The following is a 55,087-nucleotide window of genomic DNA, read 5'->3' on the forward strand; positions in this document are numbered from 1 at the left end:
GCGCTTGCGGCGCATGCCATCGGTGGACAGGTCTTGACCCTGGCCGATGACCTGGATCCTGAGGCGCTCCAGCACCACCTGTGGCGCATTCGCCCCACTCACTCTTACGTGCAAGGCCGCCAGCACGTACGGGATTGGCAGTCGGCGAATCTACTGGATTTCGCCCAATTACTCGGCCCGCTGGACCCCGCGCAACACCTCGCACGCTGGTGGCAGCCCACGGGCGAAACCGCGTTGTGGAGCGAAGAGGGCACCCACTGGCAAGGCGGTCTCGCGGTGGTGCTGGAGCAATGGCTGAACAGCGGTCACGGCCTGGCCTTCCCGGAAAGCCTGGCCTCGGCGCGGCGCGATCGCAGCGAAGTCGCCCCCACCGGCCTGCTGTTGTCACCCGTGCGTTTGCAGCATCTGGCCGATGAGATCGAAAGCCGCCTGGCGCCTCACGGCACCTGGCGCCGACGTTTGTGCGACTGGGCCATCGCCCACCCGCAGAGCGGCGTGCGTCGCCTGCTGAAAAACCGCGTGCGCAAGCTGCTGGGTTTCCAACGCCTGGCCTACATCTGGCAACCGCTTAAACCGACGGCCGAACCGACCTGGCTGGCTGAGTTCACACGGGACATCGCATGAGCCAGGCCATTTTGCAGGTGCGGGATATCTCGCTGTCGTTCAAGGGCGTCAAGGCGATCAATGCCTTGTCCTTCGAGGTGGCGCGCGGCGAAATCTGCGCGCTGATCGGGCCGAATGGCGCAGGTAAAAGTTCGCTGCTCAATGTGCTCAATGGTGTGTATCGCTTCGATGCCGGCGAGATTGTCTTCGAAGACCAACACTTCCACCGCATCGACCCCTTGGGGGCTGCGCGTCGCGGCATTGGTCGCACCTTCCAGAACAACGCGCTGTTCAAAAAGATGAGCGTGCTCGACAACATTCTCACCGGCCTGTCACGGCACATGCGCAGCAATTTTATCGAACAGGCCCTCGGCTTACCCCGCGCACGCCGCGAAGCCGAAGCGTTCCGGCTGCGGGCCCAGGGCATTCTCGAATTCCTTGAACTGCAAGCTCACCGGGAGGTGTTGGTGGGCAACCTTTCCTACGGCCTGCAAAAACGCGTGGAACTCGGCCGGGCGTTGATCGCAGGGCCGAGCTTGTTGTTGCTGGATGAGCCCATGGCCGGCATGAACGCCGAAGAAAAGCAGGAAATGGCGCGCTTCGTCGCCGACGTAAACCGCGACCTCGGCACCACCGTGGTGTTGATCGAACACGACATGGGCGTGGTGATGGGCCTGTCCGACCATGTGGTGGTGCTTGATTACGGGCGCAAGGTCGGTGACGGCACGCCTGCCGACGTGCAGGCCAATCCCGAGGTGATCGCGGCCTACCTGGGAGTGGTAAACGAATGACGTTCTTCTTTGAAACCCTGCTCGGCGGCCTGCTCGCCGGCACCATGTACTCGCTGGTCGCCATCGGCTTCGTGCTGATCTACAAGGCCAGTGGCGTGTTCAATTTCGCCCAGGGCTCGATGCTGCTGTTCGCCGCGCTGACCTTTGTCAGCCTGCATGACCAAGGCGTGCCGTTTGCCCTGGCACTGCTGCTGACGGTGATCGTAATGATCGTCGGCGCCTTGTTCATCGAGCGCCTGGTCTTGAGGCCGTTGGTGAACCGTTCGCAGATCACCTTGTTCATGGCGACGCTGGGCCTGTCGTTCATTATCGAGGGCCTGGCCCAGGGGCTGATGGGCGCTCAAGTGCGCGCCCTCGACCTGGGTATCGACGACGTGCCGCTGTTCGTCGGCCCGCTGATGCTCAGCCAGTTCGACCTGATCGCTGCCGCCGCCGCTGTGGTGCTGGTGACGGTGCTGGCGTTGCTGTTCAACAAGACCCGCATCGGCGTGTCGCTGCGCGCGGTAGCGGATGACACCACGGCGGCGCTGTCCATCGGCATCAACCTCAACCGCATCTGGCAGATTGTCTGGGCGGTGGCCGGGATCGTCGGGCTGGTGGCCGGGCTGCTGTGGGGCGCGCGTCAAGGCGTGCAATTCTCGTTGTCGCTGGTGGTGCTCAAGGCTTTGCCGGTGTTGATTATCGGCGGCTTCACCTCGATTGGCGGGGCGATTGTCGGCGGGCTGATTGTCGGCGCGGCGGAGAACCTCGCCGAGGTGTACATCGGCCCGTTGATCGGCGGCGGTATCACGCCGTGGTTCGCCTACGTATTGGCCCTGGCCTTCCTGTATATCCGTCCCGCCGGCCTGTTCGGCGAGCGCGCCATCGAGCGAGTCTGAAACCATGTCGATCCCCCTTGCGCAAGAAACCGCGCCGTTGCTGCTGATTCAGCGGCGCATCCCCTGGGCCCTGATCGGCTTGTTGGCGCTGGCCTTTATCGCGGTGCCGCTGTGGGGCAATGATTATTGGCTGAATGCGATCCTGATCCCGTTCCTGGTGCTGTCGCTGGCCGGGCTGGGCCTTAACCTGCTCACCGGCTACACCGGACAGACATCGGTGGGGGCGGCCGGCTTCATGGCCGTCGGCGCGTTTGCCACCTATGGATTTCTGTTACGCCTGCCTGAATTGGGTTTGCCGGTGGCGCTGCTCGGCGGTGGGGTCATCAGCGCCTTGGTCGGCCTGTTGTTCGGCCTGCCCAGTTCGCGGATCAAGGGCTTCTACCTGATGGTCACCACCCTGGCCGCACAGTTTTTCCTGGAGTGGCTGTTCGTCAAATTTCCGTGGTTCTACAACTACGGTTCGTCCGGGACTATCTCCGCGCCGAAGCTGGCGCTGTTCGGTCACGACCTCAACACGCCGTTGGGCCGCTACCTGCTGACCCTGGTCACCGTGCTGCTGCTGACCTGGACCGCGATCAACCTGGTGCGCAGCCAGGTCGGGCGCAACTGGATGGCGATCCGCGACATGGACACCGCCGCCGCCGTGGTCGGCATTCCGGTGGTGCGCTACAAACGCCTGGCGTTCGCGGTCAGCTCGTTCTACCTGGGCATCGCCGGCGCGCTGTGGGCCTTTGCCTACCTGGGAACGGCCAGCGCCAGCAGCTTCGATATCAATCGTTCGTTCCAGATCCTGTTCATCATCATTATCGGCGGCATGGGCAGCATCGCCGGCAACTTTGTCGGCGCGGCCTTTATCAGCCTGCTGCCGATCTTTCTCAGCCACGCCGGGCAGGCGCTGTTTGGTGGCGCGGTGGATGCGGGGCAGTTGCAGAACCTGCAGAAAATCATCTTTGGCGTGTTGATCATCGTGTTCCTGATCAAGGAACCCGAGGGCTTGATTCGCCTGTTGCACAACCTTCGCGATCGGCTGCGTCAATGGCCCCTACGTTTCTGACTGACTAAGAGAATCCAAATGCGTGCATCCTTGAAACGTTCCCTGGCCGGCGCCGCCTTCGCGCTGGCTGCCCTGGCCGGTGCTGTGCCTCAGGCGGTGGCCTCGCCCGACCAGCAATTCTTTCCCCTCGCGACTTACCGTGTCGGTGCCTATGCGTCGAGTGGCGTGCAGGTGTGGGCGGGGATGATCGATTACCTGCGTTACATCAACGAGGTCGAAGGCGGCATCAACGGCGTCAAACTGGTGTGGCAGGAATGCGAGACCGAATGGACGGCGGAGAAGGGCATCGAGTGCTACGAGCGCTTCAAGAATGGCCTGGATGGCGCGCCGGTCGCGGTGTACCAGCCCAACGGCGCCCCGGCGGCGTACGCGCTGAGCGAGCGGGCGGAAGTCGACAAGATCCCGCTGATCACCCTCGGCTACGGCCGTACCGAAGCCACAGACGGCACGGTGTTCCCCTACAATTTCCCGGTGATGCTGACCTTCTACAGCGAGGCGTCGACGCTGGTGAACTACATTGCGCAGCGCGAAGGCGGTTTCGACAAACTCAAGGGCAAGAAGATCGCCACGGTCTACCACGACTCGGCCTACGGTCGTGAAACCCTCGGCCCGCTGAAACTGCTCGCCGAAAAATATGGCTTCGAAAACATCCAGATTCCGGTCGCCGACCCTGGCAACGAACAATCTGCGCAATGGCGCCAGGTGCGCCAGGCCAACCCGGACTGGGTGTTCCTGCGCACCTGGGGCGTGTCCACGCCGGTCGCGGTGAAGACCGCCGCGCGCTTCGGCTTCCCGGTGGACCACATCATCGGCGATATCTGGGCCAGCTCCAGCGAAGACGTATTGCCCGCCGGTGCCGCCGCCAAAGGCTACCTGGCGCTCACGCCGTACCCAGCCGGTGCCGACTTTGAGATCCACAAGCGCCTCAAGCGCTACATCCTCGACAAAGGCCACAGTGACCTGAAGGACCTGAAGAACTTCGGCAGCGTCTACTACAACTCCGGCCTGGTGAACGCCGCCGTGGCGGTGGAAGCGATCCGCACCGGCCAGGCCAAGTTCGGCAAGCGCCCGCTCAATGGCGAAGAAGGCCGCTGGGGCCTGGAGCACTTGAACATCGACGATGCGCGCTTGAAGGACATGGGTTACCTGGGCCTGATGCAGAACCTCAAACTGTCGTGCCGCGACCACGAAGGCGGCGGCTCGGCGCGCGTGCAGCAGTGGGACGGCGCTCACTGGACGCTGATCAGCGACTGGATCGCCGCCGACCGCGCCCTGTTGCGCCCGCTGATCGATGAAAAGTCGGCAGCGTTCGCCAAGGAAAAAGGCCTGACGCCACGTACCTGCACCGGGGATGAATAAACCATGAGCCAGCCCGCCACCGACACCACACGCCCGTCGCTGCTGACGGTCAACGATATTGAAGTGATCTACGACGGCGCCATCCTCGCGGTCGCCGGGGTGTCGCTGAGCGTGCCCAAGGGCGCCATCGTCGCCTTGCTCGGTGCCAATGGCGCCGGCAAGAGCACCACGCTCAAGGCCATCTCCGGGTTGGTGCGTGCCGAGCGGGCCGAGGTCAGCCGGGGCACGATCGAATACGCCGGCGCCGACCTGGCCGGCATCGACCCCAGCCAGCGCGTGCGCCAGGGCATGGTCCACGTGCTGGAAGGCCGCCATGTGTTCGGCCAGTTGAGCGTGGAAGACAACCTGCGCAGCGGCGGCTTCGTGCGGCGCCTGAGCCGCAAAGACATGGCGCACGACCTGGAGCGCATCTACGCCTGGTTCCCACGGCTCAAGACCAAGCGCCACACCCGCGCCGGCCTCACCTCCGGCGGCGAGCAGCAGATGGTCGCCATCGGCCGGGCGTTGATGACCCGCCCTACGTTGGTACTGCTCGACGAGCCGTCCATGGGGTTGGCGCCTATGATCGTGCAGGAGATCTTCGCGATCATCGCGCAGCTCAACCGTGAGCAGCAGGTAAGCTTCCTGATCGCCGAGCAGAACATCAACGTCGCGCTGAACTATGCGTCCCACGGCTACGTATTGGATACTGGCCGCGTGGCCTTGAGTGGCAGCGCCGCTGAACTGCTGGCGCGGGGCGACTTGCATGACATTTATCTGGGCAAACAGTAAGGGCGACTCCGCATGACTGAATCCATCTGCAACGCCGATGTACTGATCATCGGCGGCGGCCTGAGCGGCACGATGCTGGCCGTGCAACTGTTGCGCCTGCCTGGCCAGCGCCAGATCCTGGTGATCGAGCCGCGCGCGGAACTCGGCCGGGGCGAGGCCTACAGCGCCGTCGAGCTGGGCCACACCCTGAACGGCAATGCGGCGCGCATGAGTGTCGACCCGGACAATGCCGACGACCTCACCGAATGGCTGACCGACTTTATCGGCGCTGACGGCTGGCCTGAGTCGGATCAGCAGCACGTACCGATCAGCGAACTGTTCCCGCCACGCGGGATTTTCGGCTTGTACGCCCAGCAACGCTTGGCCGAGGCGAAGGCGCAGTCAGCGTCCAGCGTCGAGCATGTGCGCGGTGAAGTGGTCGACCTGCGCGTGGAGGAAGCCTCAACGCTGCTGACCCTCGACAACGGCCAGCAACTGCGCGGCGCGTTCGCGGTACTGGCCACCGGCATGTTCCCGGCGGCGCGTACGCCACAGACCGAGTCCAGCGGGTTGAACGCGGCGGCGGTGGACCCCTGGGATGTGAGCGCGATGACCGAGATTGACCCGCAAGCGACGGTGCTGATCATCGGTTCCGGGCTGACCATGGTCGACGCCGTGGTTTCCCTCGAGCAGGCCGGGCATCGCGGGCCAATCGAAATTTTCTCGCGCCACGGCCTGCTGCCCCATGTGCGCCGGCAACCGCCGAGTTGGGTGGATTTTCTCGGCGAGGATCACCGCCTGCGCAGCCCCCGGCAATTGCTGCGTGAGGTGCGTCGGCAATGCGCTATTGCGCACGCGCAGGGCATCGATTGGCAGGCACCGCTGGACACCGTGCGTGCGCACATCGGCCGTCTTTGGAGCCAGGCCAGCGCGGGCGAGAAACGCCAGTTCGTGAGGCATGTGCGGCCGTGGTGGGAGAGCCATCACCACCGCTCGCCGCCGTTGAGCGCGCAGTTGGTGGCGCGCTTGCAAGAGGAAGGGCGGTTGCGGATCCGGGCGGCGTCGTTCAAAGGCCTGGAACCTGCGACGCAAGGGGTGACCATTCGCTTGCGTTATCGCGGCGAGCACGCGGTGACCCAGGTGTCGGGCGCAGCGCTGATCAACTCCAGCGGCATCGAATACGATTGGCGCCGCGTGGCCCGGCCGCTCCCGCAGCAGTTGCTCAAGCGTGGGCTGATTCAGCCAGGGCCGCTGGCGTTGGGGATTGCGGCGGATGCATCGGGGGCGGTGGTGGATGCGCAGGGGCAGGTCAGCCAGCGGTTGTTCGCCATGGGGCCGCCTTTGCGGGGGATGTGGTGGGAGAGTACGGCGGTAACGGATGTAGCGCTGCAAGCCAAGGCGCTGGCCTCAACGCTCACACAAATCTGAAGGTGGGAGCTGGCTTGCCAGCTCCCAGAGTTTGAACCGTGTTCAGCTTCCGACTTTTACGAAACCCGGCCTAAGCCCAAACACCTCAACCCCCTGCGCCGTCGACTGCCCGGTCGTCACCTTCACCCGCTCCACCGGCTTATCCATCGCCTCGCGGTACTCAACGGTCTTGTCCGCCTGGATCGCCTGGCTCGGAACCACAATCGCCTGCGCATTGTTGTAGGTCACGATGGTCAACCGCGCACTCATCCCCAGCCGCACCCGCTGCAACTGCTGCGGCGTGAGCTTGGGAATCGATAACGTCACCGGAAACTGCGCGCTGCCCTGGCTGTCACTGGCAATCGCCAAGCCACTGACCACGCTCACCGAACCGGTCAGCCGCTCGCCATCAAACCCATCCCCCAGTACTTCAACCGCCTGGCCCTGGTGCAGTTGGTTGATATCCAGCTCCGACACCTTGGCGACGATTTTCAGCCGTTCGATATTCGCCAGTCCAAACAGCACCTGGCCTTGGCTGACCTTGCTGCCGGCCTGCACCGGGGCCGTGTTGTTGCCGCCGCCTTGGGGTGAAGGATTGCCGGGCGGCGGCACCACGATGCCGGCGAACGGCGCCTTGACGTCCTTGCCTTCGAGCAACGTGTGCAGGGCCTCGTATTTCACCGTGGCATTGGTCAGTTCCATATCGGCGATCTGGCGGTATTCGCCTTTGCCCTGGTCGATGGCCTGTTGCAGTTCGCTGCGCGCGGAAGCGAGGTCCAGTTGTTGCTGCTGGGTTTGTTGCTTGAGGTCGTCCAGCTCATTGCGCGGGATGATGCCGCGCTTGAACAGGTTTTCGCTTTCAGTGAGTTTGCGCTGGGTGTTGCCGGCGGTCATTTCGGCGGTGCGCAGGCTGCGGCGCGCGCGGCTGACGGTAGGGCCGTTGTTCCAGTCCTGCATCTCTTGCACGGTGCGCCGGGCCTTGAGCTGCGTGGAGAGGGCTTCACGCAGCTGCACTTCCAGGGTCGCCGGGTCCATGCGCAACAGCACTTGGCCGGCCTCGACCCGCTGGCCTTGTTCCACCAGGTTGGCCTGTACGTTGCCGTCGAAGGGCGCGGTGAGGGTGATGGTGGTGTCGGGTTCGATCCTGCCCACCAGGCCGATCTGGTGCACCAGCGCGTCGGCTTTAACCTCCTGCCAGTGCTCGGCGGTGGTCGCCGGATCGGACGCAGGGCTGTGCAGGGCCAGGCCTGCGCCCGCCAGCAGCACGATCAATACAGCGCCCAGCAGGCGTTTCTGATTAGTAGTCATTGAGGGCGATTTCCCAACTTTCCAGCGTCATGCCCAGGGTCAAGTCGAGCTGGGTCTGGGCGTTCAAATAAGCGATCAGCGCATTGAGGCGCGCATTTTCGGCGTTGCGCAGGTCGGTCTCGAAACTCAGCACCTGGAAGTTGGTGGAGCGCCCGGCGCTGAGTTTCTCCCGCTCGATCTCGATCTTGCGCCGCGACAACTCCACCGCGCGCTGGGAAATTTCATACTGGCGCCAGCGCGTGCCGAGGTCGCGCACTACATCGTTGACGCTGCGTTCCAGCTCCTGGCGTGCATCGGTGATGCGGATCTCCTGGTCCTCCACATTCACCCGCGCGCGCACTTCGGCCTGGCGCGTGCTGATATCGCCGATGGGGATTTGCACCTGCACCCCAGCGTAGCTGTCCCAGGTGCGGTTGTTGGAGCGGCCTGTGTCGTTGTCGTAGGCGTCGCGTACCTGATTGGCGCCGGCCACCAGGTCCACCTGCCAACGCCCGGAGTCCTTGGCGATCACCAGGTTGAGGTCAGCCTGTTGGCTGCCGAGCAGGGCGGCGAGGTATTCCGGCTGCTGGGTCTGCGCCAGGTTGAACGCCTGGCGCTTGTCGATCTGCATGGGCCTGGCCTCCAGGGCTTCGGTGGCGCGAATCGGCGTGGACAGGTCGAGGGCCAGCAGGCGCAGCAGCGACAGGCGGTTGGTGTCCAGTTGGTTTTGCGCCTCTTCCACCCCCAGTTGCTGGGTGGCGATATCGGCTTCGGTCTGTACGATTTCGAACTCGGCCATGCGCCCGGCACTGATCAACGCCTTGTTCACTTCCAGCAAGGTACCGGACCGCTTGAGGGCGTCCTGGACGATACTCAGTTGTTCCTGGGCGCGCAGCAGTTCGCGGTAGGTGGCGATGATCTGGCTGATGGTCTGCGCCACCGTGGCCTTGAGGTTCAGGCGGTTGGCCTGCTCCGACAGGCGCGACAGGCGCAGCGGCGCGGTGGTGGCGTCCCAGCCGGCGCCACGCAGCAGCGGTTGGATGATCGCCAGGTCCAGGCCGTCGCTGCGGTAGCGGCCGGCGCGGTCGGCGGTGTTCAGCTGCTGGGTCCAGGCCATGCTCAAGCGCGTACCGTACTCGCCGAGCAGGCTGGTGGCCGGCGCCACGTTGGCATTGCGCGCATTGTCGGCGGAGCCGCGGGTGCTGCGGTACGCGCTGTTGAGCGTGAGTTTGGGGTTGAACACGTCTTCGGCCACGCGCAGGTCGAATTTCTGGGCCACCCGTTGCAGGTACGCGCTGCGGATCGCCGGGTTGTTGCGCAGGCCCAGGTACACCGCATCGCCCAGGGTCAGGGTGGTGAGCTGGGCATTCAGCGAGACGCTGCGCTCATAGCCGCTGCGCGTCGTGCTCGGTGCCGACGGCTTGATCACCACGTCGGCCGCCACGCCCTGCAGGCTGAACAGGGCAAGCCACAGCAGCCACTTATTCATCGCGCAGGGCCTCCACCGGCTGCAGCCGTGAGGCCGAGATCGCCGGGTAGAGGCCGAAGAACAACCCCACCAGCAGTGTACTGCCCACGCCCAGCGGGAGGGCGGCGACGGCCAGGGCAAACGCCCAGCCTGACAGCCAGGCATACAGCCAGGCAGCGGTCATGCCCAGCACCGCACCACACAGGGCGCCGACGGCGGTGAGGGTTACGGCTTCAAGCAGGAACAGGTTACGGATATCCCGCTGGCGCGCGCCGAGGGCCATGCGAATGCCGATCTCACGACGGCGCTCCGAGACGTTCATCAACATCACGTTCATCACCCCCACGCCGCCGCCGACCAGGGAGATCGCGCCGAGGGCCAGCAGCAGGTAGGCGAAGGTGCGGCTTTGCCGGGTCATGCCGTCGATCATTTGCTGGGGCACCTGGATGTCCACATCGTGGTCGGGCAGTTGTGGTTTCAAGGCTGCGGCGGCCTCTTGGGCAAGGCGTTCCATGTCTTGGCCGGGCGCGGCGCGGATGATCACGTTGCCGATCTGCGGCATGGCGTAGATACGGCGCATGCCTTCGGCAGGAATGAACAGCGACTCATTGGCCTGCACCGGCATCAGCATCGCGCGTGGCTGGCTGCGCAGGATGCCCACGATCAGGAACAGGTAGTCGTTGATGCGCACGCGGTCGCCCAGCTGCAGTGGGTCGCCCGGCGAACCCAGGGCCTCGGCCAACGGGTCACCGATCACGGCGTAGGTTTCGTTGGCATCGAAGCTCGACAGAAAACGTCCCTGTTGCACCACCAGGCGCATCGCGTCCTTGATGTCCGGCGTGCTGCCGACGAAGTTGGCGTTGACGGTCCGGCCGTGGAACACGATGGGCCCGCTGAACAAGGTGAGGGCGCCGATGTGGGTAATGCCCGGTACCGCTTGGCGCACGGCGTCCAGGTCGAGGCGAGCGGGCGTGGTGATAGTGCCGCCGTTCTTGGCCGGGAACTGGGCGACCAGGGTGTCGGTGCCCATGTCCTTGAAAATCATCGCGGCGTCCACCGCCGCGTTGTGCCCGATATTGATCAACGCCACCACCGATGAACTGCCGATGACGATACCCAGCAGCGCCAGGATCGAGCGCTTGCCCAGGGTGCGCAGGCTGACGAACGCTTCATGCAGCAGTTGGCTGAGGCTCTGTTCGACCCGCAGGCTGCTCTCTACCTGCGGGGTCATAGGCGCCCAACCTCTTGTACCACGCCATTGCGTACCAGGATCTTACGTTCCAGGCGCTCGGCAATATGCGGGTCGTGGGTGACGATGATCAGGGTGACCTGTTGCTCGCGGTTCAGAGCCAGCAGCAGGTCCATGATGTCCTGGGCCGTGGTGCTGTCGAGGTTGCCGGTGGGTTCATCGGCCAATATGACCGAGGGCTTGCCCACCAGTGCGCGCGCAATGGCGACACGTTGGCGTTGGCCGCCGGAGAGGTCGGCGGGGCGATGGTGGGCGCGGTCGGCCAGGCCGACCTGTTCGAGCATGCGCAGGGCCTGCTCCACCGATTCCTGGCGCGACACGCCGCGATAGCTCAAGGGCAGGGCGACGTTATCCAGGGCACTGAGGCGTGGCAGCAGGTTGAAGCTCTGGAACACGAAGCCGATCTGCTGGTTGCGGATGGCCGCCAACTGATCAGGGGTGGCGTTGAAAATGTCATGGCCGGCAAAGTGGTACTGGCCGCCGTTGGGCAGGTCCAGCAGGCCCAGGATATTGAGCAGGGTACTTTTGCCGGAACCCGAGGCGCCGAGGATGCCGCAGCTGTCGCCACGGGCGATGCAAAGGCATACATCATTGAGAATGGACAGGTGTTGCCCGGCCAGCTGATAGTGCTTGCCGATGCCTTGCAGGGAGATCAAGCCTGGGTGCGCGGGGGTATCTATCATGAATACGCCTTCAGTCTCGACGCTGCCGTCCTCTTCCCCTGGTAAAGCCTTGTAACAAGTTAGGGGGTCGCCTCGGCGCGCGCCATGGACCTTTTTTGCTTCTTGTTTTTAAAATATTGTTTGAATACTAACCGCGTTCCAGCTGCTTCGCCAGCCATCGATGTAGAGCCGTTTCAGCTTGGGAAAAGGCTTACTTCAGGGGGCCGGAAGGCGAATCAAAACACGCTTGCCTCGCTCCGGGGAACCCGTCGGCCAAGGCTTTCGATCATATGGCGCAGTGTCACTACTTGCTTTCGAGCGACGGCACCGGTATAAAAAATCAAATTATTTTTTAAAACAATATTTCCCACGTGGAACTTCTATGGTCGCGAAGAAAGTCAGCGCTCCAAACATCACCAAGACTCGACTGCTGGATGCGACAGAGGCTCTCTTCATCAAATACGGCTATGACGCGGTTTTGTTGCGGCAGATTACCGAGCGTGCCCAGGTCAACCTGGCGGCGGTGAACTACCACTTCGGGGACAAGGATTCCCTGATGCAAACCCTGCTGAAGCAGCGTCTGGAGCCGCTCAACGAGCAGCGCCTGGAACTGTTGGCCCGCTGTGAAGCCGAATCCGACGGGCCGCTGGATTGCGACACGTTGCTCGGCGTACTGTTCGCCCCGGCCATGGGCCTGGAGCGCAGCGACCCGGCCAGCGCCAGTGGGGAAGGGCGTTCGTTCATCCGTTTCCTGGGGCGGGTGTACAGCGATACGTCGCCGTTTATCCAGGAATACCTCAAGGTGCATTACCAGCCGGTGTTCCAGCGTTTCTTCGAAGCCTTCGCCCTGGCGTTGCCGGACCTGCCGCGTAATGAATTGGGGGTGCGTTTGCAGTTTGCCCTGAAGGCCATTTCTGGCGTGATGGCTGGCACCGAGCTGCGCTTGTTGATGAACTCCATGAGCCTGGGCCGTCCGGCGACGGATGCCGAGGTGATGGCCAAGTTGATCACCCTGGTGTCGGCGGCGATTCGCGTCCCGCAGCAGAGCCCGGAAGCGGAACATGCGTTGGCCAAGGTGCTGGACACTCAGCGCGCCATCCGTGAACACGCCGCAGCGCCTGTCGCCAAGGCTTCTCGCTGAGCGGTTTTTCAGGCAAAAAAAAGCCCGCTGGGGCGGCGGGCTTGATGTACAACGTTTGTAACGGATGAGGCTTCACCCTACGTTCCGCGATGTGAATAAAACGTGAAAACTTTGTAAGGCAAAGTGTGAAAACCTTGAAATCCGTAAATCTTTGGGAATTTTCCTATTTCGGCGAGCGGATTCAGATTTTCCAGCGACCCGCACTCTTGGCCAGCCGCTGGCGCATCGCATCCACATTCTGCGCCAGCTGCAACGTCAGCAGCCGATAGCCATCCAACGCGCTATACACCGGCACGTCCAGCGCAGGCTCAGCACCGCTGGCGTGACTCGGCCGCTCCAATCGCTCCGTTACCCCCGACTTCAAGGCGCGCGCCATCCCCACCAATTGCACTCGAATCTGCCGGTGCTCGGCCTTCAACATCACCTGCATCCGTGCCATCGCCTGTTCATCCCGCGGATCCGGGCGCGTATTGCCGAGAATCTCCAGGGTGCTGATGCACATGCGCAGATGACGTTGGATCGTGTCCAGTTCGGTCATCGATATCCGCACTTCCTTGGACACCGACGGCATCAACGAACGCAACTGCAACATCGCCGCATTCAGCCGGTTAAGCAGCTTCAGGTGTTGATCGTCGGTGACTGACTCGCCATTAATGATCCGGCTGTAAATCTCGGCGCAATCGCGCAGCGCGCTGGCCAGGTTGTAGCGCCAGGAATACACGGCGTACAGCGGCAGGGCGAAGGAGAACGCCAGGGCCAGGACGATGCCGATCAGGATATCGACCGTGCGCCACAGGCCGTCCGAGATCGGGTTGTCTCCATGGCCCGCGACGATAAACACGGTGATTGCCGACAGCAGCGCTATATAGCCGCCCTTGCCGATGGCGTGATACGAAAAGAACCCGCACACCGCCGACATCAACAGGTAGGTCAAAAACGGCTGGCCGAAATAAGCCTGTTGCACCACCAGCACCAAACCGACGCTGGCGCCGATCAAGGTGCCGTAGGCGCGCTCCACGGCTTTCTTGCCGATATTGCCGTGGTGCTGCAAGCCGCCGATCACGATCAGCATGGTCACCGAGGCCCACTCACCGTGGGGCAGGTTGATGCCGGTGGTCAGCAGGATGGTGGCCAGCAAGCCGATGGACACGCGCACGGCGTGGATCAGCTTGGCATGGCGATAACGGCGGTACGGGTCGAGCAAGGGGCGCAGCAGGCGCCGGGCGAAGAAGGGCAGGTTCATCGGTCTTAAAGTGGCCTCAAAATTCAGGGTGTGTGTTGTTTTCAGAAGATGTAGTCGGTGGTCAGGAAGCTTGAGTCACGGTTGCGCAGGATGTCGCTGACCAGCGCCTTGTTGCTCTCCTGGAACTTGGTCGCCACCAGCGTGCGGATGGAGAACACGCGCAAGGCGTCATGCACTGACAACGTGCCTTCGGCCGAGTTCTTGCGCCCATTGAACGGGAAGGTGTCCGGGCCGCGCTGGCACTGGGCGTTGATGTTGATACGGCCGACCTGGTTCGCGAAAGCGTCCACCAGGCGCCCGACCTCCACGGCATTGGTGCCGAAGAGGCTCAGTTGCTGACCGAAATCCGAGTCCAGCACGTACTCGATCACGGTCTCCAGGTCACGGTAAGGCACGATCGGCACCACTGGGCCGAACTGTTCCTCATGGTAAACGCGCATGTGCGGGTTCACCGGGTACAGCACCGCCGGGTAGAAGAACGTGCCGCGACTTTCACCGCCGTGTTCATTCACCACCTTAGCGCCGTGTTGCGCGGCATCGGCTACCAGGCTGTTGAGATAATCTACCTTGCCTGCTTCGGGCAATGGCGTCAGCGCCACACCGTCTTCCCACGGCATGCCGGGCTTGAGCGTGGCGACTTTTTTATTGAATTTGTCGATAAAACTGTCGACGACATCTTCATGCACGAACAGGATTTTCAACGCGGTGCAGCGCTGGCCATTGAACGACAACGAACCGGTGACGGCTTCACTGACGGCATTGTCCAGGTCCACCTCAGGCAGCACGATGCCGGGGTTTTTCGCATCCAGGCCCAGCGCCGCACGTAGGCGGTGCGGCTTGGGGTGCAGCTTTTTCAAATCGCTGGCGGCCTTGTTGGTGCCGATAAACGCAAAGATATCGATCTTGCCGCTGGCCATCAGCGCGCTGACCGTTTCGCGGCCGCTGCCGTAGATCACGTTGATCACCCCGGCCGGGAAGCTGTCGCGGAACGCCTCCAGCAACGGGCGGATCAGCAGCACACCGAGCTTGGCCGGCTTGAACACCACGGTATTGCCCATGATCAGCGCCGGGATCAGCGTGGTGAAGGTTTCATTCAGCGGGTAATTGTAGGGGCCCATGCACAGCGCCACGCCCAGTGGTACGCGGCGGATCTGGCCGAGGGTGTCCTGTTCCAGCTCGAAGCGGCTGGAGCGACGGTCGAGTTCCTTGAGGGCATTGATGGTGTCGGTGATGTAGTCGCAGGTGCGGTCGAATTCTTTCTGCGAATCCTTGAGGTTCTTGCCGATTTCCCACATCAGCAGCTTGACCACCGCATCACGCTGTTCACGCATGCGCCGCAAGAACGCTTCGACATGCTGGATGCGGTCTGCCACGCGCATCGTCGGCCATTCGCCCTGGCCACGGTCATAAGCGCGCACGGCGGCGTCGAGGGCGGTGAGGGCGGTGTCGGCATCCAGCAATGGCGTGCTGCCGATGTGCACGCGTGCATCGCCCAGTTGCACCGGGCTGAGGACTTGGGCCAAGGGGCCGCTCCATACCTGCAACTGGCCGTCGACCAGGTAATCACGCTGTTCGATAGGCGCCGCCAGGCGGAACTGTTCGGGAATATCGGCGGTGGAGGTGGGAAACAGCTGGGTGAGCAGGTTGCTGGTGGTCATGTCGCTACCCCTGGAATACTTGCAAAACATGACTAGAGAGTCACCCAACACGGGGCTCTATGGCAAGGCTTGTGCGCTTTGCAGTACGCACAGGGGCGCTCGCCGGGTAAACTGCGCGGCTTTCTTGAAGGAGTTCACATGAGTCAGTACCAGCCGGGCATTCTTGCCGCACCGGTGCCGTTGCAGGCACGTCATCTGTTTTTTGCCGTGGACTCCCTGGCCGCCGTGCCTGCTGCGCTGGACGCACTGGTGCAGTGGGCCGATTCGGCGGCAGTGATCGGGGTGGGTGAGCCGCTGGTCACCGCACTCGGCGCCCGGATTGAAGGCCTGCGCGCCTTCCCGATGGTCAGCGGGCCGGGCGCGCATAACCCGTCCACCCAACAGGCGTTGTGGGTGTGGTTGCATGGCGTGGATCGCGGTGAGCTGCTGTTGCGCAGCCGCGCCGTTGAAAAGGCCCTGGCCTCGGCGTTTCGGCTGGTGCAGATGATCGAAGGCTTCCGCTACAAGACGGGCTTCGACCTCACCGACTACGAAGACGGCACCGAAAACCCCCACGACGACGCGGCGGTTGAAGCCGCCCTGACCGACAGCGGCGCCAGCTTCGCCGCCCTCCAGCAATGGCAGCACGACCTCGACGGCTTCGCCGCCTTGCCTGCACAAGAGCGCGATCACATCATCGGCCGACGCCATGGTGACAACGAAGAACTCGAAGACGCCCCCGAATCCGCCCACACCAAGCGCACCGCGCAGGAAAGCTTCACCCCGGAAGCCTTCGTGGTGCGCCGCTCGATGCCATGGGCCGAGAACGGCCAGGCCGGGTTGATGTTCCTCGCGTTCGGCCACTCCTTCGATGCGTTCGAGGCGCAACTGCGCCGCATGAGCGGCCTGGAAGACGGGATTGTCGATGGCCTGTACCGCATCAGCACGCCCTTGACCGGCGGTTACTACTGGTGCCCGCCGTTGAAGGATGGCCATTTGGACCTGAGTGCGATCCTCCCGGCAGCAAACCTCTAGACGGTGAGCGCTGGCTTGCGTGGGATAGTTTCAGCACGATCCGCCTGATTCGCGCAGGTGCCTGCCTCGCAGGCACGCTGGAACCGTCTCACCACACGCAGCCACACACTCGCTACCTGCCGGGTGTCTGTCATACAGGATGCAAGGCGCAATCGTCGAACCGTCCAGGAGCGCTCACACATGCTGATTTCACGTATTTCCATATCGCACGCCTCACCGCCGCCAAGTCCGGCCTCCACGCCCTTTTCGAAGATGTCGGATTCGGACCTGGCCAAAGCCTTTGGTGACAATTTCCAAGCGTTCAAACACCCCACGACGCCGAATGCAACGACGGATAAAATCCGCGAAGTGGCCGGTCGTTCGCTGACGGGCGACGCGCAAAAAGATAAAGAAACGCAACTGGCCCGGGAACTGCTCAAGCCCAATCGCGACAATGTGATGGCCGCACTGGACTCGGTGGATGACAAGGGCAAGCGCGACGGTGTCATCGGGCCGTGGAACCCCCAGATGGCGGCTGACCAGTTGGCCTGTAATCGCTGCATGACGGTGCAAGGGCCCACCCTGCAGATTACCTATTGATCGTGACCTGTTTTCCACCTCCTGGGGCGAGGGTCGCTTTTCAGCACTGTGTCAGTGACTGTGTATCGAACTGTATCCCCGCCCCCTCCTGATACACCCGCATGACGTTCTATCGCGTTCGCGACACAGACCGGATACACGCCTGGCGTTAACTCTGTTCACCAGTTGGCGCAGGCGGTCATCGACCCCCAAGGCGCCCTGGCCACACTCAGTCAAGCCAGGAGACTCACCCCATGAAGCGTCCTTACGCAGCCCTCGCGGCAACCCTCGCCCTGTCCCTCAGCGCTTTCGCCACCGTGGCCCATGCCGATGAGCCCAAGCCCCAGGAAAAATGCTTCGGCGTGTCCCTCGCCGGTGCCAACGATTGCGCCGCAGGCAAAGGCACCTCATGCGCCGGAACCGCCACCACCGACTACCAGGGCAACGCCTGGGTATTGGTCGACCAAGGCACCTGCACCCAGATCAAGACGCCTAAAGGCTACGGCAGCCTGACGGAACAGCCATGAACCGAGCGGCCCAGGTGGTCGTGATCCAGCGCCTGCTCCCCGAGGCCCTGCTGTTGCTGGTGGCTCGGGTGGCGATCGCGGCGGTGTTCTTCCTGTCGGGGCGCACCAAGGTCAGCGGGTTCCTTGAACTCAAGCCGTCGACCTACACCCTGTTCCGTTCGGAATACGCCTTGCCGCTGATCCCGCCGGACTGGGCGGCGCACCTGGCGACCTACGCCGAACACCTGTTCCCTCTGTTGCTGGTGCTGGGCCTGCTGACCCGTGCGTCTGCCGTCGCGCTGCTGGGCATGACCCTGGTGATCGAGGTGTTCGTGTACCCCGACGCCTGGCCGGTGCACCTGACCTGGGCGGGCCTGCTGTTGCCGCTGCTGGCGTACGGCGGTGGGGCCTGGTCGCTGGATCGCCTGATCTCGGGCAAACGTTGATAACTGTGATGGAGATTTGCAATGCGTATGCTTTCTTCCCTGGCCATGGCCCTGACTGTTCCACTGCTGGCCCAGGCGGCGGATGCCCCGCAGCCCGGCACCGGTAAAAGCGTGGTGATCGTGCCCGGTGCGTTTGTCGACGGTTCCGGCTGGCGCGTGGTACACGACATCCTGATTCACAAGGGCTACAAGGTCACCGTGGTGCACCAGGGCCACGAGAACCTGGCCGCCGATGTGGCCGAGGCGCGTGAAGTGCTGGAGCAACAAGTCGGCCCGGTGGTGCTGGTGGGCCACAGCTCCGGTGGCGCGGTGATCTCGATTGCCGGCGACCGCGACAAGGTCAAGTCGCTGGTCTACGTCTCGGCGCTGCAGCCGGAAGTGGGCGAGAACATGGCCCAACTGATCGGCTCGATGCCGGCGCCCAGCGATGGCATCAAGCAGAGCCGCGACGGTCACCTGTTTTTCGACCGCGCCAAGTTCAACGCCGACGTTGCCGCCGACCTGACCCCCAACCGCACCGACTTCATGGCCGCCTCCCAAGTGCCCGCCACCACCGCCTTGTTCGGCGGCACCGTGTGGGCCGCCGCCTGGCACAAAAAACCGACCTACGCGGTGGTCTCCACCGAAGACCGTGCGCTGAGCCCGGACCTGCAGCGCTGGATGTACCAGCGCGCCGGTTCCAAGGTCACCGACATCAAGGCCAGCCACTCGGTGTACATCTCCCAGCCCGAGGCTGTGGCGAAGGTCATCGAAGACGCTGCTTCGGTCATCCAGTAATCCATCCCAACCCCGGAGAAACACCCATGAACACTGCACTCAAGTCCCGCCTGAACCTCGCCGCCGCCGCTGCCCTGATCGCCATGGCGTCCGCTTCATTTGCCACGGCTGCCAGCGCCGCCGACCAGCCGGAAAAAACCGGCCGTTGCTACGGCGTCAACACCTGCAAAGGCACCAGCCTGTGCGCCACCGCCAAGAACGACTGCAAGGGCCTCAACAGCTGTAAGGGCGAAGGCGTGATCGTCAAGACCCCGTCCGAATGCCTCAAGGCGGGCGGCACGCTGACCGAACCGAAGTAATACCCTGACCCCCTGTGGGAGCAAGCTTTCTGTGACAAGGAAGCTTGCTGTGGCGAGGGCGCTTGCTCCCGCTCGACAGCGAAGCTGGAGCCCGCTTTTTTGGCGCGCGCGCTTGCACCCCCAGCACAAACAAACGCCCCCGCCCCAGTCTTGAAGGAGAACACAATGCCCACCCCCAACCCTCACTTCTCCGGCTACGGCCTGGGACTGCGCAAGGAGCACTACGGCGACTTCCTGGAAACCTCGGTGCCCGTGGATTTCGTCGAAGTGATCTCCGAAAACTTCATGGTCGCGGGCGGCCAGCCCCGGCATATCCTGCGCCGGGTGCGAGAGCGCTACCCGGTGGCACTGCACGGCGTGTCCCTGTCCATCGGCACGGCCGAAGGGCTGGACACCGATTACTTGCAGCGCCTCAAGTCGCTGGTGGACGAGGTCCAGCCACTGTTCGTTTCCGACCACCTGAGCTGGTCGCGCAGTGGCGGCTTCAACGCCCATGATTTGTTACCCGTGCCCTACACCGACGAAGCACTCGACCGCGTGTGCGCCAATATCCATCAGGCCCAAGACGTGCTCGGCCGCACGCTGCTGTTTGAAAACCCCTCCAGCTACCTGGCGTTTGAAGGCGCCTGCATGACCGAATGGGAATTTATTGCGGCCATGGCCAAGCGCACCGGCTGTGAACTGCTGCTGGACGTCAACAATGTATTCGTCAGTGCCAGCAACCACGGTTTCGACGCCCTGGCGTTTCTGGATGGCATCCCCGCCGAGCGCGTGCGCCAGGTGCACCTGGCCGGGCATAGCCAGGGCCGTGACATCTTGATCGACAGCCATGACAGCCCGGTCTGCAGCGGCGTCTGGCAACTGTACGCGCAGGCCATCGCCAGGCTGGGCCCCGTAGCGACCATGATCGAGCGCGATGATGAAATCCCACCGCTCGCCGAACTGCTCCAGGAGTTGTCGATGGCCCGCACCTTGGGCGCGCAACGATGAATCTGGCGCAGCTACAGCAGACCTTTCGCAGCTGGTTGGTGAGCGCGACGGACGAGTCCGCACACCGGCTGGGCAATCACCCTGCAGGCTTGGCGGTGTACCAGAACAACTACCGCGCGCAGTTGGTGGGCTGCCTGGAACAGGCGTTTCCCAACCTGCGCCGTTGGCTCGGGGAAGAGGCGTTCCTGGCCGCGAGCATCCGCCATATCGACAACCATCCACCCCACGCCTGGACCTTGGATGTGTACCCCGAGGGTTTCTACGCAACATTGAAAGCCGTGTTCCCGCGCAATCCGGATGTGCATGAATTGGCCTGGATCGAGTCGGCCCTGAATGAAGCTTTTGTCGCCGCCGATGCGCAGCCTTTGAGGTTGGAGGCGTTGGCCGAGTTGGACTGGGACACGGCGGTGCTGCAACTGACACCGTCGTTGCGCTGCCACGGCCTGACCACCAATGCCGAGGCCATCTGGTCGGCGTTGTGGCAGGAAGCGCCCCCGCCCGAGGCCGTCATGCTGGCGCAAGCGGGCGGTGTGTTGGTGTGGCGGCGCCAATTCACCTCGCGCTTGCGCCAGGTGGAGGCGTTGGAGCTTCAGGCGTTGCAGCAGGTGCAGGCCGACGGCAGTTTCGCCGGGCTGTGCAAGTGGTTGGTGCAGCGCCTGGGCGAAGAGGCTGGCGTGATGCAGGCAGGTGAGTACCTGGCCGGTTGGCTGGGCAGTGAATTGATTGTGGGGGTGAGTCATGTGTGAACGTCGTCGGCGCCCCAAGCCGGTTTTGCCGAAGCCGTGGGCGTGATGGCGAGGACCGGGCCCTGGCGAACATGAAAATACTGACAGCCACCCAATCCAGCACTGAAAAAAATCGCCGCAGCCCTTAATCTAAAGGCCTTTGTCACCTGCGCGGATTGTTCATGTCTTCTGTTGCCGATGGGTTGCCCCTCAATAAACGCCTGCCTGCCGTGATCGCGATCTCCCTGGGGATCGGCATGGCGACCCTGGACACGGCCATCGTCAACACGGCGTTGCCGACCCTGGCTGAGGGCATTGGCACTGATTCCGCGTCGGTGATCTGGGTGGTCAACGCCTACCAGTTGGCGATCATTGCCACGGTGCTGCCGTTTGCGTCGCTCAGTGATGTGCTGGGGCACCGCCGGGTGTATCTCGGCGGGCTGCTGCTGTTTATCGTGTCGTCGTTGTTTTGCGGCCTGGCCGGGTCGCTGCTGACGTTGACCGCCGCGCGGGTGGCGCAAGGTCTGGGAGCGGCGGCGATCATGAGCGTCAACACGGCGCTGCTGCGGCATATCTACCCGTCAAAAATGCTCGGGCGCGGCCTGGGCTATAACTCGTTGGTGGTGGGGCTGGCATTTACGTTGGGGCCGACTGCTGCGTCGGCGATCCTGTCGGTGGCGACCTGGCACTGGCTGTACCTGATCAACGTGCCGTTGGGCTTGCTTGCCTTGGCACTGGGCCTGCGTTCATTACCCACGTTGCCGATGACCGGGCATGCCTTTGACCGACTCGCGGCGTTGTTGTGCGCCGGGCTGTTTGCCCTGCTGGTGCTGGGGCTCGGTACGGCCGTGCACGGCGCCCAGGGCGCGCTGACGTTGGGCCTGATCGCCGTGGCGCTGGTGTGCGGCGTATTGCTGCTGCGGCGCCAGGCCGGGCACCCGGCGCCGATGCTGGCACTGGACCTGTTCAAGCGCCCGGTGTTTGCCTTGTCTTCCCTGACTGCTATTTGTGCCTTCAGCGCCCAGGGCCTGGCCTTTGTGTCGCTGCCCTTCTTGTTGCAGGCGGTGCTGGGCCATAGCCAGGTGGAAACCGGTTTCCTGATGACGCCCTGGCCGGCGGTGGTCGCGGTGATGGCGCTGGTGGCGGGGCGCCTCGCCGACCGGGTGTCCCTGGGTTTGCTGTGCGGCATCGGCCTGTTGATGCTCAGCGTGGGGATGGCCGCATTGGCCAGCCTGGACAGCGGCGCCTCGGCGTTTGATATCGGCTGGCGCATGGCACTGTGCGGCGCCGGGTTTGGATTCTTCCAGTCACCCAACCTCAAGGCGTTGATGACCAGTGCGCCGTTGGCCCGCAGCGGTGGGGCCAGCGGCATTGTGGCGATTTCGCGCTTACTGGGGCAAACGCTGGGGGCGTCGCTGGTGGCCCTGTGTTTCCACCTGTCCCTCGCCAGCGGCCCGCATTATGCGCTGTGGCTGGGCTGCGGGTTTGCAGGGGTGGGGGCCGTGGCCAGCGGCTTGCGTCTGTTGCCCTATGGGAAAAAGCCATGATTGGGCGTTGTAAAACACCGGTGTGGAAGGCTACCGTGGCGACCTGAGTATTTCGGGATGTTTCAGATTTATGTCCAGCCTGGCCCTCCGTACCGCTGATACGAACTCCCGCCGCGCCGCGCTGACCCTGGCTTTATGCTTGCCCAGTGATGTGCTGCTGTACCTACTACTGCCGATGGAATCCCAGGCGTTCGGCATCACCCTGGCCCAGGCCGGGGTGCTGCTGGCGGCTAACCGCCTGGTGCGGATTTTCGGCTACCGGCATGTGCTCAATTTCTACGCGCGCAACGGCGACCGCCTGACCTGCATGATTGCCGCCGGTGCGGCGACCCTGTGCGCCGTTGGCAACTCGCTGTTGTCGGGTTTCGCTGCGTTGTTGGGGCTGCGGCTGGTGTGGGGCCTGTGTTTTGCCGCGTTGAACCTGTCCACCCAAGTGTTGGCCACCTCGGAACCGGCCGGCGCCGCACGCCGGGCCGGGCGTTCCCGTGCGCTGATCGCCCTCGGGCCGATGCTGGCGCTGCCGTTGGGCGGCTGGTTGACGCTGTGGGCCGGGCCGCGTCCGATCTTTCTGATTCTGGCCGGGTGCTGCCTGGTGGGCGTGTGGATGGCGCGCGGCTTGCCGACGGTGGGGCATGATTTGCACAGCACGCCGGGGCGGCGCTTCAAGTGGCCGGACAGCGTGGCGGTGTGGTCGTTTATCGAAGGGGTGGCGTTGGATGGCCTGTTTATCTTCGGCCTGTCGATCCAGGCACAGAAGCTGCTGGGCGGTGATGCGGTATTGATCGCCGGTGGCCTGATGGCGCTGCGCTATGTCTCGGAAATGCTCCTGAGCCCCCTGGGCGGCCGCGCGGCCCAGCGGTTTGGCGCCACCTCGATGCTGCTGCTGTTTTCGTTCCTGAGTGCCCTGGCCCTGACCGCATTCGGCAGTTACTGGGTGATCGTCGGCGCGGCGGCGGTGCTGGTGCTGCGCGCGCTGCAACTGCCGCTGGTGACCACCTTGGTGGCCGAGCGCAACCCCGGTTCGATGCGCGTGTCGGCCCTGGCCTCGAATGCCGTGTGGCGGGATATCGGCGCCGGCCTCGGGCCCTTGCTCGCCGGCCTGCTGCTGCCGATTGCCTCGGCGCCGTGGGTGTTCGGCCTGGCGGGCTTGGCGATTGCGGTGAGCGCGGTGTTCTGCTGGCGGGCAAAGCTTTCCAACTGACGCCGTGAGGTGGTGTGTGTCCGTTCAAGAGCACTTCGTAAGCGTGCGAGTCCTTCAGGTTTAAGCGCTTTTTAGCGCTTGCAGCCAGGCGGGGTCGAAACGGGTTTGCTCGGTATCGATCCCCAGCGCCTGCATCTTGGCTTTATGTGCCTCGACCTCGGCGACCAACTGCACCTGGGCGCTGGAGTTGGCATCCAGTTCATGCATCTGCGTGAGGCCCAGGTGATAGAAACGCAGCACTTTGATTGCCGTCGGGTCATTGGCCTGGACCTGCTCGGTGACCTTGTGCATCACATTGGTCACGCTCATCAGGCAGCGCTTTAGTTGCCAGCCATACACCGCCGGCGCCAGCCACGGCTGAGTCCAGAAGGGGCCACGCACCAGCGCCACGGTGATCAGCACCCCGGCGAAAACGCCGCCGACATTGAAACGTAAATTGTCACCGCCGGGCTCGCCGAACAGCATCACCGCCAGGCTCGACAGCAACATGGCCAGGGCCAGGAACAGCACCGCGACAATCAGCGTGCTGCGTCGGGTCTGCTGGCGGAAGGTGACAGGGTCGCAGGGTTTGAGCTCGAACATCCGGGTCGTATCTCCAGAAGGGGCCAGCATCATCTCACGCTTGGGCAAACAAGTTGAACGATGACGCAGGGCGGTTTCTCTAAACCTGTGTAGACCCTTTGAGGTGAACCATCATGTCTGAATACAACCAGCCACCGCCCGGTACCCCGAACCCTGACCGCACACCCGGTGAGGAGGAGCGCGACAACGATGCGTTGCGTCCCAACGACCCGGCGGAGCGTCAGGACGACGACGTAGAACGCGTAGAGGAAGACCTGGAAAACCTCCACGACAAAGCCCGCCCGCTTTAAACAAGGCCCGTCCGTTTCTTATAAGGAGAGCACCGTGATTGATACTCCGAAAGGCCCGTCTTCAGACGAGCATTCCAGCGGTAAGGATGAGTTGGGTTTTGACCCGGATTCGCCGGACGTGGCGGACCCGCAGGTTGATCCTATCGGCCCGGCTATTGCGCCGTTGGATAAGGACAAGAAAGACAAGGATGAAAAGAAGCCGGCCTATGATCCGTTGGGCGACTTGAAGCCATAGCGAGGTGTAAGACAAGGCGCCCTGTTGGCGCCTTGGCGAGATCAAGCGATCTTGATGACAACCTTGCCAAATGCGCCCCGCGCAAGATGCTCGTAAGCCTCTCGCGCTTTTTCAAACGGATACACCTGATCGATCACCGGACGTATGTTGTGTTCGTTGAGGAATGCGTTCATTCGGTCGAACGATGTGCGTGGCGCCACGGCAATACCACGAAGGGTTGTCTGGCGAAAAATCAGCGGCATCAAGTTGAGTTCAACGGTCTGTCCTGTCAGGAAACCGATCTGCGCAATACGCCCGGACGCCTTGGTCGCGGCCACTGATTGGTTGATGCCGCTGCCACCGGCTACATCGAGCAGCACATCCACACCTTTGCCATCGGTCAGCTTCAGCACGTCGTCTGCCCAGTTGGGGGACGTTCTATAGTTGATTCCCGCTACGGCTCCCAGCCTCTTTACAGCGTGCAGATTCTCACCGCTACTTGACGTTGCGATCACCTTCGCGCCAAGCGCAGTGGCGATCTGCACGGCAAATATGGACACACCGCCAGTGCCTTGGACCAATACGGTTTGCCCAGGCTGAATCTGTCCAAAGTCCACCAGCGAGTACCACGCGGTGAGCGCGGCAATCGGCAGCGTTGCCGCCTCTTCATCGCTCATGTTATCTGGCGCACTCACGGCACTGTTTTCGTGGATGATCATGTACTCGGCCAAACCTCCCGGTAAGGGCGAGCCGAAGCAGTAATCCGGCTCATTGGGCCCAGGTTCGCCATCCAGCCAACGGGAATATAGGTGCGAGTTGACCCGGTCACCGATTTTGAAGCGTGTGACGCCGGCACCCACCGCAACCACTGTGCCGGCTGCATCACTCACCGGGATCAGAGGTTTGGGCACCGTATGCGGTTCATAGATGCCGTCGACGATTGCCTTGTCGCGAAAATTGAGCGAGACCGCGCCGACTTTCACCAGCAATTCACCGACCTTGGGTTGTGGGGTTGGTACCTCTCCCACCTGAAGGTTGGCGAGTCCGAAATCTTTCAATAACCAGGCTTTCATTGCGAATCTCCAAAACGAATCAAACGCTGCAAACCGCTGTGGTTTGCCATGAGCGCATTGTTCGCCGTTGGAGCCGTGCAATAAATGCAAACAAAATGACATGATTGTTCTATTCTCAGGCAACAATTGCATCTGACCGGGTAATGCATCATGGAATTGCTGCAATCAATGCGACTGTTTGCCAGGCTTGCTGAGCTGGGCAGCTTCACGAAGGCCGCCGAGTCGCTGGACATCGGGCGGCCTCAGGTCACCCGGTATATCCAGGAGCTGGAAACGTCTTTGGGCGTGCGCTTGTTCCAACGCACCACAAGAAAGGTGGCGCTGACCGCCGAGGGCGAGCGGTTCTATGCGCGGGTGCAGGAAATTCTTGCGGATATTTCTGCCGCGACCTCGATGTTTGATCGCACAGGCGCGACGCTCGCGGGCCGACTTCGCGTCGATATCCCGAGCGCTTTTGCGCAAATGGAATTCATCCAGAGCCTGAAAGCGTTCACGACCACCTTCCCCGGCATCGACATGGTGCTGGGCGTGACCGATCGAGCCGTTGACCTGATCGGTGAAGGCATTGACTGCGCACTACGAATTGGCAATTTGCCGGACTCGACATTGATCGCTCGTCCCATCGCAATGGCAACCATGGTGACATGTGCCGCCCCTGCGTATCTGGAAGAGCATGGCGAACCCCAGACACTCGACGACTTGGTTTCCCATCGAGGCGTCAACTTCTTGTCCGGGCAGAACAATAGAACGTTACCTTGGCATTTCACGGTAAAAGCTCAGCCTCGGACGTTCGTGAGTAGCGCCGGTATCACGGTTACCGAGTCGAACGCTTACGTCCAATGCGCCGTGTCAGGCTGCGGCATCATCCAAGCGCCAGGTATCACCGTAGCTGAGTATCTGGACCGCGGCGTTTTGGTAGAGGTTCTGAGGCCCTATCGGCCAGCACCTCGGCCTGTCTCGGTGCTGTACCCAAGCCGGACGCATCTGGCCCCGCAGGTCCAGGTTTTTGTGGAATGGCTGCAAGAGGGCTTTGCGCAGCTATATCCTGGGTGGGTCGAATAATAGCGATCATTGAGGCGGTGGCGTGGCACTGCGTTGAGGGCAAAAAGTCGCTTCGAAAACAGCTCGGCAATACGCAAAAGCCCCGCCTCACACGGCGGGGCTTTTCCCGTTACTTCGGCGCAACCCACGTCACTTCAGTAATCCCAAACTTCTCAGCCCACGGCCGAGTCGTTTTCTTCACCTGCTCGTGCCCCACGCGGCCCACGCGACTCACGTGCGCAATATCGGCATCGACCGCCGCCCAGTGCCAGGCCTCGGCGTTGTTCATCACTTCGGCACGCACCACAAAGGACTTCGGTTTGCCATGCAGTTGGTAGTGGATGGTGTAGATTTTTGCGGTACTCATGTTGCCTCCCTGTGTTGTTATAGATGGATACGGGAGCGTTCAAAAAGGTTCATTCAAAATGACAATCTGCATGCTGGCGCGGCATAGTGACGTCTTCATCTCGCGCCCAAGGATTGCGCCATGCCTCTGCTGACCCATAGCCGCCTCTATCTGCAACGCTTGGGCTATGACGCGCCGCCAGCGCCGACCCTGCAGACGTTGCAGGCTCTGCAACTGCGTCATGTGTGCACCTTTGCTTTCGAAAGCCTGTCGACGTTGATGCGCCAGCCGGTGCCGATCGACCTGCCCAGTGTCGAGCAAAAAGTGCTGCTGGAGGGACGGGGTGGTTATTGCTATGAGCTGAACCAGATGTTCCTGGCGCTGTTGCAGGAACTCGGCTTTGATGCACGCGGCATTACCGGCCGGGTGGTGATGGGAGGGCCGCCGGATGCGCACACGGCGCGCACCCATCGCTTGAGCCTGGTGACCCTGGACGGCGTGCGTTATATCAGCGATGTCGGCTTTGGCGGCATGGTGCCCAGCAGCCCGTTGCAGTTGGACACTGAAGCGCTGCAGGCCACGGCGCATGAACCTTATCGCCTGACCTTTGACGGGCAGGGCAGTTACACGCTGTGGGCGCAAGTGGCCGGGGAGTGGCGTGGCTTGTATGTGTTCGATCTGCAAGTACAGGCGGGCATCGACTATGAAATCGGCAACTGGTACGTCTCCACGCACCCGGGTTCGCCCTTTGTGGGCCAGCTGAAAGTCGCACGCTTGGCGCCGGGTAAACGCTATACGTTGAACAACGCCAGCTACGCGGTTCATTACCTGGATCGGCCGAGCGAAAAACGCACGCTTGGCAGTGCCGATGAGCTGCTGGATGTGCTGGGCAGGACCTTTGACATTCAAGTGCCGGTCTCGGCGCCGCTTCGCCAGATCCTTGATAGCCTCGTAGTGGCTGTTTCTTGAGAGTATTGATCCAGAGCCCTCGCTGAACCGTTTTACCTTCAAATCGGTGCAAATTAATTCGAACCTTTCGCGCATGCCGGGGTTCGAACCGGTTCCTGAATAATTTGCTCACCAGACAAGGAGATGTAAAACGATGTCCAAGCTATTCGGAAAATTCCTCAAGGGTTCCTCGCTGTTGGCGCTGGTCGCTGCGCCTGCTGCGGTGTTCGCCGCACCGTCCACCGACCCGATTTCCACCTTCGGGATCCTGGGCAGCTACAACGACTTCAAATTCGAAGGCGGCAGCCAAAGCGACAAAAGCCACATGCCGGAAGCGGGCCTGTTCTACAACTTTGGCAACAAGCTCACCGCCGAATCCGGTTTCATCTACCAAGCCGGTATCGAAGCCAAGTACGGCGAAAAGAGCGACAACAAACTCAAGGAAGGCCAGGCCGATTTGGATCTCGGCTGGCGCGCCGCGCTGGATGCGCGCAACTTTGTCGACGTGATCGTGGGCGGTGGCTACAGCTGGACCCGCTACGAGCCGGAAATCAACAACCTTGATGTGAAGCTCACCAATAAATCGCCGTTCGCCAAGGCGGCCCTGGGCTACAACCACCAATTCGATGACATGACCCTGCGCGTCGAGGCCGGCGCCCGTCGTACTATCGATGGCCGCACCAAGCTCAAGGTGGATGATGTTGGCAGCGACACCGTGGACCTCAAGGACCGCACCAACCCGTACGCCGAAGTCAGCCTGCTGATGAATCAGAAAGGCGACTTGCCGGTGATGGCAGGCCTGTACTACACCCGCACCGAATACAAGCTCGACGGTGATTCCGAAGTGGCCGACAACACCAAGCTCAAGCGTGATGAGTACGGGTTCAAGGTCGGTATCGCATTCTGACGCCGTTGTAATGGAAAACGCCCCGAATGTTCGGGGCGTTTTCTTTGGGGTCATTGCAGGTCAACCCAACGCCGCAAGTTGTGCCACGGTCTCGGGAAAACGCGCCACCAGGCGAATCAGGGTGGCAGCCTGGGCATTAGGTTTGGCCCGGCCTTGCTCCCAGTTTTCCAGCGTACGCGTGTTGGTGCGCAGGTACATGGCGAAGACGGCACGGGAGAGGTTGAGCTGTTGACGCACGGCGACCACTTCCTCTGCGGTGAGCGGCTCCAGGTTGTTGAGATGAACCTTGTGGGTCCGCAGGGTGACTTTGCCTTGGCGTTCGTTTGCCAGGGCGTCGAAGCCTTCGACCAGTTCGGAAAAGATTTCACGTTTCATGATGTGTTCTCGCTTTGATTTCCCTGTCCAGCATGTGTTTTAGGGCTTTTTTGTGCTGTGGCGTGAGGTCGTCCTGTTCGTGTTTGCCGTACAGGGTGAATAACCAGAATTGCGTGCCGCCTGGCCACCAGTAGTAAATGACCCGCAGGCCACCGCGCTTGCCTTTGTTGCGTCGTTCGTCGACAAAGCGAACCTTGCGTAACCCACCTGTTCCCTCGATCACGTCTCCCGCTTCCGGGTTCTTCATCAACTCCTGTTGAAAACCGTGGAAAAGCTCGTCACTCAGATAGTCCTTGCGATGCCGCTCGAAGGCCGGCAGTTCGATAAATAGAGCGTCCATGTTCTGTACGTAGCCTGCGTATAGTTTGGTGGCCCACTCGCATTGGGTCAAGTGACCCTGCTGTGGGAACTTTCCTAAAACGCAAACACCATACGGCGGCCCTCATCGGGTAGATGCCAGATAAGGAGGCAGGTGGAGGAGGACATTTCCGTGAGTAGGGGAGGGTAAAAGCACCGGCCCCAGAAACGCAAAACGGCGCCCGAAGGCGCCGTTTTGTTTACTGCATCCCGCTAAGCGATCAAACGCCCAGCACCGCGTGCTGCACCAGGGTGAGCAACGGTTGTGGGTAAACACCCAGGAAGAACGCGAGCAGGGCGATGGCCAGCAGCATCACGCCGCCTGCCTTCTGTTCCCAATGCAGCTCGGCATCCACACGACGCAGGTTTGGCTCGATCAGGTACAGGGTGACCATCACGCGCAGGTAGTAGAACACGCCGATGGCGCTGCCCAGGACCAGCGAGGCAACCAGCCACCACTCGTGCGCTTCAACGCCGGTGGCGACGATGTAGAACTTGCCGATAAAGCCGGCAGTCAGCGGGATACCGGCCAGGGACAGCATCATCACGGTCAGTACGGCGGTCAGGTACGGACGGCGCCAGAACAGGCCGCGGTATTCGTACAGGGCGTCGGCGTCACGGCCTTTGAACGGCGAGGACATCAGCGTGATCACGCCGAACGCGCCGAGGCTGGTGATCACGTAGGTGACCAAGTACACGCCCATGGCTTCCACAGCCAGGCCTTTGCTCGCCACCAGGGCGATCAGCAGGTAGCCGAAGTGAGCGATGGACGAGTAACCCAGCAGACGCTTGAGGTTGTTCTGCGTCAGGGCCAGCAGGTTGCCGAACAGGATCGACGCGATGGCGATCACGGTCAGTACGGTGCTCAGCACACCGGTGTTGGCGGCAGGGGAGATCTGGAACAGCCGCACCATCACCGCAAACACAGCCACTTTCGACGCGGTGGCCAGGAACGCAGCCACCGGCGCCGGGGCGCCTTCGTACACGTCCGGGGTCCACAAGTGGAAGGGCACCAGCGACAGCTTGAACGCCAGGCCGATCAGCATCATGGCCAGGCCCAACTGGGCAATCGGCGCAGGCATGCTGGTGGCCGCCAGGGCGTGACCGATACCGGTGAAGCTCAGGTTGCCGGCTTCGGCGTAGAGCAGGGCCATACCGAACAACAGGAACGCGGAACCGGCCGCCGACAGCACCATGTACTTGATGCCGGCTTCCAGGGAGCGCTTGTTGAAGAAGGCATAGGCCACCAGGCCGTAGGTCGGGATCGACAGCAGTTCCAGGCCGATGAACAAGCCCGCCAGGTGCTGCGCGCTGACCAGCACGATGCCACCGGCCGCAGCCAGCAGGATCAGCAGGTACAGCTCTTCGCGGTTGCCTGGGTAGCCGGTGCCGCCTTCGCCGAGGTAGGCGTGGGCAAGGGTGACGCAGGCCAGGGTCGCGACCAGGATCAGCGCGATGTACAGCAACGCGAAGTCATCGACCATCATCAATGGCGTGACTGCCAGTGGCGCGACCTTGAGGGCCGGGATGATCGACAGCAGGGCCAGGTTCAAACCGGCACAGGACAGCAGGAACGTTTGCGAGTGATTGCGGCGCCAGGCGATCGCCAGCATCACCACCACGATGGTGAGGCTGGTGATCAGCAGCGGCGCAAGCGCGATAAAGTGTTGGATCGTGAATTCCATAGCGCTCTTACCGGGCCGAAGCGAGTTGAGAGAAGGCGGTGCCGAACCACTGCTGCACGCCATGCATCGTTGCGGCAGAAGTGTCCAGGAACGGTTGCGGGTACACGCCGATGTAGATCAGCAGTACCGCCAGGCCGAGCACCATGATCAGTTCGCGCGCATCCATCCCTTGCAGGACGGTGTCGGACTTGGCCGGGCCGAAGTAGGCGCGGTGGATCATGATCAGCGAGTAGACCGAACCAAACACCAGGCCGAAGGTAGCAATCGCACTGATCCACGGCGTCTGCACGAAGGCACCCATCAGGATCAGGAACTCGCCGATGAAGTTACCGGTACCCGGCAAGCCCAGGGATGCAGCAGCGAAGAACAGGCTGATCGCCGGCAGGTACGCGATGCGCGACCACACACCACCCATTTCGCGCATGTCACGAGTATGCAGGCGCTCGTACAGCTGACCGCTCAGGATAAACAGTGCAGCGGCCGAAACACCGTGGGCCAACATCTGGATCACCGCGCCTTGCAGCGCCAGTTGGCTGCCGGAGTAGATGCCGATCAGTACGAAACCCATGTGGGAAACGGACGAGAAGGCGATCAGACGCTTGATGTCGGTTTGTGCGAAGGCCAGGAACGCGCCGTAGAAAATCCCGATCAGACCCAGGGTCATGGCGATCGGCGCGAACTCGGCCGAAGCATTCGGGAACAGCGGCAAGGCGAAACGCAGCAGGCCGTAGGCAGCGGTTTTCAGCAGGATACCGGCCAGGTCCACGGAACCGGCGGTCGGCGCCTGGGCGTGAGCGTCAGGCAACCAGGAGTGGAACGGCACCACCGGCAGCTTCACCGCGAAGGCGATGAAGAAGCCCAGCATCAGGATGTACTCGGTGGTCAGGGACATCTTGGTCTTCAACAGGTCGGCGTAGTTGAAGGTAATCACGCCCGTGCTGTTGAAGTTGACCAGTACCAGGCCCAGGATCGCCACCAACATGATCAAGCCGGAAGCCTGGGTGAAGATGAAGAACTTGGTTGCCGCGTAGATCCGGGTTTTCTTGCCGTCCGAAGAACTGTGACCCCAGAGCGCGATGAGGAAGTACATCGGCACCAGCATCATTTCCCAGAAGAAGAAGAACATGAACAGGTCGAGGGCGAGGAACACGCCGACCACGCCGCCCAGGATCCACATCAGGTTCAGGTGGAAGAAGCCCACGTGACGCTGGATCTCTTTCCAGGAGCAGAGTACCGAGAGGATACCCAGCAGGCCGGTCAGCAGGATCATCAACAGCGACAGGCCGTCGAGGGCCAGGTGCACATTGATGCCGAAGCGCTGGATCCACACGTGCTTGAATTCAAGCGCGAAGGTCGGATCGACACCCGGTGCCGGAGCAAATGAATAGTCGCCATGGGCCCACAGCCAGAGGCCGAGAGCGAGTTCCAGGGACATGGTCAGCAACGCAATCCAGCGGGGGAGGGTGGCGCCGAAGCGTTCACCCATCCAGCAGAGCAGGCCGCCGATAAAGGGGATCAGGATTAGCCAGGGCAGAATCATGACGGGCTCGTTTCCTTTCGCAAGTTCGCAAAGTTCATAGTCATACCGCCACCACCACGATGGCGCCGATCACCAGCACGGCACCGGCCGCCATGGAAGCTGCATACCAACGCAATTGGCCGGTTTCGCTGCGGCTCAGGGCGGTGTGACCGGCCTTGGCGGCACGCGGGATCAAACCGATGGTCTGGTCGAGCGGGTCTTTACGCAGCATGTGGCTGATGGCGAGGTAGGGCTTGACGAACAGTTTGTCGTAGATCCAATCGAAGCCCCAGGCGGCGAACCACCAGGCTGACAGGAAGCGGCCAATGCCACTGTTGGCAACGGCTGTCACGAAGCGACGCTTGCCGAGGAACAACAGGGCCGCGAGCAGGATACCGGCGATGGCGATGGCGCCCGAGGCGATTTCCAGGCTGTGCTTGGCGGCGCCGCCGGCATGGCCGGCGCTTTCCGGCAGTACACCGGCCAAGGGCGGGGTGATCAGCGCGCCGATGAAGGTCGACAGGATGATCAGCACCGACAATGGCAGCCAATGCGAGATGCCGTGGCCTGCGTGTGCTTCGGTCTTGGCTTCACCGTGGAAGGTGATGAAGATCAGGCGGAAGGTGTACAGCGAGGTCATGAATGCACCCACCAGGCCTGCGTACAGCAGGTTCTGGTTACCGCTGGCAAAGGCTTCCCAGAGGATTTCGTCCTTGGAGTAGAAACCGGCGGTCACCAGCGGCAGGGCTGCGAGTGCGGCGCCACCGACGATGAAGCTGGCGTAGGCCAGTGGCAGCTTCTTCCACAGGCCGCCCATCTTGAAGATGTTCTGCTCGTGGTGGCAGGCAACGATCACCGCACCGGAGGCAAGGAACAGCAAGGCCTTGAAGAAGGCGTGGGTCATCAGGTGGAAGATCGCCGCGTCCCAGGCGCCAACGCCCAGGGCCAGGAACATGTAGCCGATCTGGCTCATGGTCGAGTAGGCGAGGATCCGCTTGATATCGGTCTGCACCAGCGCGGCGAAACCGGCGAGTACCAGGGTCACGCCACCGACGATGCCTACAAGATGCAGGATATCCGGCGCCAGGGTGAACAGGCCGTGAGTACGGGCGATCAGGTAGACACCGGCAGTGACCATGGTTGCCGCGTGGATCAGTGCGGAAACCGGGGTAGGGCCCGCCATCGCGTCCGCCAGCCAGGTTTGCAGTGGCAGTTGCGCGGATTTACCCACGGCGCCGCCCAGCAGCATCAGGGTGGCCAGGGTGATCCAGAAGTCGCCGACCTGGAATTTCTGCGGTGCCAGCACCAGCAGTTCCTGAATGTTCAGCGTGCCCACCTGTTGGAACAGGATGAACAGGCCGATGGCCATGAACACGTCGCCGATCCGGGTGACGATAAAGGCTTTAAGTGCCGCGTTACCGTTGTTGCGGTTGCTGTAGTAGAAACCGATCAACAGGTACGAGCACAGGCCCACGCCTTCCCAACCGAAGTACAGGAACAACAGGTTATCGCCGAGCACCAGGAACAGCATGCTGGCGATAAACAGGTTGGTGTACGAGAAGAAGCGCGAGTAACCCGCTTCACCGCGCATGTACCAGGACGCGAACAGGTGGATCAGGAAGCCCACGCCGACAACCACGCCGAGCATGGTGATCGACAGGCCGTCGACGTAGAGGGCGAAGTTAGGCTTGAAGCCTTCCACCGACATCCACTGCCACAGTACCAGGGTGTAGTGACCGCCTTCCGGCGGCGCCACGTTGAATTGCCAGATGACATAGGCGGCAACGATGGCCGACAAGCCAATGGAACCCACGCCCACCAGGGCCGAGAGGTTTTCCGACCAGCGTCCACGGGAGAACGACAGCAGCAGGAAACCGATCAGGGGGAATACGAAAGTCAGAAAGATCATGTTCATCCGCGCATCTCACTGGCAGCGTCGATATCAAGCGTGTGGAAGCGACGATACAGTTGCAGCAGGATCGCCAGGCCAATACTGGCCTCGGCGGCTGCCAGGCTGATCACCAGGATGAACATGACTTGTCCATCCGGCTGGCCCCAACGTGCACCCGCAACGATGAACGCCAGTGCGGCGGCGTTCATCATGATTTCCAGGCTCATCAACACGAACAGAATGTTACGGCGGACCATCAGGCCGACCAGGCCAAGGCAGAACAGGATGCCGGCGACCGCCAGACCATGCTCCAAAGGGATAGCGGGCATCGTCATTGCTCCTTGGCTTCGTTGCGGCCCAAGTGGAAGGCAGTGATGGCTGCGGCGAGCAGCAGCATCGACGCCAGTTCGACCACCAGCAGGTACGGGCCGAAAAGGCTGATGCCCACGGCTTTCGCGTCTACGGTGGTGTGGCCGATGGCCTGGCCGCTCTGGTGAGCGAACAGCACATACAGCAGTTCGCCCAGCAGCAGGGCTGCGAGGACAACCGGGCCGAGCCAGATGCCGGGCTTGAGCCAGACGCGTTCCTGGGCGACCGAAGCCGGCCCCAGGTTGAGCATCATCACCACAAACACGAACAGCACCATGATGGCGCCGGCGTAGGCGATCACTTCCAGCACACCGGCGAACGGTGCGCCGAGGCTGAAGAAGGTCATGGCCACGGCGATCAGTGAAATGATCAGGTAGAGCAGGGCGTGCACAGGGTTGGTGTTGGTGATCACGCGAAGCGTGGACACAACCGCGATACCCGATGCGAAATAGAAAGCGAATTCCATCTTTCTTCCTTAAGGCAGCAAGCTCTTCACGTTGATCGGCTCGGCTTCGTTTTGTGCGGCGCCTTTCGGCTTACCGGCAACGGCCATACCTGCAACACGATAGAAGTTGTAATCAGGGTTTTTACCGGGACCAGAGATCAGCAGATCTTCTTTCTCGTACACCAGGTCCTGACGTTTGAACTCGGCCATCTCGAAATCCGGTGTGAGCTGGATCGCGGTGGTCGGGCAAGCTTCCTCGCAGAGACCGCAGAAAATGCAGCGCGAGAAGTTGATGCGGAAGAAGTCCGGGTACCAGCGACCGTCTTCGGTTTCAGCTTTCTGCAGGGAGATGCAACCCACCGGGCACGCCACGGCGCACAGGTTGCAGGCTACGCAACGCTCTTCGCCATCGGGGTCGCGGGTCAGCACGATGCGGCCGCGATAGCGCGGCGGCAGGTACACCGCTTCTTCCGGGTATTGCAGGGTGTCGCGTTTGCGGAAGCCGTGACCGAACACCATCACCAGGCTTCGCAACTGGGTACCGGTACCCTTAACGATGTCGCCAATATATTTGAACATGGGTCAAATCCTCACTGAACCGCGGCCGCTGGCGTGTTCAACAACACAACGGCAGCAGTCACCAGCAAATTGATCAGGGTCAGTGGCAGGCAGAAGCGCCAGCTGAAATCCATCACCTGGTCGTACCGTGGGCGCGGAATGGAAGCGCGCAGCAGGATAAACAACATGATGAAGAACGCGGTCTTCAGGAAGAACCAGAAGAACGCCAACTGCGGCAGGATGCCGAATGGACCGTGCCAGCCGCCGAAGAACAGCGTGACCAGCAGGGCCGAGATCAAGATGATGCCGATGTATTCACCGACGAAGAACATGCCCCATTTCATACCGGCATATTCAATGTGGTAACCGTCGGCCAGTTCCTGTTCCGCTTCCGGCTGGTCGAACGGGTGACGGTGAGTCACGGCGACGCCAGCGATGAAGAAGGTACAGAAGCCGAAGAACTGCGGAATGATGAACCACAGGTTCTGCGCTTGGTACTCAACGATGTCGCGCATGTTGAACGAGCCGACCTGCACCACGATGCCCATCAGCGCGAGGCCCATGAACACTTCGTAGGACACAGTCTGGGCCGAGGCCCGCAAGCTGCCCAGCAGGGCGAACTTGTTGTTACTCGACCAACCGGCGAACAGCACCGCGTAGACCGACAGACCGGCCATGGCGAAGAAGAACAGCAAGCCGATGTTCAGGTCCGCCACGCCCCAGGTCGGGGTGATCGGGATAACGGCGAAGGCGATCAGCAAGGCGCTCATGGCCACGACCGGTGCCAGGGTGAAGATTACCTTGTCGGCAAACGGTGGGGTCCAGTCTTCCTTGAAGAACATTTTCAGCATGTCGGCAGCGATCTGGAACATGCCGAATGGGCCAACGCGGTTCGGACCGTAACGGTCCTGCCACCAGCCCAGCAGGCGACGTTCGACGAAGCTGAGCAGGGCGCCCGCGACGACCACGGCCAACAGGATCACGATGGCCTTGACGACCGAGATGATCACGTCGATCACTTCAGGGGTGAACCAGGTCATTGCGCTGCCTCCTGCAGACCGTCAACGGTTTTGCCAAAGATCGCCGGTGGAATGCCGGCGAGGCCTTTAGGCAGTGCAACCAGGCCGGCACCCAATGCTTCGTTGATGCGCAGCGGCAGACGCAAGGTCTGGCCGGCCACGTTCAGGCTGAGCAGGGCACCGTCGTTGACGCCCAGGCGGTCGGCTTCGGACTTGGCCAGGGACACGTAGGCTTCTGGAATGCGCTCTTGTACCGGCGCGGCTTTCGAAGAGTTCTCTTCGCTGCCGAACAGGTGGAAGAACGGCACAACCTGCCAGGTACCCTGGGCCGGGTTGAACGGACGCGGTACGGCAGCGAACCAGTTCAGCGAGTCGCCCTGGGTCTCGATCAGGCGGGTGCCTGGGTCGCCAGCGCGGATATGACCCCCGACTTCGTCCTGGAACTTGTTCCAGGCCTGTGGCGAGTTCCAGCCCGGCGACCAGGCAAACGGCACCTGCTGACGGGGCTCGACCGAACCCGAGTAACCTTCCATGGAGAAGGCGAACGCGGTGTCGTTGTCTTGCGGGGTACGCGGTTCATGCACGCTGATGTCGGCGCGCATGGCGGTACGACCGGAGTAACGCAGCGGCTCACGGGCGAGTTTCATGCCCTTGATGCGGAACGCGGCGGACGGTGCGGCGTCGACGATCCGCGCCAGCTGCGGCGCGCTTGCGGCGGCGGCGGCGGTGACGTGGTCGAGCTGAGTCCAGTCGATTGGCTGGTTCAGCAGGGTGGCGCGCAGGGCATGCAGCCAGCGCCAGCCTTCATGGACCAAGATGCTGGCGTCCATGTACTTCGGATCGAACACCTGGAAGAAGCGCTGGGCGCGGCCTTCCTGGCTGACCAGGGTACCGTCGCCTTCGGCGAAGGTGGCGGCCGGCAGCACCAGGTCGGCGCGCTCGCTGGTGGCGGTTTTCTGGTGGTCGGCGACGATCAGGACTTTGGCGGCGTTCAGCGCAGCGTCAACCTTGGCGGCATCGGTGCGGGTGTACAGGTCGTTTTCCAGCACCACGATGGCGTCGGCGTTGCCGTCGGTCACCGCTTGCAGCGCGGCGTCCAGCGACTCGCCACCGAGCATGGCCAGGCCGAGGCTGTTGGCTTCCGGCACGACCAGGCTGATGGAACCGTTCTTGTCGCGCAACTTCAAGGCCTTGGCGATGTTGGCGGCGGCTTCGATCAGTGCCTTGGAACCCAAGGAGGTGCCGGCAATGATCAATGGGCGCTTGGCGGCCAACAGGGCGTCGGCGATGCGTTGGGCCAGTTCACCGGCTTCAGCGTCCAGGCCTTCGACGGCCGGTGCGCTGGCGTCCAGGGCGTGGGCCACGGCAAAACCGATGCGCGCCAGGTCATCTGGTGCCGCATGGACGCATTCTTCAGCGATATCGTCGAGCTTGGTTTCAGCGAGGCTTGCGATAAACAGCGGGTTCAGCGCGTGCTGGCCGATGTTTTTCACGGCGGCATCGAGCCAAGGCTGGACGCGCATGGCGTCGGCCATGTCTTCGGCTTTGCCTTTCACCGACTGGCGCAGCGACAGCGCGATACGCGCGGCGGTCTGGGTCAGGTCTTCACCGAGCACGAAGATCGCATCGTGATCTTCGATGTCGCGCATGTTCGGAACGGGCAGCGGGCTGTCGTTCAGCACTTGCAGGACCAGGCGGATGCGCTCCAGCTCACCGGCTTCGATACCGGAGTAGAAGTGCTCGGCGCCCACCAGCTCACGCAACGCGTAGTTGCTCTCGAGGCTGGCACGCGGCGAACCGATACCGACGATGTTACGGCCGCGCAGCAGGTCGGCGGCTTTATCCAGCGCCGCGTCGAGGCTCAGCTTGGCGCCATCGGCCAGCAGCGGCTGGCGTGGGCGGTCTTCGCGGTTGACGTAGCCATAGCCGAAACGGCCACGGTCGCACAGGAAGTACTGGTTGACCGAGCCGTTGAAGCGGTTTTCGATGCGACGCAGTTCGCCGTAGCGCTCGCCTGGGGAGATGTTGCAACCGCTGGAGCAGCCATGGCAGATGCTCGGCGAGAATTGCATGTCCCACTTACGGTTGTAGCGCTCGGAGTGAGTCTTGTCGGTGAACACACCGGTCGGGCAGACCTCGGTGAGGTTGCCGGAGAACTCGCTTTCAAGCACGCCGTCTTCAACGCGACCGAAGTACACGTTGTCGTGGGCGCCGAATACGCCGAGGTCGGTGCCGCCGGCGTAGTCCTTATAGAAGCGCACGCAGCGATAGCAGGCGATGCAGCGGTTCATTTCGTGGGAAATGAACGGGCCCAGTTGCTGGTTCTGGTGGGTACGCTTGGTGAAGCGATAGCGGCGCTCGTTGTGGCCGGTCATCACCGTCATGTCTTGTAGGTGGCAGTGACCGCCTTCCTCACAGACCGGGCAGTCGTGGGGGTGGTTGGTCATCAGCCATTCGACGACACTGGCGCGGAACGCCTTGGATTCTTCATCGTCGATGGAGATCCAGGTGTTGTCGGTGGCTGGGGTCATGCAGGACATGACGATACGACCACGCGTGTCGTTCTCGTCGGTGTACTGCTTGACCGCGCACTGGCGACAGGCACCGACGCTACCAAGCGCGGGGTGCCAGCAGAAATACGGGATGTCGAGGCCGAGTGAGAGACATGCCTGTAACAGGTTGTCCGCCCCATCGACTTCGAGCGCTTTGCCGTCTACGTGGATAGTGGCCATGGTTCAAAGTTCTTCGTTGGCCCGTTGTCAGCGGGCGTGGCTAATGGAATCTTGTTATTCATGGGCATCAACACAGCCTTTACGGCGTCAGCCCATGAGCAGGTGAAGGGCACGGACCCTTCGCCTGTTTTAAGCGTTACGCGCCGACTACGATCGGCCTCGCCAGAGGCGGGACGGCGGCGCTGGTAGGCGCGATGCCGGCTTCGAACTCCGAGCGGAAGTATTTGATTGCGCTGCCCAATGGCTCCACGGCGCCCGGTGCGTGAGCACAGAAGGTCTTGCCTGGACCGAGGAAACCGACCAGGCCCAGCAGGGTCTCGATGTCACCCTCGCGGCCTTCGCCGTTTTCCAGGGCCATCAGCAGCTTGACGCTCCATGGCAGACCGTCGCGGCAGGGGGTGCAGAAGCCGCAGGATTCGCGGGCGAAGAACTGCTCCATGTTGCGCAGCAACGAGACCATGTTCACGGTGTTGTCGACCGCCATCGCCAGGCCGGTACCCATCCGGGTGCCCACCTTGCCGATGCCGCCGGCATACATTTGTGCGTCGAGGTGCTCGGGCAGCAGGAAACCGGTACCGGCGCCGCCTGGTTGCCAGGCCTTCAAGGTGTAGCCGTCGCGCATGCCGCCGGCGTAGTCCTCGAACAGCTCGCGGGCGGTCACGCCGAAAGGCAGCTCCCACAGGCCAGGGTTCTTGACCTTGCCGGAGAAGCCCATGAGCTTGGTGCCCATGTCTTCGCTGCCTTCGCGGGCCAACGATTTGTACCAGTCCACGCCGTCGGCGATGATCGCCGGCACGTTGCACAAGGTTTCAACGTTGTTCACGCAGGTCGGCTTGCCCCACACGCCCACGGCCGCGGGGAAGGGCGGCTTGGAGCGCGGGTTGGCGCGGCGGCCTTCGAGGGAGTTGATCAGTGCGGTTTCTTCACCGCAGATATAACGCCCGGCGCCGGTGTGCACGAACAGTTCGAAGTCAAAGCCCGAACCGAGGATGTTCTTGCCCAAGAGGCCGGCGGCCTTGGCTTCTTCCACGGCACGGTTGAGGTGCTTGGCGGCGGTGGTGTATTCGCCACGCAGGAAGATGTAGCCCCGGTAGGTTTTCAGCGCGCGGGCGCTGATCAGCATGCCTTCGATCAGCAGATGGGGCAGTTGCTCCATCAGCATGCGGTCTTTCCAGGTATTGGGCTCCATTTCATCCGCGTTGCACAGCAGGTAGCGGATGTTGATGGATTCGTCCTTGGGCATCAGGCCCCACTTCACGCCCGTGGGGAAGCCTGCACCGCCGCGGCCTTTGAGGCCGGCGTCTTTCACGGTCTGGACGATGTCGTCCTGGGCCATGTCGGCAAAGGCTTTGCGCGCAGCGGCGTAGCCGTTCTTGGCCTGGTACTCGTCGAGCCACACGGGCTCGGCATCGTCACGCAGGCGCCAGGTCAGCGGGTGGGTCTCAGGCGAACGCTTGATCAGGTTGGCCGGGCCGAAAGAGGTCAGGGTCATGGGTAGCCCTCCAGCAATTGGGTCACGCCAGCGGGCTGCACGTCACCGAATGTGTCGTCGTCGATCATCAACGCCGGCGCCTTGTCGCAGTTGCCCAGGCAGCACACCGGCAGCAGCGTGAAGCGGCCGTCCGGAGTGGTCTGGCCGAGGCCGATGCCCAGCTTGTTCTGGATCTCGCTGACCACGGACTCGTGGCCACCGATGTAGCAGACCATGCTGTCGCACACGCGAATGATGTGGCGACCCACCGGCTGGCGGAAGATCTGGCTGTAGAACGTGGCCACGCCTTCAACGTCGCTCGCGGGGATGCCGAGGATCTCGCCGATGGCGTAGAGGGCGCCGTCGGGCACCCAGCCACGTTCCTTCTGGACGATCTTCAACGCCTCGATCGACGCCGCGCGCGGGTCTTCGTAGTGATGCAGCTCGTGCTCGATGGCCGAGCGCTCGGTTTCACTCAGGGTGAAACGGTCTGTCTGGATAAGCGGGCTGTTCATGCTTAGCGGTCCACGTCGGCCATAACGAAATCGATACTACCCAGGTACGCAATCAAGTCCGCGACCATCTCGCCTTTGATCACCGAAGGGATCTGCTGCAAGTGCGGGAAGCTTGGCGTACGAATCCGGGTGCGGTAGCTCATGGTGCCGCCATCGCTCGTCAGGTAATAACTGTTGATACCCTTGGTCGCTTCGATCATCTGGAAGGACTCGTTGGCCGGCATCACCGGGCCCCACGAAACCTGCAGGAAGTGCGTGATCAGGGTTTCGATGTGTTGCAGCGTGCGCTCTTTCGGCGGCGGCGTGGTCAGCGGGTGATCCGCCTTGTACGGGCCGGCCGGCATGTTGCGCATGCACTGCTCGATGATCTTCAGGCTCTGGCGCATTTCTTCGACGCGCACGATGCAACGGTCGTAGGCATCGCCATTGGCCGCCAGCGGTACTTCGAACTCGAAGTTCTCGTAGCCCGAGTACGGGCGCGCCTTACGCAGGTCGAAATCGCAGCCAGTCGAGCGCAGGCCGGCACCGGTGACGCCCCATTCCAGGGCCTCTTTGGTGTTGTAGGCGGCGACGCCGATGGTGCGGCCCTTGAGGATGCTGTTGTCCAACGCAGCCTTTTGGTACTCGTCCAGACGCTTGGGCATCCAGTCGATGAATTCCTTGACCAGGCGCTCCCAGCCATTCGGCAGGTCGTGGGCCACGCCGCCAATGCGGTACCAGGCCGGGTGCAGGCGGAAACCGGTGATGGCTTCGATGACCTTGTAGGCGCGCTGACGGTCGGTGAAGGTGAAGAACACCGGGGTCATGGCGCCGACGTCCTGGATATAGGTACCCAGGAACAGCAGGTGGCTGGTGATCCGGAAGAACTCGGCCATCATGATGCGGATGGTGTCGACGCGGTCCGGTACCTTGATGCCAGCCAGCTTCTCGACCGAGAGCACGTACGGCAGGTTGTTCATCACGCCGCCGAGGTAGTCGATACGGTCGGTGTACGGGATGAAGCTGTGCCACGACTGACGTTCCGCCATCTTCTCGGCACCACGGTGGTGGTAGCCGATGTCCGGTACGCAGTCGACGATTTCTTCGCCGTCCAGTTGCAGGATGATACGGAAGGCACCGTGAGCCGAAGGGTGGTTCGGGCCCAGGTTGAGGAACATGTAGTCCTCGTTGGTGCCGGAGCGCTTCATGCCCCAGTCTTCCGGACGGAAGCGCGCAGCTTCTTCTTCAAGCTGCTGCTTGGCGAGGTTGAGGCTGAAGGGGTCGAATTCGGTGGCGCGCGCAGGGAAGTCCTTGCGCAGCGGGTGACCTTCCCATGTCGGCGGCATCATGATGCGCGTCAGGTGCGGGTGGCCCGGGAAGTCGATCCCGAACATGTCCCAGACTTCGCGTTCATACCAGCTGGCGTTCGGCCAGATACCGGTGACGGTCGGCACGCTCAGGTCGCTCTCGGACAGGGCGACCTTGATCATCACGTCGCTGTTACGCTCGATCGACAGCAGGTGGTAGAACACGGTGAAATCGGCGCCGCTCGGCAGCCCCTGGCGCTTGGTGCGCAGACGCTCGTCCACGCCATGCAGGTCATAGAGCATGACGTACGGCTTGGGCAGGTTGCGCAGGAAGGTCAGGACTTCGACAAGCTTGGCACGCGCCACCCACAGCACCGGCATACCGGTGCGTGTGGCCTGGGCGGTGAAGGCGTCAGGGCCAAAACGGTTATTGAGTTCGACGACCACATCCTGGTCGTCTGCCTTATAAGGCGGGATGTACAGAGCACTGCCTGTAGTCATGGTTTTTTATCGCTTTCGGTCAACGTAAAGAATGAAGCCAGGTTTTCGTTCTATAAAAGAAGCGGTGCTGGATCAGACTTCGTCGGGGCTGCGCAGGTTGGTGACTGCGATTCGCTGTTCGCGGCGCTGTTCCTTTTGCGAAGGCATCTCGGCGCGGTACACGCCTTGATCGCCGACGACCCAGGAAAGCGGACGACGCTCCTTGCCAATCGATTCCTGCAATAGCATCAAACCTTGCAGGAAAGCTTCAGGACGGGGCGGGCAGCCAGGCACGTAGACGTCCACGGGCAGGAACTTGTCCACCCCTTGAACGACGGAGTAGATGTCGTACATGCCACCGGAGTTGGCGCACGAACCCATGGAGATAACCCACTTTGGCTCGAGCATTTGCTCGTAGAGACGCTGAATGATCGGCGCCATCTTGATAAAGCAGGTACCGGCGATAACCATGAAATCCGCCTGGCGCGGCGATGCCCGGATAACTTCGGCGCCAAAGCGCGCGATGTCGTGGGGCGCCGTGAAGGCGGTGGTCATTTCCACGTAGCAGCAGGACAGACCGAAGTTGTACGGCCACAGGGAGTTTTTACGCCCCCAGTTGACCGCGCCACTCAGCACGTCTTCCAGCTTGCCCATGTAGATGTTTTTGTGGACTTGGTCTTCTAACGGATCGGAGACGGTTTCCCGTTCGCCGATGGGGTACTGATCGTTAGGAGCATCCGGGTCGATCCTGGTGAGATTGTATTGCATCGCCAAAGCCTCATTGTTTCAGCTTCGCTTGCCGCTTACGACGAGCTTCCGGAGCCCAATCAAGGGCGCCCACTCGGAATAGGTAGACAAGGCCTGCCAACAGAATTGCTATGAAAACGAGAGCTTCGACGAATCCGGTCCAGCCGCTTTCGCGGACGGACACAGACCAGGCAAAGAGAAAAAGGGCTTCGATATCGAAGATCACGAAGAGCATCGCGACCAGATAGAATTTGGCTGAGAGCCGCAAGCGGGCGCCACCTGTAGGCAGCATGCCGGACTCGAACGGTTCATTTTTGCTGCGGCCCCAGGCTTTTGACCCGAGGAGGCTGGAGACACCAAGCATGAAGGCGCAAAGGCCGACAACACCGAGAAGGAAAATGGCAAAGCCCCAGTTGTGGGCCATGAGTCCTGTCGCTTCGGTCATGCTGGAAATCCTTAACAGAGAGCAAAGGTCTCTGAGCTCGAAAAAGTAACGATGCAGTGACGATATGTCGCACTGCAATCAATCGCGGTGATTTTATGGCTAAACACCGGGCAAGTAAAATTCCTATAGCGAAATTATTCGATGGAATAAGCACATAGTGCACCTTCTTGGGGCTGTAGCCCTTACGGGGCGGGCATTAGCGGGCATTTAATCAAATGTGTTTTGTTTAACCGGTAACGAAGTTTTCATGCTCCAAATGATAATGAATATTGTTTGCGTGGGGTTTAAGCGATTGTTTCTCATGCAGCGAGGGAAGTTGCCGTTACTTGCTTGATTACCGCTTAGTTGCTGACGCGGATCTTTTAACCGATTTATCCGACGCAAATACCGCTCTGGATCAATGTTTTGCCCAAAATCTTCAGGCCGCATGCGTTCCCACAGTTGGATGCTCATTGGCCCGGGGCAGATCGCTCAGGCAAAAAAAACGCCCCGAACCAGTCGGGGCGTGATTGTTGTGCGGCACTGCGGTTAGGTCTTCCTTGCGGCCGCAGTGGCCGTGTACGCGGTGCTTAGTGGAACTGCTCTTCTTCGGTCGAGCCGGTCAGCGCGGTCACGGACGAGGTGCCGCCCTGGATCACGGTGGTCATGTCGTCGAAGTAGCCGGTGCCCACTTCCTGCTGGTGCGCCACGAAGGTGTAACCCTTGGCGGCGTCAGCGAACTCTTGCTCCTGCAGCTTCACGTAGGCGGTCATGTCGTTGCGGGCGTAGTCGTGCGCCAGGTTGAACATGCTGTGCCACATGTTGTGAATGCCGGCCAGGGTGATGAACTGGTGCTTGTAGCCCATGGCTGACAGTTCGCGCTGGAACTTGGCGATGGTTGCGTCGTCCAGGTTCTTCTTCCAGTTGAAGGAAGGCGAGCAGTTGTAGGACAGCAGTTGGTCCGGGTATTCCTTTTTGATCGCTTCGGCGAAGCGACGGGCTTCGTCCAGGTCCGGTTTGGCGGTTTCGCACCAGATCAGGTCGGCGTACGGCGCGTAGGCCAGGCCGCGGGCGATCGCCTGGTCGAGACCGGCGCGTACTTTATAGAAGCCTTCCTGGGTGCGTTCGCCCGTTACGAACGGCTGGTCGTACGGGTCGCAGTCCGAGGTCAGCAGGTCAGCGGCGTTAGCATCGGTACGGGCCAGGATGATGGTCGGCGTGCCGGCAACGTCAGCGGCCAGGCGGGCAGCAGTCAGCTTCTGTACGGCTTCCTGGGTCGGAACCAATACCTTGCCGCCCATGTGGCCGCATTTCTTCACCGACGCCAGTTGGTCTTCGAAGTGCACGCCGGCAGCGCCGGCCTCGATCATGCTCTTCATCAGTTCGTAGGCGTTCAGTACACCGCCGAAACCGGCTTCAGCGTCCGCCACGATCGGCGCGAAGTAGTCGATGTAGCCTTCATCGCCCGGGCCTTTACCGGCTTTCCACTGGATCTGGTCGGCGCGGCGGAACGAGTTGTTGATGCGCTTGACCACGGTCGGCACCGAGTCCACCGGGTAAAGCGATTGGTCGGGGTACATGGATTCAGCGGAGTTGTTGTCCGCTGCCACTTGCCAGCCGGACAGGTAGATCGCCTGGATACCGGCTTTTACCTGTTGGACTGCCTGGCCGCCAGTGAGGGCGCCCATGCAGTTGACGAAATCTTTCTCGGGGCGGAAGGACGGCTTGGCACCCTGGGTGACCAGCTTCCACAGTTTTTCGGCGCCGAGTTTTGCAAAGGTGTGCTCAGGTTGAACCGAGCCACGCAGGCGGACGACGTCAGCAGCGGAATAAGCGCGGGTCACGCCTTTCCAGCGTGGGTTTTCAGCCCAGTCTTTCTCGAGGGCTGCAATTTGCTGTTCGCGTGTCAGTGCCATGGGAAAAAACCTCGTCGCGTCTTGTTTGAAGTATCCGTTTGCCAGCCACGCATTCATTGCGTGGGCAGGGCTGCTCGCTGACCAGAAGCTTAGGTGGTCAAGTCAGGTTTGGCGGGGAATGCGACGGGATGAACGATGGCTCAAGGGAGAGTTGAGCAGGTAAGGGCGAACTGCGAACGGTCTTCGGGCGTCGTGGGCCTTTGTACGATCCATCAGTGTGTAGCCGGGTTACCTGGTTAGCTTCCGTCCCTCGGGACAACTTCGTTCCAGTCGCAACCTCGTCAAACACACCTTGTGGGCGGTACAGACACGAATCGGCTCAGGTGGGTAACTTGGAGCGACGATCCGAAGGCCCTTGCCAGGGCCCCTGATTAGCGGGAGCGAGGCCATCATGCCCATGCTTTTTTGGATCGTCAAATGTTTTGTAGTGCTTTTTTTCAAGCACTACATCTTTAGTCTAAGACGACTCATCAGTCAGTTTTTGGTGCTTCAGTTCAAGGTGTCGACTTTAACCCGTACCGTCAGGTCATCGCGACCCTGAGTAGAGTAGCTGCGGGTTGTAGAGGATTTGTCGGCCTGGGTCTCGCGATTGATGCCAGCCAGGGAGATCCACTCGCCCAGCCGCCCACTGACGGTTGTGTCGGTGCTTTGCACGTTCACTACATCGGGACGTTCCTGGCTCATGCGGTCACGGTTGGTGCTGATCGCCAGATGAACGGTCTCGCCGGTGACGCTGGCGGTTACGTAGAAGCCCTGGGTCACGTTGCGATACTGAGTCTGGTTTTGCAGTCGGCCGTAGCTGTCCTGCTGGGTGGTGGTCAGCGGCACGCTCTGGCCGATCTGGATCAGTGCGGGGACGCCTTCGCTGGCCTGGATCTGCTGGATGCCGCCATCGCGGCTGGTGGTGCCGTAGCTGATGATGCGGGTTTGGCTATCGCCGCTGTTCTGCTGGTTGTTTTCGTTGGTGTCGACGGTGATCAGCAGGCGCTTGGCGGGTGTATCGAGTTGAGAAAGCAGGGCGCGCAGGTCCTGGATCTTGGCGGGGGCGGCATTCACGATCAACTGGTTGCCGTAAGCGCTGACGGTGCCGCCCTTGCCGATGAAATTCTGTGCCACGGGGAGCAGATCGGCGCTGGTGCGGTTGCTCAGGTTGACGACTTCGGTGTCGGCCACGGCCGAGACGCTGGCGGTCAGGAGGAGGGTGGTGAGCAGGGTGCGTAGGGACATGTCCGTTATCTCTGCGAGTCAAAGGCTGGATAGTGCCAGTTTGTCGGCCTGGCAGGTCGCAAATTGAATCGTAGACGGCAAAATGCCCTGGCATGGCAGGGCATTGTTGGTGTTGCTGAAATGGCTATCGGGGGCAAGCCCCCTCCCACTTTTTGACCGAGTAAGTCCTTGGGAATGCGGCCAAGTGTGGGAGGGGGCTTGCCCCCGATGGCAGCGACGCGGTCTCGGATCAGGCCCCGCGCACCATATCGACATGCGGGATCCCTACTTCCAGGAATTCCTCGCTGACGATCTTGAAGCCCAGCCGTTCATAAAACGGCGCCGCATACACCTGCGCACTCAGGAACTGCTTGGCCTGGCCGCGCTGCTCGGCTACACCAATCACCGCAGCCATCAGCTTGTCGCCGACCTTCAGCCCGCGCCAGTCCTTGAGTACCGACACGCGGCCGATCTCGCCGCTGGGCAACAGGCGCGCGGTGCCAATCGGAAAATCGCCTTCAAATGCGAGGAAATGCACCGCGCCGGCGTCGTCCGCGTCCCACTCCAGCTCCGGTGGGACGGATTGTTCAGCGATAAAGACCGCTTCACGAATGCGCCGAATCTCGGCGATATCCTTTTGCCAATCCGCGACACTGACGTGAATCTTATTCATCGGCAAATCCCAGGCTTCCTTGCTTGACCAGTTCGCACAGCAGATCGCGGCCGTCTTCATCCGCCAGCCATTCGCCGAGGTTCTCGCTGTGCAGCGCATCGGCCGAGCACACTAGCTTCAGCAGCTCACGCAGCTTGCCGGGCAGGTAACGGCTCTGGCCGCTGGCGAACAGCAGCACGTCGTCGTCGACTTCGGACCAGGCCAGGCGCGCGCTTGGGTTGCGCACCAGGATCGCGCCATCTTGCAGGCTGCTGATGAAGTCTTCTTCACCCAGTTCTTCACCGGCCACCAGTTCCGGGTAGCGCGGTTCGGTCATGAACTGGCCGAACCAGGTCAGCAGCATGCGCTCGTCGCTCATGTGCTCGGCCAGCAGGCTCTTGAGGCGGTCCAGCGCGTCGCTCTGGATCTGGTGGGGGTCGCTGACCGGCTGGGCGTCGGCGTCGGTGTAGCGCTCTTCGTCAGTCAGGTACTGGCTGAGGAAGTCGGTGAAGTGGGTCAGCACTTCGGCGGCGCTCGGTGCGCGGAAACCCACGGAGTAGGTCATGCAGTCGTCTTCGGCAATGCCGAAGTGCGCCAGGCGCGGTGGCAGGTAGAGCATGTCGCCCGGTTCCAGCACCCATTCGGCGCTTTCTTCGAATTCGGCGAGGATGCGCAAGTCGGCGTGCTGCAGCAGCGGGCTCTCGGAGCTGCACATTTGGCCGATCTTCCAGTTGCGCTTGCCCTGGGCTTGCAGCAGGAACACGTCGTAGTTGTCGAAGTGCGGGCCGACGCTGCCGCCGGGTGCGGCGAAGCTGATCATCACGTCGTCAATGCGCCAGCTGGGCAGAAAGCGGAACTGCTCCAGCAGCTCGGCCACTTCCGGCACGAACTGGTCGACCGCCTGCACCAGCAGGGTCCACTCGCGCTCAGGCAGGGTGCTGAAGGCGTCTTCGGCGAACGGGCCGCGACGCAATTCCCACGGACGCTCGCCGTGTTCAATTACCAGGCGCGACTCGACTTCTTCTTCCAGTGCCAGGCCGGCGAGTTCGTCGGCGTCGATCGGGCTTTCGAAATCAGGGATGGCCTGACGGATCAGCAGCGGCTTTTTCTGCCAGTAGTCGCGCAGGAATTCCCGTGCCGTGATGCCGCCCAGAAGTTGAAGAGGGATATCAGGATTCATGTGTAACCTATTGAAAAAAAGAACTTTTCAGACTGGAATAAAAACGCCCGGCGCGGCCGGGCGTCTCAAAGGGGCTTGCGTGGATCAGATGCGCTTGGCTTGCTCTACAGCATTGCCGATGTAGTTGGCCGGGGTGAGCAGTTTCAGCTCGGCCTTGGCCGCGGCTGGCATGTCCAGGCCGTCGATGAAAGTTTGCAGTGCTTCAGGGCTGATGCCCTTGCCACGGGTCAACTCTTTCAGCTTCTCGTAGGGGTTTTCGATGTTGTAGCGGCGCATCACGGTCTGGATCGGCTCGGCCAATACTTCCCAGCACGCGTCCAGGTCAGCGGCGATCTTCTGCTCATTGAGCTCAAGCTTGCTGATGCCTTTGAGGCTGGCTTCGTACGCGATCACGCTATGGGCAAAGCCCACGCCGAGGTTGCGCAGTACAGTGGAGTCGGTCAGGTCGCGCTGCCAGCGGGAGATCGGCAACTTGCTGGCCAGGTGCTGGAAGAGGGCGTTGGCGATACCGAGGTTGCCTTCGGAGTTTTCGAAGTCGATCGGGTTGACCTTGTGCGGCATGGTCGACGAGCCGATTTCACCGGCAATGGTGCGCTGCTTGAAGTAGCCCAGAGAGATGTAGCCCCAGATATCGCGATCGAAGTCGATCAGGATGGTGTTGAAGCGCGCAATGGCGTCGAACAGCTCGGCGATGTAGTCGTGCGGTTCGATCTGCGTGGTGTACGGGTTGAAGCCCAGGCCCAGCTCGTCTTCGATGAAGGCGCGGGCGTTGGCTTCCCAGTCGATCTCCGGGTAGGCCGACAGGTGGGCGTTGTAGTTGCCTACGGCGCCGTTGATCTTGCCCAGCAGCGGTACGGCGGCGACTTGAGCGATCTGGCGTTCCAGGCGGTACACCACGTTGGCCAGTTCTTTGCCCAAGGTGGTCGGCGAGGCCGGCTGGCCGTGGGTGCGCGACAGCATCGGCACCGCAGCGAAGCGAATCGCCAGTTCGCGGATGGCTTCGGCGGTCTGGCGCATCAGTGGCAGCATGACGTCATCACGGCCTTCACGCAGCATCAGGGCGTGGGACAGGTTGTTGATGTCCTCACTGGTGCAGGCAAAGTGGATGAACTCGCTGACCTGGGCCAGTTCCGGCAGCTTGGCCGCTTGCTCTTTGAGCAGGTACTCGATGGCTTTGACGTCGTGGTTGGTGGTGCGCTCGATCTCTTTCACACGCTCGGCGTGCTCCAGGGAGAAGTTTTCCGCCAGGGTGTTGAGCACAGCGTTGGCTTGCGCGGAAAACGCCGGCACTTCGCTGATGGCGGGGTGAGCGGCCAGGCGCTGGAGCCAGCGCACTTCAACCAGCACGCGAGCACGGATCAGGCCGTATTCGCTGAAAATAGGGCGCAGGGCCTGGGTTTTGCCGGCGTAGCGGCCGTCAACAGGGGAAACCGCAGTGAGCGAAGAGAGCTGCATGGGGTGTTCTCGGACAGTCGGGCAACGAAATGGGGCGCGTATCATACATGAAAAAATCCGCCGGTCCGTTGCCAACTGACCGGCGTATTACGCGTAACGGCTTGAAAAAGGCCTGCTGGTGCGACTTATTCGTTGCGCATCAACGGGTAAAGCTCTTTGAGTAATTTGCGTCGGCTGATCACCAGTTGCCAACGATGTCCGCCCAACTGGCGCCACAACCGTGCCGAGCGAATACCGGCCAGGAGCAGGGCGCGGATTTTCGAGGCGTTGTTCGGTTGCTGCAGGTTGCGCATGTCGCCGTGGACCTGGATCCGCTGGCGCAAGGTGCTCAAGGTGTCCTGGTACAGCGCACCGCAGGCGGCAACCACGTTTTCGTGGGCCGGGCCGAAGTGTTCCACTTGGGATTGGATTTGCGGCAGGCGCTTACCGATGACCTCCAGCATGTCCTCGCGCTTGGCCAGTTGACGCTCCAGGCCGAGCATCGACAAGGCATAGCGCAACGGCTCGCGCTGCAGGGTGCTGGGGTCGCGCTCCAGGGCACCGATCAGTGCGCGGTAGCCTTCACGCAGCGCCAGGTCGTCGCCCCCGTAGACTTCCAGGGTGTCCTTGGGGTCGCGGATCAACAGGCTGCCGAGCATGCAGGTCAGGCCTGCCTCGGTGACCTGTCCGGTCTTGGCGATCTTGTCCACCAGCACGGCAGCAAGGAAAACCCCGCCGAGTGCCGTCAATTGCTCCTGGGTCGGGCTCATGCCGGGTTGCTCCAGGCTTCGGCGACTTCAATCACGCCGCCGCCCAGGCAGATTTCGCCGTCATAGAACACCACGGACTGGCCCGGGGTGACCGCGCGTTGCGGGTCATCGAAGGTGGCCCGGTAGCCAGTGGCGGTTTTTTCCAGGGTGCAAGGCTGGTCGCCCTGGCGATAGCGCACTTTGGCGGTCAGGCGGCGTGGCGTGCTCAGGTCGATCGGGTTGACCCAATAGATCTCGGAAGCCAGCAGCGCGCCGGAGAACAGCAGCGGGTGTTCGTTGCCCTGGCCGACGATCAACACGTTATTGTCCAGGTCCTTGACCAGCACGTACCACGGCTCTTCACCGGCGTCTTTCAGGCCACCGATGCCCAGGCCCTGACGCTGGCCGATGGTGTGGTACATCAGGCCGTGGTGGCGGCCGATCACTTCACCGTCGGTGGTCTTGATTTCACCCGGCTGCGCCGGCAGGTACTGCTTGAGGAAGTCGCTGAAGCGGCGTTCGCCGATAAAGCAGATCCCGGTGGAATCTTTCTTCTTGGCGGTGGCCAGGCCATGTTTCTCGGCAATCTTGCGCACTTCGGGTTTTTCCAGTTCGCCCACCGGGAACAGGGTCTTGGCGATCTGTTCACCGCCGACGGCGTGCAGGAAGTAGCTCTGGTCCTTGTTCGGGTCCAGGCCCTTGAGCAGTTCGGTGCGGCCATCGATATCGCGGCGGCGCACGTAGTGGCCAGTGGCAATCAGGTCGGCGCCGAGCATCATGGCGTAGTCGAGGAACGCCTTGAACTTGATTTCACGGTTGCACAGGATGTCCGGGTTCGGCGTGCGGCCGGCCTTGTATTCGGCCAGGAAGTGCTCGAACACATTGTCCCAGTACTCGGCGGCGAAGTTGGCGGTGTGCAGCTTGATGCCAATCTTATCGCACACGGCCTGGGCGTCCGCCAGGTCGTCCATGGCGGTGCAGTATTCCGTTCCATCGTCTTCTTCCCAGTTCTTCATGAACAGGCCTTCCACCTCATAACCCTGCTCCATGAGCAGAACGGCGGAAACGGAAGAATCCACGCCGCCGGACATGCCGACGATAACGCGCTTCTTTTGTGTGTCAGAAGGGGCTGGATCACGCATAGGGTTTCAACGGGTGTCTTGAAAAAGGACGCGATTCTAGCAGGCCTGGGCCCGCAAGGCTAAAGAGAAGGGCGGATCAATTCCAGGCTGTGGCGCTGGCCGGCCAGATAATCGTCGATACAGCGGATGATCAGCTCGCTGCGCCAGTCGTCGCGCAGCGCCATCAGCTCGTCACGGGTCAGCCAGCGGGCGCGCAGGATGCCTTCGTCGAGTTGATAGTCCGGGTGGTGCTTCAGGGCTTTGGCGGTGAAGCAGACCCGCTGGTAGGTCACGCCATTGCTGGGGGCGGTGTAGAGGTAGATGCCGACGATACCGGTGGCTTCGACATCCCAGCCGGTCTCCTCAAGGGTTTCGCGCACGGCGGCTTCGGTCAGGGTTTCATGCGGGTCGAGGTGGCCGGCGGGCTGGTTGAGCACGGCGCGGCCGCCTTTGAGCTCTTCGACCATCAGGAAGCGGCCGTTGTCTTCGACGAGGGTGGCGACAGTGATGTGGGGTTGCCAGGTCATAAGCGGGTCTCAAGTACGGAGGGGTGTGTATCGTGTCCGCATGATACGCCTGGCAATGTCGGGCGGCTTAGACTGTGCCAGTGGTTTGCACTGTCGGGGAAAATATCAGTATCGCCTCGTTGTTTGGGTCGGGCTGCCATTTTTGAACGTCTGAGGCGTTATTCTCATTGCGGATAATGCACTTCCATTCCACTTTTTCATTGAGCTTAACATTGGAAAATCCCACCAAGCCGGTCCAGGTCGGGTAATTCGAGGGGGTGAGTAAAACAGCTTTAGCTGGGGCCCAGTTTCCGATCTCCGGCAGCGACCCCACTACATAGACGCTATATCCGGGTTTCGTGATGCCATTTTTGCATGTGAAGTCGGCGTGGAGGAAATAGCTTATTTGGACATTTTGACCGGCATTCGCTAATGGCAGCAATGCAAGTAAGACAGCGTAAAGCGGTACTGAAATATTGGTGTGTCGCATTTGAGAGTCTCCTGTTCTTTGGGCATTAGCCGCATTTGCAGGATGGCCTCTGGGGGGCGTCAGGTAACCTGTTAAAGCTAACAGTTCATTAGAGTCTTTCGAGATAACACTTCCCTTGCAGTGGCCTGAAAACACAAACCCCGGCACATGGCCGGGGTTCGTGGTATCGCCTTACAACCTTACTTCAACTTGGCAATCGCCGCGTTGAGGGTGTTGCTTGGGCGCATGGCCTTGCTGGTCAGCTCAGGGTTCGGCGCGTAGTAGCCGCCGATGTCCACTGGCTTGCCCTGTACGGCGTTGAGCTCGGCCACGATGGTGGCTTCGTTCGCGGCCAGGGTCTTGGCCAGTTCGCCGAACTGCGCTTGCAGGGCAGTGTCTTCGGTCTGGGCGGCCAGGGCTTGAGCCCAGTACAGCGCCAGGTAGAAGTGGCTGCCGCGGTTGTCGATGTTGCCGACTTTGCGCGATGGCGACTTGTTGTTGTCAAGGAACTGGCCAGTGGCCTGGTCCAGGGTCTTGGACAGTACCAAGGCTTTCGGGTTGTTGTACGTCACACCCAAATGCTCAAGGGAGGCGGCCAGGGCCAGGAACTCACCCAGGGAGTCCCAGCGCAGGAAGTTTTCTTCCAGCAGCTGCTGCACGTGCTTCGGAGCCGAACCGCCGGCGCCGGTTTCAAACAGGCCACCGCCGTTCATCAGCGGCACGATCGACAGCATCTTGGCGCTGGTGCCCAGTTCCATGATCGGGAACAGGTCGGTCAGGTAGTCACGCAGTACGTTACCGGTCACCGAGATGGTGTCCAGGCCCTTGCGGGTACGCTCCAGAGTGAACTTCATCGCGTCGACCGGCGACATGATGCGGATGTCCAGGCCTTCGGTGTTGTGGTCTTTCAGGTAGGCCTGAACTTTCTCGATCACGACGCCATCGTGTGCACGCTTAGGGTCCAGCC

General features: G+C 61.7%; 57 protein-coding genes (2 of these 57 cut by a window edge). 23 read left to right on the top strand and 34 right to left on the bottom strand.

Annotated elements, in window-relative coordinates; translation table 11 throughout:
- The 7 genes in view from AO064_RS28635 to AO064_RS28665 are tightly spaced (at most 18 nt apart) and all read left to right on the top strand, a layout consistent with a single transcriptional unit that may run on beyond the window.
- Window positions 1-624, top strand: the 3' portion of a protein-coding gene (locus AO064_RS28635; RefSeq protein WP_064055363.1) for an AMP-binding protein. It extends 279 nt beyond the left edge of the window; the window shows 624 of its 903 coding nt (coding positions 280-903); its start codon lies off the left edge, out of view; its stop codon occupies window positions 622-624.
- Window positions 621-1,394: an ABC transporter ATP-binding protein gene (locus tag AO064_RS28640; RefSeq protein ID WP_064055364.1), complete on the top strand. Its 774-nt coding sequence runs from the start codon at window positions 621-623 to the stop codon at window positions 1,392-1,394. Before AO064_RS28635 ends, AO064_RS28640 begins: the two co-directional genes overlap by 4 nt.
- Complete coding sequence (locus AO064_RS28645; protein WP_064055365.1) at window positions 1,391-2,272, top strand: branched-chain amino acid ABC transporter permease; 882 nt, start codon at window positions 1,391-1,393, stop codon at window positions 2,270-2,272. The genes AO064_RS28640 and AO064_RS28645 overlap by 4 nt, the downstream gene beginning before the upstream one ends.
- A 4-nt stretch (window positions 2,273-2,276) precedes the next feature.
- Complete coding sequence (locus tag AO064_RS28650) at window positions 2,277-3,326, top strand: branched-chain amino acid ABC transporter permease (RefSeq protein ID WP_012724979.1); 1,050 nt, start codon at window positions 2,277-2,279, stop codon at window positions 3,324-3,326.
- Window positions 3,327-3,344: 18 nt separating this feature from the next.
- The gene (locus tag AO064_RS28655; RefSeq protein ID WP_064055366.1) at window positions 3,345-4,685 is read left to right on the top strand and encodes an ABC transporter substrate-binding protein; all 1,341 of its coding nucleotides are present in this window, start codon (window positions 3,345-3,347) and stop codon (window positions 4,683-4,685) included.
- A 3-nt stretch (window positions 4,686-4,688) separates the two neighbouring features.
- The gene (locus AO064_RS28660; RefSeq protein WP_064055367.1) at window positions 4,689-5,456 is read left to right on the top strand and encodes an ABC transporter ATP-binding protein; all 768 of its coding nucleotides are present in this window, start codon (window positions 4,689-4,691) and stop codon (window positions 5,454-5,456) included.
- A 12-nt stretch (window positions 5,457-5,468) separates the two neighbouring features.
- A complete protein-coding gene (locus AO064_RS28665) occupies window positions 5,469-6,863 on the top strand; it encodes an FAD/NAD(P)-binding protein (RefSeq protein ID WP_064055368.1) in 1,395 nt (464 codons plus the stop codon).
- A gap of 42 nt (window positions 6,864-6,905) precedes the next feature.
- Here AO064_RS28665 and AO064_RS28670 read toward each other — a convergent pair whose 3' ends face one another.
- The 4 genes from AO064_RS28670 to AO064_RS28685 are packed head-to-tail and all read right to left on the bottom strand — an operon-like array spanning window position 6,906 to window position 11,529.
- Complete coding sequence (locus AO064_RS28670) at window positions 6,906-8,150, bottom strand: efflux RND transporter periplasmic adaptor subunit (protein WP_064055369.1); 1,245 nt, start codon at window positions 8,148-8,150, stop codon at window positions 6,906-6,908.
- Complete coding sequence (locus AO064_RS28675) at window positions 8,140-9,618, bottom strand: TolC family protein (protein ID WP_064055370.1); 1,479 nt, start codon at window positions 9,616-9,618, stop codon at window positions 8,140-8,142. Before AO064_RS28675 ends, AO064_RS28670 begins: the two co-directional genes overlap by 11 nt.
- Window positions 9,611-10,828: an ABC transporter permease gene (locus AO064_RS28680; protein WP_064055371.1), complete on the bottom strand. Its 1,218-nt coding sequence runs from the start codon at window positions 10,826-10,828 to the stop codon at window positions 9,611-9,613. The genes AO064_RS28675 and AO064_RS28680 overlap by 8 nt, the downstream gene beginning before the upstream one ends.
- A complete protein-coding gene (locus tag AO064_RS28685) occupies window positions 10,825-11,529 on the bottom strand; it encodes an ABC transporter ATP-binding protein (RefSeq protein ID WP_064055372.1) in 705 nt (234 codons plus the stop codon). The genes AO064_RS28680 and AO064_RS28685 overlap by 4 nt, the downstream gene beginning before the upstream one ends.
- A gap of 361 nt (window positions 11,530-11,890) precedes the next feature.
- Between AO064_RS28685 and AO064_RS28690 the strand changes: the two genes are divergently transcribed.
- Window positions 11,891-12,649: a TetR/AcrR family transcriptional regulator gene (locus AO064_RS28690; protein WP_012724971.1), complete on the top strand. Its 759-nt coding sequence runs from the start codon at window positions 11,891-11,893 to the stop codon at window positions 12,647-12,649.
- 181 nt (window positions 12,650-12,830) lie between these two features.
- Here AO064_RS28690 and AO064_RS28695 read toward each other — a convergent pair whose 3' ends face one another.
- A complete protein-coding gene (locus tag AO064_RS28695; protein ID WP_064055373.1) occupies window positions 12,831-13,892 on the bottom strand; it encodes an FUSC family protein in 1,062 nt (353 codons plus the stop codon).
- A 41-nt stretch (window positions 13,893-13,933) separates the two neighbouring features.
- On the bottom strand, window positions 13,934-15,550 hold the full coding sequence (locus tag AO064_RS28700; RefSeq protein WP_064055374.1) for an NADP-dependent glyceraldehyde-3-phosphate dehydrogenase: 1,617 nt from the start codon (window positions 15,548-15,550) through the stop codon (window positions 13,934-13,936).
- Window positions 15,551-15,688: 138 nt separating this feature from the next.
- Here AO064_RS28700 and AO064_RS28705 point away from each other — a divergent pair, with 138 nt between their 5' ends.
- The 10 genes from AO064_RS28705 (at window position 15,689) to AO064_RS28750 (ending at window position 23,613) form a co-directional block, all read left to right on the top strand.
- Window positions 15,689-16,564 (top strand): Dyp-type peroxidase, encoded by an 876-nt coding sequence (locus AO064_RS28705; RefSeq protein ID WP_064055375.1) that lies wholly within the window; start codon window positions 15,689-15,691, stop codon window positions 16,562-16,564.
- 180 nt (window positions 16,565-16,744) lie between these two features.
- Complete coding sequence (locus AO064_RS28710; protein WP_043205546.1) at window positions 16,745-17,143, top strand: hypothetical protein; 399 nt, start codon at window positions 16,745-16,747, stop codon at window positions 17,141-17,143.
- Between the two features lie 233 nt (window positions 17,144-17,376).
- Complete coding sequence (locus AO064_RS28715; RefSeq protein WP_064055376.1) at window positions 17,377-17,649, top strand: BufA1 family periplasmic bufferin-type metallophore; 273 nt, start codon at window positions 17,377-17,379, stop codon at window positions 17,647-17,649.
- Window positions 17,646-18,074 carry a DoxX family protein gene (locus AO064_RS28720; protein WP_064055377.1) on the top strand — a complete coding sequence of 143 codons (429 nt, stop codon included), beginning with the start codon at window positions 17,646-17,648 and terminating at the stop codon, window positions 18,072-18,074. Before AO064_RS28715 ends, AO064_RS28720 begins: the two co-directional genes overlap by 4 nt.
- A gap of 21 nt (window positions 18,075-18,095) precedes the next feature.
- On the top strand, window positions 18,096-18,851 hold the full coding sequence (locus tag AO064_RS28725) for an alpha/beta fold hydrolase (protein WP_064055378.1): 756 nt from the start codon (window positions 18,096-18,098) through the stop codon (window positions 18,849-18,851).
- Between the two features lie 26 nt (window positions 18,852-18,877).
- Window positions 18,878-19,150, top strand: coding sequence for a BufA2 family periplasmic bufferin-type metallophore (bufA2, locus tag AO064_RS28730; protein ID WP_064055379.1), 273 nt, complete (start codon window positions 18,878-18,880; stop codon window positions 19,148-19,150).
- A 165-nt stretch (window positions 19,151-19,315) separates the two neighbouring features.
- The gene (bufB, locus tag AO064_RS28735; protein WP_064055380.1) at window positions 19,316-20,140 is read left to right on the top strand and encodes an MNIO family bufferin maturase; all 825 of its coding nucleotides are present in this window, start codon (window positions 19,316-19,318) and stop codon (window positions 20,138-20,140) included.
- Window positions 20,137-20,886 carry an HvfC/BufC N-terminal domain-containing protein gene (locus tag AO064_RS28740; RefSeq protein WP_064055381.1) on the top strand — a complete coding sequence of 250 codons (750 nt, stop codon included), beginning with the start codon at window positions 20,137-20,139 and terminating at the stop codon, window positions 20,884-20,886. The genes bufB and AO064_RS28740 overlap by 4 nt, the downstream gene beginning before the upstream one ends.
- A 161-nt stretch (window positions 20,887-21,047) precedes the next feature.
- Window positions 21,048-22,412, top strand: a complete 1,365-nt coding sequence (locus AO064_RS28745) for an MFS transporter (protein WP_064055382.1) — start codon at window positions 21,048-21,050, stop codon at window positions 22,410-22,412.
- Between the two features lie 70 nt (window positions 22,413-22,482).
- A complete protein-coding gene (locus AO064_RS28750; protein WP_046035534.1) occupies window positions 22,483-23,613 on the top strand; it encodes an MFS transporter in 1,131 nt (376 codons plus the stop codon).
- Window positions 23,614-23,673: 60 nt separating this feature from the next.
- On the opposite strand, the gene AO064_RS28755 is transcribed toward AO064_RS28750, so the two are convergent.
- Complete coding sequence (locus AO064_RS28755; protein WP_064055383.1) at window positions 23,674-24,195, bottom strand: DUF3087 family protein; 522 nt, start codon at window positions 24,193-24,195, stop codon at window positions 23,674-23,676.
- A gap of 113 nt (window positions 24,196-24,308) precedes the next feature.
- On the opposite strand from AO064_RS28755, the gene AO064_RS31015 reads away from it, so the two are divergent.
- Both AO064_RS31015 and AO064_RS28760 read left to right on the top strand, forming a co-directional pair.
- Complete coding sequence (locus AO064_RS31015; protein ID WP_163825853.1) at window positions 24,309-24,485, top strand: hypothetical protein; 177 nt, start codon at window positions 24,309-24,311, stop codon at window positions 24,483-24,485.
- A 34-nt stretch (window positions 24,486-24,519) separates the two neighbouring features.
- Window positions 24,520-24,720: a DUF6021 family protein gene (locus AO064_RS28760; protein WP_046035532.1), complete on the top strand. Its 201-nt coding sequence runs from the start codon at window positions 24,520-24,522 to the stop codon at window positions 24,718-24,720.
- A 41-nt stretch (window positions 24,721-24,761) separates the two neighbouring features.
- Here the strand turns inward: AO064_RS28760 and AO064_RS28765 are convergent, their stop codons facing one another.
- Window positions 24,762-25,772 carry a zinc-dependent alcohol dehydrogenase family protein gene (locus tag AO064_RS28765; protein ID WP_064055384.1) on the bottom strand — a complete coding sequence of 337 codons (1,011 nt, stop codon included), beginning with the start codon at window positions 25,770-25,772 and terminating at the stop codon, window positions 24,762-24,764.
- A 150-nt stretch (window positions 25,773-25,922) separates the two neighbouring features.
- Between AO064_RS28765 and AO064_RS28770 the strand changes: the two genes are divergently transcribed.
- Entirely contained in the window at window positions 25,923-26,834 is a 912-nt protein-coding gene (locus AO064_RS28770; protein WP_082894002.1) for a LysR family transcriptional regulator, read from the top strand.
- A 109-nt stretch (window positions 26,835-26,943) separates the two neighbouring features.
- Here the strand turns inward: AO064_RS28770 and AO064_RS28775 are convergent, their stop codons facing one another.
- Window positions 26,944-27,180, bottom strand: coding sequence for a DUF6555 family protein (locus tag AO064_RS28775; protein WP_012724960.1), 237 nt, complete (start codon window positions 27,178-27,180; stop codon window positions 26,944-26,946).
- 120 nt (window positions 27,181-27,300) lie between these two features.
- Here AO064_RS28775 and AO064_RS28780 point away from each other — a divergent pair, with 120 nt between their 5' ends.
- Both AO064_RS28780 and AO064_RS28785 read left to right on the top strand, forming a co-directional pair.
- Window positions 27,301-28,128: an arylamine N-acetyltransferase family protein gene (locus AO064_RS28780; protein ID WP_064055386.1), complete on the top strand. Its 828-nt coding sequence runs from the start codon at window positions 27,301-27,303 to the stop codon at window positions 28,126-28,128.
- A gap of 133 nt (window positions 28,129-28,261) precedes the next feature.
- Window positions 28,262-29,014, top strand: coding sequence for an outer membrane beta-barrel protein (locus tag AO064_RS28785; RefSeq protein ID WP_064055387.1), 753 nt, complete (start codon window positions 28,262-28,264; stop codon window positions 29,012-29,014).
- 60 nt (window positions 29,015-29,074) lie between these two features.
- Here the strand turns inward: AO064_RS28785 and AO064_RS28790 are convergent, their stop codons facing one another.
- From AO064_RS28790 to AO064_RS28910, 25 genes are all read right to left on the bottom strand, one after another.
- Window positions 29,075-29,389: a helix-turn-helix domain-containing protein gene (locus tag AO064_RS28790; protein ID WP_010209571.1), complete on the bottom strand. Its 315-nt coding sequence runs from the start codon at window positions 29,387-29,389 to the stop codon at window positions 29,075-29,077.
- Window positions 29,379-29,729: a type II toxin-antitoxin system RelE/ParE family toxin gene (locus AO064_RS28795; RefSeq protein ID WP_064055431.1), complete on the bottom strand. Its 351-nt coding sequence runs from the start codon at window positions 29,727-29,729 to the stop codon at window positions 29,379-29,381. Before AO064_RS28795 ends, AO064_RS28790 begins: the two co-directional genes overlap by 11 nt.
- 238 nt (window positions 29,730-29,967) lie before the next feature.
- A complete protein-coding gene (nuoN, locus tag AO064_RS28800) occupies window positions 29,968-31,431 on the bottom strand; it encodes an NADH-quinone oxidoreductase subunit NuoN (RefSeq protein WP_012724956.1) in 1,464 nt (487 codons plus the stop codon).
- 7 nt (window positions 31,432-31,438) lie between these two features.
- A complete protein-coding gene (gene nuoM / locus AO064_RS28805) occupies window positions 31,439-32,971 on the bottom strand; it encodes an NADH-quinone oxidoreductase subunit M (RefSeq protein ID WP_064055388.1) in 1,533 nt (510 codons plus the stop codon).
- A 40-nt stretch (window positions 32,972-33,011) separates the two neighbouring features.
- Window positions 33,012-34,865 carry an NADH-quinone oxidoreductase subunit L gene (nuoL, locus tag AO064_RS28810; RefSeq protein ID WP_012724955.1) on the bottom strand — a complete coding sequence of 618 codons (1,854 nt, stop codon included), beginning with the start codon at window positions 34,863-34,865 and terminating at the stop codon, window positions 33,012-33,014.
- Complete coding sequence (gene nuoK, locus AO064_RS28815) at window positions 34,862-35,170, bottom strand: NADH-quinone oxidoreductase subunit NuoK (RefSeq protein WP_003174727.1); 309 nt, start codon at window positions 35,168-35,170, stop codon at window positions 34,862-34,864. Before nuoK ends, nuoL begins: the two co-directional genes overlap by 4 nt.
- A 2-nt stretch (window positions 35,171-35,172) precedes the next feature.
- Window positions 35,173-35,676, bottom strand: coding sequence for an NADH-quinone oxidoreductase subunit J (gene nuoJ, locus AO064_RS28820; protein ID WP_003174726.1), 504 nt, complete (start codon window positions 35,674-35,676; stop codon window positions 35,173-35,175).
- Window positions 35,677-35,685: 9 nt separating this feature from the next.
- Window positions 35,686-36,234: an NADH-quinone oxidoreductase subunit NuoI gene (gene nuoI / locus AO064_RS28825; RefSeq protein ID WP_003174725.1), complete on the bottom strand. Its 549-nt coding sequence runs from the start codon at window positions 36,232-36,234 to the stop codon at window positions 35,686-35,688.
- Between the two features lie 11 nt (window positions 36,235-36,245).
- Entirely contained in the window at window positions 36,246-37,253 is a 1,008-nt protein-coding gene (gene nuoH / locus AO064_RS28830; protein ID WP_012724954.1) for an NADH-quinone oxidoreductase subunit NuoH, read from the bottom strand.
- The gene (gene nuoG, locus AO064_RS28835) at window positions 37,250-39,964 is read right to left on the bottom strand and encodes an NADH-quinone oxidoreductase subunit NuoG (protein ID WP_046035528.1); all 2,715 of its coding nucleotides are present in this window, start codon (window positions 39,962-39,964) and stop codon (window positions 37,250-37,252) included. Before nuoG ends, nuoH begins: the two co-directional genes overlap by 4 nt.
- A gap of 136 nt (window positions 39,965-40,100) precedes the next feature.
- Window positions 40,101-41,456, bottom strand: a complete 1,356-nt coding sequence (gene nuoF / locus AO064_RS28840; protein WP_003174722.1) for an NADH-quinone oxidoreductase subunit NuoF — start codon at window positions 41,454-41,456, stop codon at window positions 40,101-40,103.
- Entirely contained in the window at window positions 41,453-41,950 is a 498-nt protein-coding gene (gene nuoE / locus AO064_RS28845) for an NADH-quinone oxidoreductase subunit NuoE (protein ID WP_064055389.1), read from the bottom strand. Before nuoE ends, nuoF begins: the two co-directional genes overlap by 4 nt.
- A gap of 2 nt (window positions 41,951-41,952) precedes the next feature.
- The gene (gene nuoC, locus AO064_RS28850) at window positions 41,953-43,737 is read right to left on the bottom strand and encodes an NADH-quinone oxidoreductase subunit C/D (protein WP_012724952.1); all 1,785 of its coding nucleotides are present in this window, start codon (window positions 43,735-43,737) and stop codon (window positions 41,953-41,955) included.
- 72 nt (window positions 43,738-43,809) lie between these two features.
- A complete protein-coding gene (locus AO064_RS28855; protein ID WP_012724951.1) occupies window positions 43,810-44,484 on the bottom strand; it encodes a NuoB/complex I 20 kDa subunit family protein in 675 nt (224 codons plus the stop codon).
- A gap of 10 nt (window positions 44,485-44,494) precedes the next feature.
- On the bottom strand, window positions 44,495-44,908 hold the full coding sequence (locus AO064_RS28860; protein ID WP_003219575.1) for an NADH-quinone oxidoreductase subunit A: 414 nt from the start codon (window positions 44,906-44,908) through the stop codon (window positions 44,495-44,497).
- A 569-nt stretch (window positions 44,909-45,477) separates the two neighbouring features.
- Window positions 45,478-46,803 (bottom strand): isocitrate lyase, encoded by a 1,326-nt coding sequence (gene aceA / locus AO064_RS28865; protein WP_003219577.1) that lies wholly within the window; start codon window positions 46,801-46,803, stop codon window positions 45,478-45,480.
- Window positions 46,804-47,292: 489 nt separating this feature from the next.
- Window positions 47,293-48,030 carry a secretin N-terminal domain-containing protein gene (locus tag AO064_RS28870; protein ID WP_064055390.1) on the bottom strand — a complete coding sequence of 246 codons (738 nt, stop codon included), beginning with the start codon at window positions 48,028-48,030 and terminating at the stop codon, window positions 47,293-47,295.
- 229 nt (window positions 48,031-48,259) lie between these two features.
- A complete protein-coding gene (locus AO064_RS28875; protein ID WP_064055391.1) occupies window positions 48,260-48,682 on the bottom strand; it encodes a GNAT family N-acetyltransferase in 423 nt (140 codons plus the stop codon).
- Window positions 48,675-49,841, bottom strand: a complete 1,167-nt coding sequence (locus tag AO064_RS28880) for a ribosomal protein uL16 3-hydroxylase (protein WP_012724948.1) — start codon at window positions 49,839-49,841, stop codon at window positions 48,675-48,677. The genes AO064_RS28875 and AO064_RS28880 overlap by 8 nt, the downstream gene beginning before the upstream one ends.
- A gap of 84 nt (window positions 49,842-49,925) precedes the next feature.
- Window positions 49,926-51,296, bottom strand: a complete 1,371-nt coding sequence (purB, locus tag AO064_RS28885) for an adenylosuccinate lyase (protein ID WP_012724947.1) — start codon at window positions 51,294-51,296, stop codon at window positions 49,926-49,928.
- 125 nt (window positions 51,297-51,421) lie between these two features.
- Window positions 51,422-52,045 (bottom strand): high frequency lysogenization protein HflD, encoded by a 624-nt coding sequence (gene hflD, locus AO064_RS28890; RefSeq protein WP_012724946.1) that lies wholly within the window; start codon window positions 52,043-52,045, stop codon window positions 51,422-51,424.
- Window positions 52,042-53,166 carry a tRNA 2-thiouridine(34) synthase MnmA gene (gene mnmA / locus AO064_RS28895; RefSeq protein WP_012724945.1) on the bottom strand — a complete coding sequence of 375 codons (1,125 nt, stop codon included), beginning with the start codon at window positions 53,164-53,166 and terminating at the stop codon, window positions 52,042-52,044. Before mnmA ends, hflD begins: the two co-directional genes overlap by 4 nt.
- Window positions 53,167-53,225: 59 nt before the next feature.
- The gene (locus AO064_RS28900; protein ID WP_064055392.1) at window positions 53,226-53,672 is read right to left on the bottom strand and encodes an NUDIX hydrolase; all 447 of its coding nucleotides are present in this window, start codon (window positions 53,670-53,672) and stop codon (window positions 53,226-53,228) included.
- Between the two features lie 67 nt (window positions 53,673-53,739).
- Complete coding sequence (locus AO064_RS28905) at window positions 53,740-54,141, bottom strand: carbohydrate-binding module family 20 domain-containing protein (RefSeq protein ID WP_064055393.1); 402 nt, start codon at window positions 54,139-54,141, stop codon at window positions 53,740-53,742.
- A 179-nt stretch (window positions 54,142-54,320) separates the two neighbouring features.
- Window positions 54,321-55,087, bottom strand: partial view of an NADP-dependent isocitrate dehydrogenase gene (locus AO064_RS28910; protein ID WP_064055394.1) — the end only. Its footprint extends 1,459 nt past the window's final position; the window shows 767 of its 2,226 coding nt (coding positions 1,460-2,226); its start codon lies beyond the right edge, outside the window; the stop codon is at window positions 54,321-54,323.

The sequence above is a fragment of the Pseudomonas marginalis genome, from assembly GCF_001645105.1.
Lineage (GTDB): Bacteria > Pseudomonadota > Gammaproteobacteria > Pseudomonadales > Pseudomonadaceae > Aquipseudomonas > Aquipseudomonas petroselini.

Excerpts from the sequence above, each read along its gene's own strand:
- AO064_RS28640 (WP_064055364.1), top strand. The coding sequence starts at position 621 with ATGAGCCAGGCCATTTTGCAGGTGCGGGATATCTCGCTGTCGTTCAAG.
- AO064_RS28645 (WP_064055365.1), top strand. The coding sequence starts at position 1,391 with ATGACGTTCTTCTTTGAAACCCTGCTCGGCGGCCTGCTCGCCGGCACC.
- AO064_RS28650 (WP_012724979.1), top strand. The coding sequence starts at position 2,277 with ATGTCGATCCCCCTTGCGCAAGAAACCGCGCCGTTGCTGCTGATTCAG.
- AO064_RS28655 (WP_064055366.1), top strand. The coding sequence starts at position 3,345 with ATGCGTGCATCCTTGAAACGTTCCCTGGCCGGCGCCGCCTTCGCGCTG.
- AO064_RS28660 (WP_064055367.1), top strand. The coding sequence starts at position 4,689 with ATGAGCCAGCCCGCCACCGACACCACACGCCCGTCGCTGCTGACGGTC.
- AO064_RS28665 (WP_064055368.1), top strand. The coding sequence starts at position 5,469 with ATGACTGAATCCATCTGCAACGCCGATGTACTGATCATCGGCGGCGGC.
- AO064_RS28670 (WP_064055369.1), bottom strand. The coding sequence starts at position 8,150 with ATGACTACTAATCAGAAACGCCTGCTGGGCGCTGTATTGATCGTGCTG.
- AO064_RS28675 (WP_064055370.1), bottom strand. The coding sequence starts at position 9,618 with ATGAATAAGTGGCTGCTGTGGCTTGCCCTGTTCAGCCTGCAGGGCGTG.
- AO064_RS28680 (WP_064055371.1), bottom strand. The coding sequence starts at position 10,828 with ATGACCCCGCAGGTAGAGAGCAGCCTGCGGGTCGAACAGAGCCTCAGC.
- AO064_RS28685 (WP_064055372.1), bottom strand. The coding sequence starts at position 11,529 with ATGATAGATACCCCCGCGCACCCAGGCTTGATCTCCCTGCAAGGCATC.
- AO064_RS28690 (WP_012724971.1), top strand. The coding sequence starts at position 11,891 with ATGGTCGCGAAGAAAGTCAGCGCTCCAAACATCACCAAGACTCGACTG.
- AO064_RS28695 (WP_064055373.1), bottom strand. The coding sequence starts at position 13,892 with ATGAACCTGCCCTTCTTCGCCCGGCGCCTGCTGCGCCCCTTGCTCGAC.
- AO064_RS28700 (WP_064055374.1), bottom strand. The coding sequence starts at position 15,550 with ATGACCACCAGCAACCTGCTCACCCAGCTGTTTCCCACCTCCACCGCC.
- AO064_RS28705 (WP_064055375.1), top strand. The coding sequence starts at position 15,689 with ATGAGTCAGTACCAGCCGGGCATTCTTGCCGCACCGGTGCCGTTGCAG.
- AO064_RS28710 (WP_043205546.1), top strand. The coding sequence starts at position 16,745 with ATGCTGATTTCACGTATTTCCATATCGCACGCCTCACCGCCGCCAAGT.
- AO064_RS28715 (WP_064055376.1), top strand. The coding sequence starts at position 17,377 with ATGAAGCGTCCTTACGCAGCCCTCGCGGCAACCCTCGCCCTGTCCCTC.
- AO064_RS28720 (WP_064055377.1), top strand. The coding sequence starts at position 17,646 with ATGAACCGAGCGGCCCAGGTGGTCGTGATCCAGCGCCTGCTCCCCGAG.
- AO064_RS28725 (WP_064055378.1), top strand. The coding sequence starts at position 18,096 with ATGCGTATGCTTTCTTCCCTGGCCATGGCCCTGACTGTTCCACTGCTG.
- bufA2 (WP_064055379.1), top strand. The coding sequence starts at position 18,878 with ATGAACACTGCACTCAAGTCCCGCCTGAACCTCGCCGCCGCCGCTGCC.
- bufB (WP_064055380.1), top strand. The coding sequence starts at position 19,316 with ATGCCCACCCCCAACCCTCACTTCTCCGGCTACGGCCTGGGACTGCGC.
- AO064_RS28740 (WP_064055381.1), top strand. The coding sequence starts at position 20,137 with ATGAATCTGGCGCAGCTACAGCAGACCTTTCGCAGCTGGTTGGTGAGC.
- AO064_RS28745 (WP_064055382.1), top strand. The coding sequence starts at position 21,048 with ATGTCTTCTGTTGCCGATGGGTTGCCCCTCAATAAACGCCTGCCTGCC.
- AO064_RS28750 (WP_046035534.1), top strand. The coding sequence starts at position 22,483 with ATGTCCAGCCTGGCCCTCCGTACCGCTGATACGAACTCCCGCCGCGCC.
- AO064_RS28755 (WP_064055383.1), bottom strand. The coding sequence starts at position 24,195 with ATGTTCGAGCTCAAACCCTGCGACCCTGTCACCTTCCGCCAGCAGACC.
- AO064_RS31015 (WP_163825853.1), top strand. The coding sequence starts at position 24,309 with ATGTCTGAATACAACCAGCCACCGCCCGGTACCCCGAACCCTGACCGC.
- AO064_RS28765 (WP_064055384.1), bottom strand. The coding sequence starts at position 25,772 with ATGAAAGCCTGGTTATTGAAAGATTTCGGACTCGCCAACCTTCAGGTG.
- AO064_RS28770 (WP_082894002.1), top strand. The coding sequence starts at position 25,923 with ATGGAATTGCTGCAATCAATGCGACTGTTTGCCAGGCTTGCTGAGCTG.
- AO064_RS28775 (WP_012724960.1), bottom strand. The coding sequence starts at position 27,180 with ATGAGTACCGCAAAAATCTACACCATCCACTACCAACTGCATGGCAAA.
- AO064_RS28780 (WP_064055386.1), top strand. The coding sequence starts at position 27,301 with ATGCCTCTGCTGACCCATAGCCGCCTCTATCTGCAACGCTTGGGCTAT.
- AO064_RS28785 (WP_064055387.1), top strand. The coding sequence starts at position 28,262 with ATGTCCAAGCTATTCGGAAAATTCCTCAAGGGTTCCTCGCTGTTGGCG.
- AO064_RS28790 (WP_010209571.1), bottom strand. The coding sequence starts at position 29,389 with ATGAAACGTGAAATCTTTTCCGAACTGGTCGAAGGCTTCGACGCCCTG.
- AO064_RS28795 (WP_064055431.1), bottom strand. The coding sequence starts at position 29,729 with ATGGACGCTCTATTTATCGAACTGCCGGCCTTCGAGCGGCATCGCAAG.
- nuoN (WP_012724956.1), bottom strand. The coding sequence starts at position 31,431 with ATGGAATTCACGATCCAACACTTTATCGCGCTTGCGCCGCTGCTGATC.
- nuoM (WP_064055388.1), bottom strand. The coding sequence starts at position 32,971 with ATGATTCTGCCCTGGCTAATCCTGATCCCCTTTATCGGCGGCCTGCTC.
- nuoL (WP_012724955.1), bottom strand. The coding sequence starts at position 34,865 with ATGAACATGATCTTTCTGACTTTCGTATTCCCCCTGATCGGTTTCCTG.
- nuoK (WP_003174727.1), bottom strand. The coding sequence starts at position 35,170 with ATGCCCGCTATCCCTTTGGAGCATGGTCTGGCGGTCGCCGGCATCCTG.
- nuoJ (WP_003174726.1), bottom strand. The coding sequence starts at position 35,676 with ATGGAATTCGCTTTCTATTTCGCATCGGGTATCGCGGTTGTGTCCACG.
- nuoI (WP_003174725.1), bottom strand. The coding sequence starts at position 36,234 with ATGTTCAAATATATTGGCGACATCGTTAAGGGTACCGGTACCCAGTTG.
- nuoH (WP_012724954.1), bottom strand. The coding sequence starts at position 37,253 with ATGACCTGGTTCACCCCTGAAGTGATCGACGTGATCATCTCGGTCGTC.
- nuoG (WP_046035528.1), bottom strand. The coding sequence starts at position 39,964 with ATGGCCACTATCCACGTAGACGGCAAAGCGCTCGAAGTCGATGGGGCG.
- nuoF (WP_003174722.1), bottom strand. The coding sequence starts at position 41,456 with ATGACCCTGACCTCTTTCGGCCCGGCCAACCTGATCAAGCGTTCGCCT.
- nuoE (WP_064055389.1), bottom strand. The coding sequence starts at position 41,950 with ATGAACAGCCCGCTTATCCAGACAGACCGTTTCACCCTGAGTGAAACC.
- nuoC (WP_012724952.1), bottom strand. The coding sequence starts at position 43,737 with ATGACTACAGGCAGTGCTCTGTACATCCCGCCTTATAAGGCAGACGAC.
- AO064_RS28855 (WP_012724951.1), bottom strand. The coding sequence starts at position 44,484 with ATGCAATACAATCTCACCAGGATCGACCCGGATGCTCCTAACGATCAG.
- AO064_RS28860 (WP_003219575.1), bottom strand. The coding sequence starts at position 44,908 with ATGACCGAAGCGACAGGACTCATGGCCCACAACTGGGGCTTTGCCATT.
- aceA (WP_003219577.1), bottom strand. The coding sequence starts at position 46,803 with ATGGCACTGACACGCGAACAGCAAATTGCAGCCCTCGAGAAAGACTGG.
- AO064_RS28870 (WP_064055390.1), bottom strand. The coding sequence starts at position 48,030 with ATGTCCCTACGCACCCTGCTCACCACCCTCCTCCTGACCGCCAGCGTC.
- AO064_RS28875 (WP_064055391.1), bottom strand. The coding sequence starts at position 48,682 with ATGAATAAGATTCACGTCAGTGTCGCGGATTGGCAAAAGGATATCGCC.
- AO064_RS28880 (WP_012724948.1), bottom strand. The coding sequence starts at position 49,841 with ATGAATCCTGATATCCCTCTTCAACTTCTGGGCGGCATCACGGCACGG.
- purB (WP_012724947.1), bottom strand. The coding sequence starts at position 51,296 with ATGCAGCTCTCTTCGCTCACTGCGGTTTCCCCTGTTGACGGCCGCTAC.
- hflD (WP_012724946.1), bottom strand. The coding sequence starts at position 52,045 with ATGAGCCCGACCCAGGAGCAATTGACGGCACTCGGCGGGGTTTTCCTT.
- mnmA (WP_012724945.1), bottom strand. The coding sequence starts at position 53,166 with ATGCGTGATCCAGCCCCTTCTGACACACAAAAGAAGCGCGTTATCGTC.
- AO064_RS28900 (WP_064055392.1), bottom strand. The coding sequence starts at position 53,672 with ATGACCTGGCAACCCCACATCACTGTCGCCACCCTCGTCGAAGACAAC.
- AO064_RS28905 (WP_064055393.1), bottom strand. The coding sequence starts at position 54,141 with ATGCGACACACCAATATTTCAGTACCGCTTTACGCTGTCTTACTTGCA.